We start from the raw sequence: 45,768 nt of genomic DNA, 5'->3' as shown, positions 1-45,768 counted from the left end.
GAGGGCCGGTAGGGCCGGTAGGGCCGGTAGGGCCGGTAGGGCCGGTAGGGCCGGTAGGGCCGGTAGGGCCGGTAGGGCCGGTAGGGCCGGTAGGGCCGGTAGGGCGAGGTTGCAGGGTGGGTGGAGCCCGAGGGGGCGAAAGGCTGGTGGGGCGGCGCCACCGGGCGGGGGTCCCGGCGGGGCACCCGTGTGGCAGAGCCCCCGCGGGGGTCAGGCTCGGTGGATCTTGATGTCGCCGATGCCCGTGCGCGCATGCACCTTCAGCGTGTCGACGGGATCTCCCGACGTCTCCGGGGACTCCGACTCCTCCAGCGCCTGGCTCACAGACCCCGCCTTCGTCCGTACGTCGAGCCACGCGGCCGTACCCTCGCGGATGCCGATCTCGATCTTGCCCGCCGCCGACTCCACGACGGTCGCGCCGCGGGCCACCTCCCCCACCCGCACGGCCCCGTTGGCCGTCTTGACGCTGACGTCGGCGGCCGCGCGGTCGATGGTGACGGAGCCGTTGGAGGCCTTCACCTGGATGTCGCCCTGGATGTCGCCGAGGGCGGTGATGCCGTTGGAGTTCTTGATCTCGACCGATCCCTCGACCTCGCCGAGACGGACCTCGCCGGAGGAGGTGTGGACGTCGACCGGACCGCTCGCACGCCCCAGCGAGATGTCGCCGTAGCCCGTGACCAGCTTGGCCGCGGCGGCCCGCTCGATCTGGATGTCACCCGCGGAGGTCTTGAACTCGCAGCCACCGAGCCCGCCTTCGGAGGCGATGTGCGCCATGACGGTCGTGGCGTGCAGCTCGGAACCGGACGGCAGCGCGATGTCCACGTCGATGGACGGTGCCTTGCCGAACATGGAGCGCTCCCTGGGCCCCTTGACCAGCAGCTTGCCGTTGGCGAACTCGACGCGGGTGCGCTCGGCCGCCTTGATGTCCGCTTCCACGGTCGCGCTGCTCGGCCGTACGTCAACGACGGTGTCCGCACGCTCCCCGGCCGTGATCCGGAGTGCGCCGACCCGGAAGGTGACGGTGGCGCTGATGGGCTTCGGGGTGTCGAAAGAAGGCATGGCTGTCCCGTCCTAGGGGCTCGCCGAGCCCTCAAGGGCTCGGTCGGCGAAGGCTGATGGAAGGTGACGAACGTGTGCGCTGAACGTGAGCACTGAACAGTGAGTGCTGGACAGTGGGTACTGAAAAGTGGGCGCCGAAAAGTGGGCGCTGGGCCGTGAGGCGTCGCCCCGTGCCGGACCAGACGGCGTCAACACCGCCCGGCCGCAGCCCGGCGCGCTACCGCACCCAGCCGGTGAAGCCCGTCCCGGAGTGCCAGGCCTCGCGGCGGCCGCCCGCCGCACCGGCCTTGTCCGCCCGACCCGCCCGCCCTTCCGGCTGGTCGACGGCGCCGGACACCGCACGGACGAGCCACGCGTTGACCGAGAGCCCGTCCCGGGTCGCCGCCTCCTCCACCCGGGCCTTGACGTGGGCGGGAAGGCGGAGGTTGACCCGGGCGGTGCCGCCGTCGTCCGCGAGGTCGGGCGCGGCGGGCGGCGGGGGCGGTGTCGGCCGGGCCGCCATCAGGGCCGCGTACTCGGCCTGCGCGTCGAACGGCTCTGCCGCGGGCGGCGGTGTCACCACGAACTCCGGGTCGACACCACGCAGTCGTACGTCGACCGAGCCGGGTGCGAGGTCGGCGGTGATCTCGTCCGCGGCGGCGGAGAGCGCGTTCAGCAGAGTGAGCCGGGCGGCCGACTCCAGCGGGGCGGTGAGGCGTTCGGCCAGGGCCCGCGCCTCGTCCCCGCCCGCTTCGGCGGCCACGGCAAGCTCCTGCCGAAGCTGATCGACGTACTGCGTGAGGTTCATAGCGCCATAGTGGCACCACAATGGCGCCACTGCAAGCCCCAGTGACACCGAAGCCCACCCCCACGTGGCGCCACACACCCATACCCGCAGGTCAGAGCAGGCGCATCACCCCATGGCGCCAACATGACACCTCCGCGACACCACCCGGCGCCGAGTGGCACCAAGCGGTGCCGCTCGGTGCCAAGCGGCGCCGGATTCGGCCAATCCGCGTAATCGCAGCCGACATGCCGCCCTAGAGGTTGAAAGTTGAACCGAATCGCGCTACCTTCGATCTCGTTGAACATTCAACAGCAGCTCCATTCCCGGAGCTCGCCCCCCAAGGAGCACGTCATGGGTCTCTTCGGCCGCAAGAACGACACCGACACCGCCACCACCCCGGCTGCCGCCGCCCCCGCCGCGGTCAACCCGGACCTCGCCGCGCTGACCGGCGACTACACGATCGACCCCTCGCACACGACGATCGGCTTCGTCGCGCGCCACGCCATGGTCACGAACGTCAAGGGCTCCTTCCTCGACTTCTCGGGCACGCTGCACCTGGACGGCTCCGAGCCGTCCGCGTCGACGGCATCCCTCGACGTCAAGATGCAGAGCATCGACACGGGCAACGCCGACCGTGACGGGCACCTGAAGAGCGCGGACTTCTTCAAGACCGACGAGTTCCCGGAGATGACCTTCCGCTCCACCAAGACGGAGGCGCTGGGCGGCGACGACTACCGCGTCACCGGTGACCTGACGATCCTGGGCACCACGAAGCCGCTCACGATCGACCTGGAGTTCAACGGCGCGGCCACGGACCCGTTCGGCAACGAGCGCGTCGGCTTCGAGGGCAAGTCGGAGATCCTGCGCTCGGAGTGGGGCCTCACCTGGAACGCCGCGCTGGAGACCGGCGGCGTGCTCGTCTCCGACAAGATCAAGCTGAACTTCGACATCTCCGCGATCAAGGCCGGTTCCTGAACGGACCTCGACGCCACCCCGCACGGCCACCCCGCACGGCCACCCCGCCCGACCGCAAGACCCGCGCGCGCTACCGTTCCGCCTGTGCCCGAGTTCATACAGCAACTGCCCGCACTGCTCGGCGTGATCATCGGCGCGCTCGGGTCCTATGTGGCCATCACCCGGGGCGACCGCATCCGCTTCCGGCGGGAGCAGGCCGCCCGCTGGGAGGAACGGCGGCTCGCCGTCTACACCGAGTACGCCCGGGTCCTGAAGCAGACCGTCAGCCTCACCTACCGGGTCGCCGCCCACCTCGGCAACGACCCGCACCCGCATCCCCTCTCCCCCGAAGAGGCCGTCCCCCACTTCGCCCAGGCCACCGAGGCCCGGGACCCCGCCGGGGAGACCCTGCTCATGCTCGGCGCGCCGGACGTCGTCGAAGAGGCGCGCACATGGGTGCTCCTGGTGATCCGGATGGAGCGGTTCCTGCGGGAGGACACCCACGACCCCGATGCGTGGGGCGCTCTTCTGGAGCGCCAGCGCGCCGCGCGCGCGGCCTACTACGCGGCCGTGCGACGGGACTTGGCCCTGCCGCCGGGGCATCCGGGGCGATGGCCGGTGACGGTTCCCCCGGCCGACGCGCAGGCACAGTAGGTCACATCCCGAGCGTGTGCTCCAGGATCGCCTTCTCCAGAGGCCCGTGCACCGCGGGCGGCAGCGCATGGCCCATGCCCGGGATCTCCACCAGGCGCGCACCGGCGACGACCTGGGCGAGGTGCTGGGGGTGCGGCAGCGGGAAGACCGGCTCGGCAGTGGCGGACACGACCAGCACGGGGACCCGGTTCGCGGCCAGTTCGGCCGTGCGGAGCATGCCGGAGCTGTCGGCGCGAGCGTGGGCCGAGGACTCCGCATGGCTGCCCGCGTGCTCGATGACGCGCCGCTCCAGCTCCCTGAAGTACGCCGCGTCGAAGGGCAGTTGATCCCCGCCCAGCAGGCGCCAGTGCTCCACCCGCCGGTCCAGCTCGGCCTCCGGACCGTGGTCCTCGACAGGCCGCGCCCACATCTCCAGGATCTCGGGCGCGATGCCGGGCAGCTCGGCGACGGGGACGCTCACCCCGTCCGGCCGCACGTACGGCGTCTCGCTCAGTGCGCACGTGCCCATCAGGGTCGCGCTCAGCACCCGCTCGGGGTGATCGGCGAGCACGAGCTGGGTGAGCATGCCGCCCAGCGAGAGGCCGACGACGTGGGCCCGCTCGATCCCGAGACCGTCCAGGACCGCGACCGCGTCCCGCGCCAAGTCGGTGACGGCGTAGGGCTCTTCGTCGAAGGGGCGGTCCGAGCGGCCCGTGTCGCGGTGGTCGTAGCGGATGACGTGGTGGTGCTCCGCGAGCGCGTCGACCAGCGGCTCGGGCCAGCCGAGCGCGGAGGCCTGGGCCCCCATGACGAGCAGCAGCGCGGGAGCGTCGGGCACCCCTCGCCGCTCCGTCCACAGCCGGACCCCCGGCGCGACATCGACGTACTGCTCATGGACCTGTCGCATGACTGACTCCCCGCACTCGGAAAACCCGGAAGACCCGGGACAACAAGACGAACCGTATCGTCTCGTAACTCCCGAGTGCGGTCAAGGGGTCCGCGGTCGGACCCTCCCGGCTCCTGGCCCCTGGCTCCCGGCCCCTGGCCCCTCAGAACCCGCCCCCACCCCCGAAGTCGCCACCACCGCCGAAGTCCCCGCCCCCGCCGAAATCGCCGCCACCGAAGTCGCCGCCACCGAAGTCCGAGGAGTCGAAGTCCGCTCCCGAGTAGTCGCCGCCCTCGTAGTTGCCCCCGAAGTCCCCGTATCCGGAGCCGTGGTCCGCCGCGTACGCGGGGCTCGACATCATGCCGCCGAGCATCGTGCCGACGAGGAGTCCCGGCAGGATGCCGCCGCCGAAGTAGCCGCCCGCCCACGGTCCGTACGCCGGTCCTGCCTCCCAGTAGGGCCGCCGCTCGCCGGACTCCGTGGCCACGGTCCGCACCATCGGGTCCTCGCCGTCCGCGAGCCGCGCCGCGTCCGCCGCGCACACCGGCACCGAGCGTTCCGCGCCGTTCGCGGGCGCCCACGTGGCGTCCTCGACCGAAGGACCGTGCCGCGGGTCGAAGAAGCAGGGGGCCCGCCGCTCCGGCAGCTCGCGGCCCTCCCGGCGCGCGGCGAGCAGGGCCAGCGAGAAGCGGCCGTCCTCCAGTGCCTGGGTGACGCCCCGCACGTCCTCGGGGCGCTCGGCGGCCGCCATGTACGCCTTCGCCTTCTCGTACGCGTCCAGCGCCCGCTCGTAGTCCGCGCGCATCGCGTCGTCCGCGCCCGCCTCCGCGGGGTGGAAGTCGAGACGGTCCAGCTCCTCGCCGAACGCGGTGATGTCCTCGTCGACGACGACGGACAGCTTGCGCAGCGACTCGCGCTGCATCTCCTCGTGCCGCCGCTTCTTGCGCCGGACGATCGCGTACGCGCCCCCTGCGCCCGCCACGACGACCACCCCGACCCCGACGAGGGCGCCCACCGAGACGCCGTCGTCCTCGCCGCCACCCCAGGAGCTCGGGGCCTTGCCGCGCGCCTGCACGACGGCCTGGCCGACGAAGCGGTCGAGCTGGGCGGGGGCATCCTCGCCCTGGACCAGCGAGACGAGGTTGTCGACGGCGTTGGGCGACAGCACCGACCGGTCGGCCTTCGCGTCGAACCCGTCACCGAGCCGGACCGCGTACGCGCCGGTCACGCCGGTCTCGGTGCGCAGCTGGCGGAAGAGTTTCTGCTGCGGGAAGTTGTCCGGCAGCACGGCCACGAAGACCGGCTTGTCGGCCTTCTTGATCTTCCGGGCGAGGGCGTCGGCCTGCTCCCCGGAGAGCTGGTCCGACGCCGCGGGATCGACGTACACCGGACTCTTCTTCCAGGCGTCGGCCACCACCGACACGCTGGAGGCGTCCTGCGTCCCGGATGCCGCGATGGCCCCGGGCGCCGCCGTGAACGACACGGCACCCAGGGCGAGCAGCAGTCCGGAGAGTCCGACGGTGATCCGCTTCGTCCGATTCCTCATACTTCGAACGTAACCCAGACGGACCCCAGGCGGGTGCCCGCGGGGGGTCTTTGGGCAGGTCTGTGGGCGGACTACTCCACCGGTTCGACCCCGGCCCGCAGCAGACCGTAGGTGTAGGCGTCCTCCAGGGCGTCCCACGACGCGGCGATGACGTTCTCCGCGACGCCGACCGTCGACCACTCGCCGACGCCGTCGGTCGTGGAGATCAGGACGCGCGTGGTGGACGACGTGCCGTGCTTGCCCTCCAGGATGCGGACCTTGTAGTCGACGAGCTCCAGCTTGGCGAGCTGCGGGTAGATCCGCTCCAGGCCGACCCGCAGCGCCCGGTCGAGGGCGTTGACGGGGCCGTTGCCCTCCGCGGTGGCGACGATGCGCTCGCCCTTGGCCCACAGCTTCACGGTGGCTTCGTTGGCGTGCGTGCCGTCGGGGCGGTCCTCGACGATGGCCCGCCAGGACTCGACCCGGAAGTAGCGGCGGGCCCGGCCCTCGGCCTCCTCGCGGAGCAGCAGCTCGAAGGAGGCGTCGGCGGCCTCGTACGTGTAGCCCTGGAGCTCGCGCTCCTTGACCCGGTCCACGACGCGGCCGATCAGGTCGCGGTCGTCGCCGAGGTCGACGCCGAGCTCCTTGCCCTTGAGCTCGATGGAGGCGCGGCCCGCCATGTCGGAGACGAGCATGCGGATGCGGTTGCCGACGAGGTCCGGGTCGATGTGCTGGTAGAGGTCCGGGTCGACCTTGATCGCGGAGGCGTGCAGCCCGGCCTTGTGCGCGAAGGCGGAGACGCCGACGTACGGCTGGTGCGTGGACGGGGTCAGGTTCACGACCTCGGCGATGGCGTGCGAGACGCGGGTCATCTCGCGCAGCGAGCCCTCGGGCAGGACCTGCTTGCCGTACTTGAGCTCCAGGGCGGCGACGACGGGGAAGAGGTTGGCGTTGCCGACCCGCTCGCCGTAGCCGTTGGCGGTGCACTGCACGTGGGTGGCGCCGGCGTCGACGGCGGCGAGGGTGTTGGCGACGGCGCAGCCCGTGTCGTCCTGGGCGTGGATGCCGAGCCGGGCGCCGGTGTCCGCGACGACGGTGGAGACGACGGCCTGGACCTGGGCGGGCAGCATGCCGCCGTTGGTGTCGCACAGGATGACGACGTCGGCACCGGCCTCTGCGGCGGCCCGCACGACCGCCTTGGCGTACTCGGGGTTGGCGCGGTAGCCGTCGAAGAAGTGCTCGCAGTCGACGAAGACCCTGCGGCCCTGCGAGACGAGGTAGGAGACGGTGTCGCGGACCATCTCCACGTTCTCGTCGAGGGTGGTGCGCAGGGCGAGCTCGACGTGCCGGTCGTGGGACTTGGCGACGAGGGTGATGACGGGGGCGCCGGACGCCAGGAGGGCGTTGACCTGCGGGTCGTCGGCGGCCTTGGCGCCCGCGCGGCGGGTGGCGCCGAAGGCGACGAGCTGGGCGTGCCGGAAGGTGATCTCCTCCTGGGCCCGCGCGAAGAACTCGGTGTCGCGCGGGTTGGCGCCGGGCCAGCCGCCCTCGATGAAGCCCACGCCGAAGTCGTCCAGGTGCCGGGCGATGGTCAGCTTGTCCGCGACGGTGAGGTTGATGCCTTCGCGCTGCGCGCCGTCCCGCAGCGTGGTGTCGAAGACGTGGAAGGAATCGTCGGGTGTGCTGGTTTCCGTCATGCTGATCTGGCTCCTGTGTCGGATCTCGGTCTACCGGAATGACCGGCTCCACCACCCCCAATGATCCCGCGCGCTCCGTGTCCGGCTGCAGTTGGGCCGGGAAACGAAAAAACCCCTCGCGGGTGCGAGAGGTCTGCGCGCGGGTCGAGGCGACGGTGTCCGCCCGTACGTGATGGATACGAGGCGGTCACTGCGGACCGGCGCGCCTGCTGCCAATAATCATGGCGAACGAGAGCACGGAGGCAGCTTGCCACGCTTTGCCCGCGCACGGGGCCGTTGTCTCACGATGCGGGCGGCTCGTGGTCGCACCGCCCGCGTCGTGGCGGGCGTCAGCGCAGGTGGCGCACGAAGACGTCGTCGCCCTCGTTGGTGTCACCGGGCAGCAGTCCGGCGTCACCGGACGAGAACGCGATCCGGCGGGCGTCCGCCGAGATGCCGCCGGGGACGACCGTCGCCGTGGCGGCGCCGCCCGAGGTGTCGGGGGTGACGAGCGTGGTCGTGCCGTCCTTCAGGTCCCGGAGGTAGACGGGCCACTCCTTGCCGTACTGGCTGCCCGGCTCGGTCAGCTCGGACATGTAGGTGAGGTGGCGGCCGTCGCGGCTGATCGCGGGCGAGCGGGTGTAGGCCTCGCCGGGGCCGCCCTGGGTGCCGTGGATGCGCTGGTTGTGGCCGGAGGCCACGTCGTGCACGAACACGTTCCAGGCGGCGTCGTTGTCGTCGGGCACGAGATGCGTGTCCCGGGACTCGAAGACGACGGTGCCGCCGTCGCCGCTGATGGACGCGTCCAAGGACTCCTTCTCGGTCTTGGAGCCGTCGTACGAGCGGTCGACCTGGGACAGCTTGCCGGTCCTGCGGTCGCGCAGCCACAGGTCGCTCCAGTCGTCGCCGCGCGGACCGTTCACGAAGGAGTCGGCGTAGACGACGTACCTGCCGTTGTCGCTGACGGTCGCCGAGTGGGCGTCGCGCTCGCCGTCGCCGCCGGTGTACGGATGGCTGACCTTCTCCGTGGTGCCGGACTTGCGGTCGCGCAGGAAGACCGCGGTGCCGTCGAACCGCGGCCCGTCGGTGTCGAAGACGGCGTAGCGCGCGTTCGCGCTCAGGGAGACGCTGCCCGCGCTGTCGCCCGGGTAGCCGTCGGGCAGCTCGACGTCGAGGCGCTCGGTCTTCTTGGTCCCGCGGTCGTAGAGCCGCACGTCGCGGTCGGAGTAGGAGCCCGCGGGGCTGGAGACGAACGCGACGTAGCGGCCGTCGGCGCTCAGGGAAGGGCCGCTGGCCTGGCGTCCCGGCAGGGCGATGCGCTCGGTCTTTCCGGTGCGCAGGTTGCGTACGAAGACGTCGCGCGCCCCGTTCGTGTCGCCCGCGGTGAGGTCGCTCGCCTCGGAGTCGAAGGCCGCGAACCGGCCGTCGCGGCTGATCACGGCCCCCGTGGACCGGTCGTTCGCGGCCTTGCCCCCGGTGGTGACGCTGACGCCCTCGGTGCGGGGCGCGTCGGCCGCGTCGGCGGCGAAGGCGGCGGGCAGGGCGGTGACGGTGGCCGCGACGATGCCTGCGGCGACGGCCAGGGAGATGCGCTTGCGATGGGTGCAGTACATGGTGGTTCAAGTCCCCCGTTTTTGCTGCTGGTCGGTGAAGGCCGTGCGGATGGCTCAGGCAGATGGCTGAGCTTGGGTGGCTCAGTGTGGGTGGCGCAGGAAGACGTCGCGGAAACCGTTCGTGTCGCCGGGCACCACGTCCGTGTCCTCGGAGCTGTAGACGACGCCGCGTCCCTTGGCGGCGATCGCGCCCGCACCGGCCGAGCCATGGCCGACGCGCACTTCGTGGCCGCTGCGGAGGTCGCGGAGAACGATGTTCAGCTGGCTGTCTCCGTAGAGGAGCTGGTGTCCGTTCGGGCTGACCGCCTGCGCGGTCGCGGTCGGGAAGTGCTGGGACTTTCCGGTGCGCAGGTCGCGTACGTATGCGCCCGACGGGGAGTTCAGCGCCACCGTGCGGCCGTTGACCTGCGCCACGGTGGACGGGCTGCCGTCGTCGATGCGGGTGAGGCCGCCCGTGGTGCGGTCGCGGAGCCAGACCTGGCCGGTGCCCGCGTCCGTGTAGGCGACGTACCGGCCGTCGCCGCTGATGAACGGGTCCACCATGTCGCGGGCCGCGTCCGGCGGCCCCTCGCTGACGACCTCCCTGGTGTCCGTCTCCCGGTCGTAGACCTCGACGCGGGCGGGGTCGCCGGGGTGGCGCGGCTGCAGTTTGTACGCGACGTGGCGGCCGTCCGCGCTGATGGACGGGTGGGCCGAGCTGTCCTTGAAGCCCTTGCCGTCGATCTGCTTCCGCTCCCCCGTGCCCAGGTCGGTGAGGAAGACGTTGATGCCGTGCGTCCCCCAGCCGGTGTGCGCGGCGTACCGCCCGTCGTCGCTGATGACGGGGGCGCCCATGGAGTTCTTGAGCCGCGTGACCTCGCCGGTCCGCAGGTCGCGTACGAATCCGTAGTCGTAAGGGCCCTGGTGGCCCTCCGTCAGGTTCTCCGCGTCGCTGCGGAAGGCGACGTAGCGGCCGTTCCCGGAGAGGGAAGCGGCGCCCGACGCGCCGTCGGCCTCGGTCCCGTCGGCCGCGACGCTCACGCGCTCGACGCGTGGCGCGGTCCGCGCCGCCTGCGCAGCGGCGGCCGGTAAGGCGGTGGTGCCGAGCGCCGCGACGAGCACGGCGCTCAAGGAAACACGTCTGGCAGTGGACATGACTTCCCCCAAAGACCTGTCGCTCCCCCGGCCCGACGCCAGGGCCCACGGGGATACAAGCGCACCGGAAGGGCGACGGGCAATCAGTCGGACTGCGTACAACCCGGACGGGGGACTAGGAGTCCGAGGCGAGTGCGGTGTCCAGGAACTCCCCTACGTGCGTGAGGACCTGGTCCCGCCCGGTCCCCCGCAGCCCGATCGCCACATGGATGGAGAACCCGTCGAGCAGCGCCCGCAGCCGGGACGCGAAGCGGTCGGGGTCGATCGCCCCGAACTCGCCGCGCGAGACCCCCTCGGCGAGCAGCGCCACCAGGTCGCGGTGCCAGGCCCCCTCGATCGCGGCCTGCCGGTCGCGGCCCTCCTCGTCGGCGTTGAGGGACCGGTTCCAGACCTCCAGCCAGAGCGTCCAGTGGGGATCGCCGACGGCGTCGGGGACGTACAGGTCGACGTACGCGTCGAGGCGCTCGCGGGCCGTGCCCTGCCGGGCCAGGAGACGGCCGCGCTCGGCGCCGAGACGGCCCTCGCTCCACTCCAGGGTGCGCAGGAGCAGCTCGTCCTTGGTGCGGAAGTAGTAGAGGAGATGGCCGGAGCTCATGCCGACCTCGCGGCCGATCGCGGCCATGGTCAGCTTCTCCAGGCCGCGCTCGGCGATCATCTCCATGGCGGCCGCCAACACGTCCTCACGCGGCGGGGCGTTCTTCCGCGCGCGGGCCTGACCGGCCATCCCGTACTCCTTGATCACACCTTCGGCTGCTGCTGGGTGATGCAGTGGATGCCACCGCCCCCCGCGAAGATCGTACGGGCGTCGACGAGCGTCACGGTCCGGTCCGGGAAGAGACCCCGGAAGATGCCCGCCGCGATCTCGTCGTTCGGGTCGCCGAAGGCGCACAGGACGACGCCGCCGTTGCAGAGGTAGTGGTTGATGTAGGAGTAGTCGACCCAGCCCTCGTCGTCCTTGAGGACGGTCGGGGCGGGCACCTCGACGATGCGCAGGGTGCGGCCGCGCGCGTCCGTCTGCCCCTTCAGGGCCGCGACGATCTCCTTGCTGACCTCGAAGTCGGGGTGTGTGGGGTTGCGCTGGGTGTGGACGAGGACGACGCCGGGCGCGGCGAAGGCGGCGACGATGTCGACGTGGCCGAGGGTGCCGAAGCCGTGGCCCGGGTAGTCGGCGGTGAGCCCGCGCGGCAGCCAGATCGCCTTGGTGGTGCCGAGGTGGGCGTGGACCTCCGCCTCCACCTGCTCCTTCGTCCAGCCGGGGTTGCGCTCGGGGCCGAGCTGCACGGTCTCGGTGAGCAGGACGGTGCCCTCGCCGTCGACGTGGAGACCGCCGCCCTCGTTGACCAGCTTCGAGGCGTACGTCCGCGCTCCGGCGAGGTCGGCGACGTACGCCCCGACCTTGGAGTCGTGGTCCCAGCGGGCCCACTCCTGGGCGCCCCAGCCGTTGAACGTCCAGTCGACGGCGGCCAGGCCGCCCTTGCCGTCGGTGAGGAAGGTGGGCCCGATGTCCCGCATCCAGGCGTCGTCGAGCTCCCGCTCGGCCACCTCGATGTCCGGGCCGAGCAGCTCCTTGGCGTACGCGGACTGCGCGGGCCCGCAGACCACGGTGACCGGCTCGAAGCGGCGTACCGCACGGGCGACGCCGGCCCAGGCCAGGCGGGACTCGTCGAGGCCCTCGGGGTCGTCGAAGGTCGGGTTGGGGCACGGCCACGCCATCCACGTGCGCTCGTGCGGGGCCCACTCGGCGGGCATGCGGAAGCCGTCGGCGGCAGCGGTCATGGCGTACACCTTCACGAGGGGGAGAGAGGAATTTAGAGCACCACTCTAACTACTAAATCCGCATGCGGTAAGCATTGACGGCGAGGGGCCGAACGCGTCACATTGAGCGCTGCTCAAACGTGGGGCAACCATTGGGACCAAGCGAGCGTCAGGGGCACCCTCATGCCGATAGAACAGCGCGGAGTCGACACCATCCCGGACGGGGAGCGCACCAGCGGCCCCCGCGATCTCGTATCGATCCTCATCGGCTCCAACCTCTGCCTGGGGGTGATCGTCTTCGGCTGGCTGCCGGTCTCGTTCGGCCTCGGCTGGTGGGAGTCGGTGAGCGCGGTCGTGGCGGGCACCGTGCTCGGCACGGCGCTGACGGCGCCGCTCGCCCTGGTCTCGCTGCGCACCGGCACGAACCTCTCCACGTCCTCCGGTGCCCAGTTCGGGGTGCGCGGCCGCCTCGTCGGCTCGGTCGTCGGCCTCCTCCTCTCCCTCGGCTACACCGCGCTGACCATCTGGATCGGCGGCGACGTGATGGTCGGCACCCTGCACCGGCTGCTCGGCCTGCCGACCGGCGGACTCTCGTACTCCCTGGTCTACGCCCTGCTCGCGGCGGCCACCGTCACCGGCGCGGTGTACGGCTACCGCGTCCTGCTGCGCCTCTCCCGCGTCCTCGCCGTCGGCATGACGGCGCTGCTCGCCCTCGGCGTCATCGCCTACGCCTCCGACTTCACCACCGCCGCGCTGCCCGGCGCGGGAGGCTATGCGCTCGGCTCGTTCTGGCCGACGTGGCTGCTCGCCCTGGTCGCGGCGGGCCTGTCGGGGCCGATCGCCTTCATCACCCTCCTCGGCGACTACACCCGCTACATCTCCCCGGCCCGGCACAGCTCCCGCGCGGTCCTCGGCGCGGCCTGGCTCGGCCTGCTCGCGGGGCTCCTGATCCCCCAGCTCTTCGGCACGTTCACGGCATACGCGGCCCGCGCGGCCCTCGACTACGCGGGCGGACTCGTCGACGCCTCCCCCGCCTGGTACCTGATCCCGCTCCTCCTCGCCGCCTCCGCGGGGTCGGTCGGCAACGCGGGCCTGATGCTCTACTCCATGGGCCTCGACCTGGACGCGATCCTGCCCCGCGCCTCCCGCGCCCGCGCCACGTACACGGTCGCCGCCGTCGCCACCGTCTGCGTCTTCGTCGGCCACTACGCGTGGGAGGCGCAGGACGCGATGACGTCCTTCGTGCTGCTCCTCACCGCCATCGGCACCCCGTGGGCGGTGATCACCCTCATCGGCCTCGCGCGCTGCCGCGGGGAGTACGACGCGGACGCCCTGCAGGTCTTCAACCGCCGCTCCAAGGGCGGCGTCTACTGGTACCGCGCGGGCTGGAACCTCCGGGCCACGGCCGCCTGGGCGCTGGGCGCGGTGGTCGGTGTGCTCGCCGTGTCTCTGCCGTCGTACGAGGGTCCGCTGCTGTCCCTGACGGGCGGGGTCGACTGCAGCTTCCTGCTGCCAGGCCTGGTGGGCGGCGCGGGCTATCTGGCGCTCGACCGTCCGGCTGCACTTCGGGGGACCGCGACTGCCCCGACGGGCCGTGAGTCTTTGCCCCTGTGACGGGTGCCTGTGACAGAACGAAGACGTCGCTGAGGACGGCCCGTAACTCGGTGCGAGATACAAATAGTTCCGACCGCACGCACCGAGTTACCGCTGGGGGAACACCATGAAGCACACCCGCACCGCCGCTCTCGCCGCCCTGAGCCTCGCCGCCGCCCTCTCGCTCACCGCCTGTGGCGGCGACGACTCCAGCAGCGACTCGTCCGCCAAGGGCTCCTCGTCCTCTTCGTCCGCGGGCTCCTCCTCGGGCAGCGACTCGAAGTCGGAGAACGGCTCGGGCTCGGGCAGCTCCGAGGCCGGTGACACGAAGTCGGACTCCGCCAAGAACACCGGGTCGGGCGCCGCCGCCGCGAAGGGCGCGACGAAGACCAGCGGCAAGGTCACGTTCTGCAAGACGGAGGACCTGGCCATCGACGCGCAGGACGCCGCTCCCGACGAGAACACCGGCCGCATCAACGTCACGATGATCAACCGTGGTTCGACCACCTGCTCGGCGACGGGCTTCGCGGGCGTCGACATCAAGGACGAGGACAACACCTCGAACCCCATCGAGCGCGGCCAGGCCCAGCCCCGCATCACCAACCTGAAGCCCGGCGACGCCGCTGTCTTCAACCTCGCCTACGACATCGACAGCTCCGGCAAGAGCCTCGCCTCGCCGACCGAGCTCCAGGTGACGCCTCCGAACGAGACCCACACCGTGAACATCAAGTGGCCCGCGGGCGCCGGTGACATCAAGGGCGCCTACACCGACGTCCAGGTCTACCCCACGCACACGACCAAGTAGGCGATACGAGAGAGTACGACCATGGAAGAACTCATAGGCCTCGGTGTCCGCGCGGCCAAGGGTGCCGGGGCGGCGGTCATCTCCGTCGTCGACGCCATCACCAGCGGCCCGCTCACACCGGTGGGGTCGAACACCCCGAAGGCGGAGGACGAGAAGACCTCCGCGAAGGCCGAGGCCGAGGCCGAGGAGAAGTAGGGGGCCCCGCCTCCTCCCCCTTCGGCGCCTGCGGCTTCAGCCGATGTCCAGGATCGCCTTGCCGTGGAGACGGCGGCCGAGCAGCAGGTCGGCCGCCTCCTGGGCCTTGTCCCACGGACCCCGCCAGGACGTGCCGGGGTCGAGCGCACCCGACGCCACCTGCCCCGCAAGCCAGGTCAGATCCCTGGCGAGACCGGCGCAGCCGAGCAGGTGGAAGCTGACGACCGAGCGGTCGTGGCGGCCCCTGTCCCCGTAGAGCGTCCCGTACGGGAAGTGTTCGGCGTCGCCGCCTGAGTGTCCGACGGACACGAGCGTGCCGTGCTGCGCCAACTGCTCGTACGCCTCGACGAGTTGACGCCCTCCGACCTGGTCCACCACGCCGTCCACCGGCGCCGCGGCCGCCGCGGGCGCGGCGATCACCTCGTGCGCGCCGAGCGCCCTGAGCGCGTCGCCCCGCCCCTCGGGGTCACCGGTCACCGCGACGACCTCCGCGCCACCGAGCCGGGCGAGCTGCACCGCGTACCGCCCGACGCCACCGGTGGCGCCCGTGACCAGGATGCGCCTGCCGAGGATCGGCCCGATCCGGTCCAGGGCGCGCAGGGCGCTGGCGCCCGCGACCGGCAGCGTGCTGATGGCTCCCAGGTCCGCCCCCTCGGGCACGGTGCCAAGCCACTCCGTGTCGACCGCGCGGAGTTCGGCCCAGCCGCCGTCGCCGCCCAGGGTCACCACCGGGGTCCCTGCGGCGGGGCCCGAGCCGTCGGCGGCGGCCCGCTCGACCACGCCCGCCGCGTCCCACCCGAGCACCGCGCCCTGTGGGGCGTCCTCCAGGACATGGCGGACCTCGCCGTAGTTGAGGGAGGTGGCGGCCACCCTGACCAGGGCCTGGTGCGGGGCGGGCGCCGGGGCGGGGGTGTCGCCGATGCGCAGCCCTCCGGGGGCGGAACGGTCGACCAGCAGTGCGCGCATGGGAGTTGAGCCTTTCTGCGTACGCCAAAGGGAGGCCGGAAACACCAGAGGCGGCGACCGGCCGTCGCCATAGTGCCACTGAGTGGCAGAAGCCATCAAGAGGCATTCGCTCCCCTGGCGCAGCAGCGGTCTACACTTCCGCCATGGACTCCACGGACCCCGACCAGCTCCCCCTGCGGGAGCGCAAGAAGCTGCGGACGCGCCAGGCACTCGTCGACACGGCCCTGGACCTCTTCACGGAGCGCGGCTTCGACGGCGTCACGCTCGACGCGCTGTGCGATGCCGTCGACGTCAGCAAGCGGACGTTCTTCCGTACCTTCACCAGCAAGGAAGACGTGGCGATGGCGCCGACCCAGGATCTGTGGACGGCGTTCATGGACGAGCTGGAGCGGGTCGAACCGGACGCGGGGCAGCCGCTGTTCGACGTACTGCGGGACGCGTTGCTCGTGGCGCTGGACCGGATGCCCGCGGAGGGATGGACGGGGCGGGTGCTGCTCTCCCGCCGACTGGCGGCGGTGACTCCGTCCATGGACGCGCACGGGCTCGCGTTCTGCGACCGCACGAGCCGGGCGGCGCTCGTCGTGGCGGAGCGCCGTTTCGACCTGCCAGGCGGGGGCGACCTTCGGGCACGGCTGGCGATCGACCTGCTGGTCGCGGCGTTCCACCGAGCCCTGGAGACCTGGACGGAAATCCCCGACCCCACACGCGACGACCTGGCGGAAGCCGTCAGAACCGCCTGCGCCGCGCTCCCGGGAAGCCTCACCCTCACAACCCACTGACGCCGGGCGGCCTCTGGCGGCAGGCGAAGCCGCCGCTCAGGGGCGCGGGGAACTGCGCGACCAGCCACAAAGCACCCGCACCCGAAAGCAAAAGCAAAACAGCCCCGCAGGACGCAAGCCGCGGGGCTGCCGTGAACACCGCCCAAGCCCTCAGCCGAGGTCGTGCATCCAGCCGTGCTGGTCCTTCGCCTTACCCCGCTGGATGTCGAGCAGCGCCTCACGCAGCTTCAGCGTGACCTCACCAGGCTGGCCCCCGCTCTGCTGCCACTCACCCGCGTTGCACTTGACCGTGCCGACGGGCGTGATGACCGCGGCCGTACCGCAGGCGAAGACCTCGGTGAGGGTGCCGTTCTCGGAGTCGGTCTTCCACTGGTCGATGGAGACGCGGGCCTCCTCCGACTCGTAGCCGAGGTCACGGGCGACGGAGAGGAGCGAGTCACGGGTGACGCCCGCGAGCAGCGAGCCCGTCAGGGTCGGGGTGACGATCTTGTTCCCGTACACGAAGTACAGGTTCATGCCGCCGAGCTCCTCGACCCACTTGTGCTCGACGGCGTCGAGGTAGGCGACCTGGTCGCAGCCCTTCGCCGCGGCCTCGGCCTGCGCTAGCAGCGACGCGGCGTAGTTGCCGCCGGTCTTGGCGTCGCCCATGCCGCCGGGCACGGCGCGCACGCGGTCCTCGGAGAGCCAGATCGAGACCGGCTTCACGCCACCGGGGAAGTAGGCACCGGCGGGCGAGGCGATGACGATGAAGAGGTATTCGTTGGCGGGCTTCACGCCCAGGCCGACCTCCGTGGCGATCATGAACGGGCGCAGGTAGAGGGACTCCTCCCCGCCGTGCGCCGGGACCCAGTCGATGTCCTGCTTGACCAGCAGGTCGCACGCCTCGATGAACGTCTCCACGGGCAGCTCCGGCATGCCGAGGCGGCGCGCGGAGGACTGGAAACGGCGGGCGTTGGCGTCGGGGCGGAAGGTGGCCACCGTGCCGTCGGGCTGGCGGTACGCCTTCAGGCCCTCGAAGATCTCCTGCGCGTAGTGCAGCACGTTCGTCGCCGGGTCGAGGGAGAGCGGGCCGTACGGCACGAGCTGCCCGTCGTGCCAGCCGCGGCCCTCCGTCCACTTGATCGTCACCATGTGGTCGGTGAAGTGGCGGCCGAACCCGGGGTCGGCCAGGATCGCCTCGCGCTGGGCGGCGGCCAGTGGCGTCGAGGAGGGCTTGAGCTCGATGGTCGGCGTCGTCGTCATGAGTACTTCGTCCTTCACGTGTGATGGTGACGGACCGCGCTCACATGCGAACGCCCAGTACTAGGACGTCCGAGTTTCCCTGCTGCTTTCACGGCCCCTCGTTCGATTATCGCTCGCGGGGTCCCGAGGGAGAAACGGCACGATTGCGGCCCGGGGGTCGATGGTGACACCCGGGGGCCGGATACGAGAAGCCGCCGGGCTGTCCTGCGCGGCCCGGCGGCTTCCGTTCGATCTTCGAGCTACCGGGTCAGCGCGCTACCCGTACGGCGAGCGCGTCGCCGATCTGCTCGGTGCTGCGGACCGTCTCGCCGCGCTCCGCGAGGTCGGCGGAGACCGCCTCCTCGATGCGCGCGGCCTCGGCCTCGTACCCGAGGTGGCGGAGCAGGAGGCCGACGGAGAGGACCGTCGCCGACGGGTCCGCCTTGCCCTGGCCCGCGATGTCCGGGGCCGAGCCGTGCACCGGCTCGAACATGGACGGGAACTCGCGGCTCGGGTTGATGTTGCCGGAGGCCGCGACGCCGATGCCGCCGGAGACGGCCGCGGCGAGGTCGGTGATGATGTCGCCGAAGAGGTTGTCGGTGACGATCACGTCGAAGCGGCCGGGGTCGGTGACGAGGTAGATCGTCGCGGCGTCGACGTGGATGTAGTCGGTGGTGACCTCGGGGAACTCCTTGGCCACCTGGTTGAAGACGTTGGTCCAGAGGTGACCGGCGTACGCGAGGACGTTGTTCTTGTGGACCAGCGTCAGCTTCTTGCGCGGGCGGGCCTGCGCACGGGCGAAGGCGTCGCGGACCACGCGCTCCACACCGAACGCGGTGTTGACGGAGACCTCGGTGGCCACCTCGTGCGGGGTGCCGGTGCGGATCGAGCCGCCGTTGCCCGTGTAGGGACCCTCGGTGCCCTCGCGCACGACGATGAAGTCGATCTCGGGCTGGCCCTTGAGGGGGGTCGCGACGCCCGGGAGCAGCTTCGAGGGCCGCAGGTTGACGTGGTGGTCGAAGAGGAAGCGGAGCTTCAGCAGGAAGCCGCGCTCCAGGACGCCGGACGGGACCGAGGGGTCGCCGATCGCGCCGAGCAGGATCGCGTCGTGCTGCTTGAGCTCTTCGACGTCGGCGTCGGTGAGGGTCTCACCGGTGGCGTGGTACCGCTTGGCGCCGAAGTCGAATTCCTTCGTCTCGAGCTTCACATCCTGAGGAAGCACGGCGTTGAGGACCTTGAGCCCCTGGGCCACGACCTCTTGGCCGATGCCGTCTCCGGGGATGACTGCGAGATTGATGCTGCGAGAACTGGCCGACATGCAAGCACCGTACTCTTCGTCCCACGGGATGACATGCGGTGTCCGTCATGCGGACAGTCGCCTCGTGGACGGCTGCCTCATGGACGGCTGCCTCATGGACAGACGCTGTTCATCCCGGCGTACGGCGGGAGTTGGGCCCCGCTGGGAAGTTTCCTGCCATGGACACTCCCAACGTCGGCATTCCGGAGGAGCTCGCGGCCCGGATGAGCATGCCCGAACAGCACGAGTACCTGCGCAGGAAGCTCTCCCGCCGCAAGGTGCTCGCGGGCTCGTTCGCGACGGCGGGGGCGGTCGGCGGGGTGGCCCTGCTCGGCGGCAGTTCGGGCGCGGTCGGCACTTCGGGCGCCGCCGGGGCGGGTACGTCGTCGGCGCACCCCCTGGCCGCGCCGTCCGCGCCGGTGCGGGTCGACGGCAGGCTGGTGGCCCCCTTCGGCAGGCACCTCGCCTTCGGCGCCGACCCGCAGACCCAGATGCGGATCTCCTGGCAGGTCCCGCTCGCGGTCAAGTCCCCTTACGTACGCCTGGGGACGGAGCCGTGGGACCTCGGTCAGAAAGTAGCGGCGGAGGTGCGTGACCTGCACACCCCGTCGCTGTCGAAGAAGCTGCCCGCGGTCGAGCAGTACTACCTGCACGCGGCGCTCGACGGCCTCAGGCTCGGCACGACGTACTACTACGGCGTCGGCCACGACGGCTTCGACCCGGCGTCGCCCGGACGGATGGCGACGATCGGCTCGTTCAGGACCGCGCCCGCACAGCCGGAGAAGTTCGTCTTCACGGCCTTCGGCGACCAGGGCGTCAGCTACCACGCGCTCGCCAACGACCAGGTGATCCTGGGCCAGAACCCGTCGTTCCACCTGCATGCGGGCGACATCTGCTACGCGGACACCACCGGGCACGGCAAGGATTCGGACACCTATGACGCGCGGGTCTGGGACACCTTCCTCGCCCAGACGGAGTCCGTCGCCAAGTCGGTGCCGTGGATGGTGACCACCGGCAACCACGACATGGAGGCCTGGTACTCGCCGAACGGCTACGGCGGGCAGCGGGCCCGCTGGTCGCTCCCCGAGAACGGCTTCGACCCGGAGAAGGCGCCGGGCGTCTACTCCTTCCGGTACGGAAACGTCGGCGTCGTCGCACTGGACGCCAACGACGTCTCGTACGAGATCCCCGCCAACAAGGGGTACACGGACGGGCGGCAGACCGCCTGGCTCGACCGGCGCCTGCGCGAGCTGCGCGCGGACGACGCCGTCGACTTCGTGGTGGTCTTCTTCCACCACTGCATGTACTCCACGTCGACGCACGCCTCCGACGGCGGCGTGCGCGACGCGTGGCTCGAGCTGTTCACCAGGCATCAGGTGGACCTGGTCGTCAACGGCCACAACCACGTCTACGAACGCACGGACGCCATCAAGGGCGGCGAGGTCGGCAAGCCCGTGCCGGTCGGCGCGTCGACCGATCCGACGCGCGACGGCATCGTGTACGTCACCGCGGGCGGCGCGGGCAAGGACCTCTACGGCTTCGGCCCCGGGGTCAAGGACAGCTATGAGGGCAACGTCCACGATCACGATCACGAAGGCATCGTGACCTTCCACTGGACGAAGTCACGCCGTCCCGACCCGGACACCGTGGGGTGGTCGCGGGTGCGCTACACCGGCTTCTCGTTCCTCGCGGTCGAGGTGACGGCCGGGGCGCGCCCCAGGCTCTCGGTCTCCGCGCTCGCCGAGAACGGCGAGCGCATCGACCACTTCGAGGTCGTACGCGGGACTCAGTGAGCCCAGTGAGCCCAGTGAGCCCAGTCGGCTCAGTGGGCCCAATGGGCTCGGCGAACTCAGTGCCCTGTTTCGCCGCCGTTGTCCCTGCGGTCGAGGGCTCGCTGGAGGGCGGCGGCGGCGTTCCTGCGCTCGGCGTCGCTGGTGCGGGAGGTGTGACGGACTCGGCGGGCGGTCGTCTCGGCCATGGGGGATCCACTCCTTGAGGGAAGGGTGTGTTCATTCGAGACGCCGGGGGGCGGGGAGCGACGGAGCGGCAGGGTTCGCCTGCGTGCGGCTCCGGCTCACGACCGCCATTCGCTTGATCGAGCGAGACGTTCGGCTTCTTCCAAGCTAAGGGAGGACGGAGCGTCTGTCTCCACAATTACTCGGACTTCCTACTATCTGAGACGGCCTTCACGCGCGCGACGCTCTGAGCTCGCGGATCAGGGCTCGGACGGCTAGCGAATGAGCCAGCTCAGGGGTGGTGACGTAGCCCACGGAACGGGTCGGGCGGACCGTTCCGAGATCGGTGATCTCGACTGTGTCCGGTGCTCCGGTCAGGGAGAGGGCAGGCATGATCGCCATGCCGTGACCATTGCTCACCATCGAGAGCACTGCTCCGTCGTCCTCGGTCAGAACGGTCGCCGAGGGGATCCAGTCCTGCCGCCCCCACCACTCCCGCGTGTACGAGCCGCAGTTCTCGTGCCAGTCCACCAGCGGCAGCGAGCGCGGGTCGGGGTGGCCCGCCGGGTGCACCAGCGAGTAGGGCTCTTCGAGGAGTACGTCACCGATGAGCCCGGCGGGCACCGGCGAGGTCGCCCCGAGCGTCGCGATCCCGACGTCGGCGCGCCCCTCGGCGACCTCGCCCGCCGTGCCCGCGCCCAGCTCCCGCACCACCCGCACCTCGGGCCTGATCCCGGGGTGGCTCGCGGCCAGGCGCCCCAGGGCGGCGGGCAGCAGGTGCAGGGCGGCGCTGCGGAACGCGGCGATGCGCAGCGTCGTCCCCGTCACGCCTCCCGCGGCGTCGCCGTCGCCCCGGCCGCCCTGCGCCTGCGCCCGCGCCGCGCCCCGCGCCTCCGCGACCAGCGTATCGAGCAGCCGCAGCACGCGCCGGGCATGCGCGGCGGCCGCGGCTCCCGCGGGGGTGGGCGTCGCGCCCTTCCTGCCGCGGTCGAAGAGCACGGCGCCGACCTTGCGCTCCGTGCCACGGATGGAGTGCGAGACCGCGGACTGGGTCAGGCCGAGGGCCTGGGCGGCCGCCGAGAACCCGCGCTCCTGGTCGACGGCGACCAGGATGCGGAGCTCGTGCGGCGCGAGATCGGCGGGCGTCGTCCGGGACAGCGGTCTCACCTGCTTCTATGAGGACCCTTCATGGTCCGGGCCGTTCCATGAGCGCAACCCACTCCCCCGCGCCCGCATTCCTGCCTACGGTCACGGACATGACCGAGACCGCACTCACCGTGCACCAGACCTCCCGCCCCCACGGCTTCCCCACCCCCGCCCACTTCGCCTTCGTGGAGTCCCCGCTCCCCCGGCTCGCGCCCGGCACCGCCCTGGTCGAGGGCCTCTACTGGTCCGTGGACCCGTACCACCGCGAAATGATGGACGGCGACTTCGCGCTCGACGCCCCGCTGGAGGGCCGCACCATCGGCCGCGTCGTCGCGTCCCGCGACCCCGCACTCGCCGAGGGCGACATCGTCGGCCACCGGCAGGGCTGGCGTACGCACGCCGTGGTCACGCCGGACGAGGTGCGCAGGCTGCCGCGCTTCGACGGCGTCCCGCTCTCCGCGCATCTGAGCATCCTCGGCGGCACGGGCCTCACCGCCTACGTCGGTCTCACCCGCATCGCCGAACTCCGCGAGGGCCAGGACCTGTTCGTCTCCGCGGCGGCGGGCGGGGTCGGCACGGCGACCGGCCGCCTCGCCCGGCTCATGGGCGCGGGACGGCTCGTGGGCAGCGCGGGCACGGCGGCGAAGGCGGCGTACCTCACCGAACACGTCGGCTACGACGAGGTCTTCGACTACCACGCGGGCCCGGCCGCCGACCTCCTCGCCAAGGCGGCGCCCGACGGCATCGACCTGTACGTCGACAACGTGGGCGGCGAGCACCTGGAGGCCGCGATCTCCTCGCTGCGCGACCGCGGTCGGATCGTGCGGGTCGGCACGATCGCCCAGTACAACGCGACGGGCGCGCCCTACGCGCTGCGCAACCTCCCCGACATCGTGGAGAAGAGCCTGCGCATGGAGGGTTTCCTCGTGCGCGACTACTACGAACTGCAGGAGGAGCTGTACGAGTTCGTGGTGCCGCATCTGCGGAGCGGGCGGGTCGGGCTCGACGAGACCGTGGTGGAGGGGTTCGACGGGATCGTGGACGCGTTCCTGGGGATGCTGCGGGGCGAGAACCGGGGCAAGATGATCGTCAGCGCGGCAACCGCGAACCAGGACCGGTAGCCGGTGACCGGGACTAGTACACGTCCCCGTCCCGCCAGTCGATGAGGAGTTCGTGCGCCGGGTCCAGGTCCGCGCCCCAGAGCAGCGGGGGCTCCTCCTCCGGCATGTGGACCACGCCCGTCGGGCCGAGCGCACCGACCGCGCCCTTCCATTCCTGCCAGCCGCGCGCGAGGTAGAGCCGCGCGCCCTCGTCGGACGCCGACAGCGCCCCCAGCTCGTACGCCCCGTCGACCACCTGCTCCAGGGCGCCCATCACCTGCCCGCCGAGGCCCTGCCGCTGCCGGTCGGGGCGGACGGCGACCGCCTCGACGTAACCGATGCGCAGGGAGCGGCCGTTGTGCAGGAGCCGCCGCTGGACCACGGAGCCGTGCGCGAGCAGGGTGCCTGCCGCGTCGTGCAGGAGGGCGTGGACGCCGCCGAGGCCGTGCTCCCAGTCCTGGTCGCTGAAGTCACCGTCGAACGCCTCGTCGAGCAGGGCGCGCGCGGCCCGCAGTTCGGCCGCCGTCAGATCACTGGTGTGCGCTCTGCGCAGGGTGTTCACGTCGGTGTTCACGTCCCCACGGTACTCAGGCCGCAGCTGAGTACGCACCCCGATTCGCCCGCGGCCCGCCGACGGCAGAGTCACTGTCATGAACGGCCTCTACGCTCTCAAGCCCTGGTACGCGGACAAGTTGTCCGGCGTGCGTGCGGCGCTCGTCCGTCGCGAGGTGTCGCCCGACACCCTCACGCTGGCGGGCGTCGTGTGCGCGGCGGGCGCCGCCGCCGCACTCGCCGGGCTGCCCTTCGGTTTCTCGGCGCCGCTGGTGGCGCTGCTCCTCGCCGCGCGCCTGGCCTTCGCCAACCTCGACGGCGCGCTGGCCCGTGACACCGGCCGTACGACGCGCAGGGGCGCGCTCCTCAACGAACTGGGCGACCGGGCCGCCGACTTGATCGTCCTCGCGGGCTTCCTGCCGCTGGCCCCGCTGTGGCTGGTGGCGACGGCGGGCCTCGCCGCGACGCTGCCGTCCTGGGTGTCGCTCGCGGGCGCGGCGGCGGGCGCGGGGCGCCTGAACGGCGGCCCGGTCGGCAAGACGGAGCGGTGTGCGCTGGTCGTGGTGGCGGCGGCGTCCGGGTGGACGGTACCGGTCCTCGCGGCGCTCGCGGCGGGCTCCGCGCTGACGGCGGGCCTGCGCCTGGGCCGCCTGTGGCGCGAGCTCGACGGCGCGGAGGGCCCGGTCGGGCTGGGCGGTGCGCGATGAGTGGGGCCTTGGTGGTGGGGGAAGCGGGGATAGCTGCCGGTCGGGCCGTGCCCGTCGTGGCCGGGGTGCTCGGGGCGGGTGGGGTCGCCGTCGCGGCGCTGCCCTCGCGGGTGCGGATGCGGGCGGAGCTGCGCAAGCGGTGGCGGACCTGGGCGCTCGCCGCGCCCCTCTTCCTCGGGGCGTTCTTCGTGGGGCGGGCGGGGGCGTTCGCGCTCGCGGCCGGGCTCGGGGTGATCGCGGTCGGCGAGTACGCGCGGATGGCCGCGCTGCCCCGCGGTGAGCGTGCCGTGCTCGGCGGCGCCGCGGTGGCCGTGCCCGGCGCCGCGTGGGCCGCGCCGGGCGCCCTCGACCTGCGGGCGGCCGGTGCGCTCCTGATCGCCGCCGCCGCGGTCGCGCTCTTCTCCGGAGACGCCGAAGGAGGCTTCACGCGCGCGTGCCGCACGGCGTTTGGGCTCCTGTGGATCCCCCTCTCGCTGAGCGGCCTCGTCCTGCTCGGTGACACGGCGGTCGCGGTGGGCGTCGCGGTGGCGTTCGGGGACGTGGGCGCGTGGTGTGGCGGCACGGCACTCGGCCGCAGCGGCCCGCTCGCCCGCCCCCTGTCCCCGCTCTCCCCCAACAAGACCTGGGCCGGAGTCGCGGGAGCCGCCGCCGCGACGGCCGCCGCACTGGCCGCGGTCGGCGCGTTCACCCCCGTCCTCTGGGCCGCCGTGCTCGTCGGCTGTGTCCTCGGCGACCTCCTGGAGTCGATGGTCAAGCGCGAGGCGGGCGTGAAGGACGCGGGGAGCTGGCTGCCGGGGTTCGGTGGTCTGCTCGACCGGATCGATTCGCTGCTGGTGGCGCTGTTGCTGACGATGGTGGTGACGCTGTGAGGACACAGTCGAGGACATGTTCAAGACCTGCCGCAGAAGATCGAGCCCGTCCGGCGATCGAGGACGAACTCGGCGGAGCCGGTGACCGACCGAGCCACGTGCCCGGTCCGCGGAGCCCCGTGGCAGCCCTCCTCCGTCGCGCCCTGTGGTGGACCCTGCTCACGCTCACCGGCGGCGTGGAACGCCGTGGGCGGCTGCCGCGCGGCGGCTGCGTCGTCGTCGCCAACCACTCCTCGCACGCGGACACCGCCGCCCTGCTGGCCGCGTTGGACGCCCGGCACTCCCCCGCGATCGGCGCGGCCGCCGACTACTGGTTCGCCTCGCCGTGGCGGCGCCGGATCTGCAGCCGCCTCGCCGCGGGCTTCCCGGTGCGCCGCACGGGCGGCGGCATGGACGACCTCCTGGCCAGGACCGACGGGCTGCGCGCGGGCCGCGCCGTGGTCCTCTTCCCCGAGGGCACTCGCGGGCGGGACGGTGAGCTGGGGTCGTTCCACCGCGGCGCCCTCGTCCTCGCGGAGCACGCGGGCGTCCCGGTCGTGCCGGTGGCCATCGCGGGCACGGACCGACTGCTGCCCAAGCACGGCAGGCTCCGCCCCGCCCTGGTCCGCGTCGCGGTCGGCGCGCCGCTGCCCGCATCGGCCACCCCGGAGCAGGCCCGCGCCGCGGTGGCGGCGCTGCGCCGGCGTACGGCGGAGGAGCCCTTGGCGGACTCGGCGGCGCGCAAGCGGATCGCCGCGGTCGCAGGGTCCCGCCGGGGACTTCTCGTCGGCTTCCTCTGGGCGTGCGCGGAGGCGCTGAGCTGGCCGCTGATGCCGGAGCTGTTCCTCGCGATCGCGTGCGTCGCGGTGCCGCGCCGGGCCCTGAAGCTGTCGCTCGCGGCGCTCGCGGGCAGCCTGGCCGGTGGCCTGCTCGCCCTTCAACTGGCAGCCGCGGGAGTGCAGTTGCCGCACCCGCTGACGACGGACCGGATGCGCGCCGAGGTGCGCCAGGAGCTTGCCGTCGAATCGGCGGCGGCCGTCCGCCACCAGCCCTGGAACGGCATCCCCTTCAAGGTGTACGCGCGCGAGGCGGGCCGCGCCGGCATCGCCCCGTCCGACTGGCTGGCCCACTCGGTCCTCTCCCGCGGCTCCCGCACCCTCACGGTCGGCCTCGCCTTCGGCGCCTTCGGCTTCCTCGTCCACCGCCTGCGACGCCGCTACGCCCTGTACCTCGCCCTGCTCGGCGCCGGTTTCACCGCGGGCCTCGCCCTGATCGTGACCGGCTGGAGCTGATCCCAATTGGTCTGCACCATGGCGCGGACGCCGTCCCCCGCAGCAGAATCGGACCATGTCTGATGACACCGAGCAGCAGCGAGAGTGGACCCCCATTCACGGCGAGCCCTACAGCTCCGTCCCGTACCGCCCCGACCGGATGCCCGCGGCCGAATCCCTCGCGCACTCCGCCGAGTTGAGGGGCCGGATGCAGGAACGGCGGACGGTGCGCCAGTTCGCTTCCGACCCCGTGCCCCCGCAGGTCGTGCGGGACGCCATCGCGTGCGCGGCGACGGCACCGTCCGGCGCGCACCAGCAGCCGTGGACGTTCGTCCTCGTCCAGGACCCGGAGATCCGCCGCCGCATCCGTGAGGCCGCCGAGCACGAGGAGCAGATCTCGTACGACGGCCGCCTCGGCGAGGAGTGGCTCGCGGCCCTGCGCCCGCTGGGCACGGACGAGGTGAAGCCGCACCTGACGGACGCGCCCGCCCTGATCGTCGTCTTCCAGCAGCGGTACTGGCTGGGCGAGGACGGCACCAAGCACAAGCACTACTACGTCGACGAATCGGTCGGCATCGCCGTGGGGATGCTGCTGTCCGCCCTGCACCTGTCGGGCCTCGCCGCGCTGATCCACACGCCGAGCCCGATGCGGTTCCTGCAGCAGGTGCTCGGCCGCCCCGAGAACGAGAAGGCGTTCGCGGTGATCCCCGTGGGGTATCCGGCGCCGGACTGCCGGGTCCCCGACCTCGTGCGGAAGTCGCTCGATCAGGTGCTCGTGGAGGTCTGAGCGGAGACCAGCTCCCGCGCCAGGAAGGGGTAGTCGGTGTAGCCCCGCGCGCCGTTCGTGTAGAGGTGGGCCGCGTCGATCTCCTGGAGGGGCGCTCCCACGGCGAGCCGCTCCGGCAGGTCGGGGTTCGAGATGAACGCGCGCCCGTACGACACGAGGTCGGCGAGGCCGGACGCGAGGACGGCCTCGCCCGCCTGCCGTGTCGTCGGGTCGCCGTTCTCGCCGACGTTGCCGATGAGGATGCCGTGCCAGCGGGGCCGCAGGTCGGCGAGGGCCGGGTAGCGGTCGTTGTCGGTGAGGTGGAGGTAGGCGAGGCCGAGTCCGTCGATCTCGTCGAGCAGCGCGCGGTAGACGGGGCCGGGGTCGGCCTCCGCCATGCCGAACTGCGGGTTGCCGGGCGAGAGCCGGAGACCGAGCCGTGCGGCGCCGATGGCGTCGGCGACGGCGTGAACGACCTCGACGGCGAAGCGGATGCGGTCGGCGATCGAGCCCCTGCCGTACTCGTCGTCGCGGAGGTTGGTGTTGTCCGCGAGGAACTGGTGGATCAAGTAGCTGTTGGCGCCGTGCAGTTCGACGCCGTCGAACCCGGCCGCGACGGCGTTGCGGGCGGCGTCCGCGAAGTCCTTGACCGCCGTGCGGATGTCGTCCCGGGTCATCTCGCGCGGCGCAACGTAGTCGGGCTTGGTGCCGTCCGGGCCGTGCGCGTGGCCTGGCGGGGTCACGGCGGAGGGCGCGAGCGGCAGGTCGCCGTCGATGCGGGCCAGCGGGTGGCCGTTGCGGCCGCCGTGCATGAGCTGCGCGTAGATCTTGCCGCCCGCGGCGTGCACGGCGTCGGTGACCCGCCGCCACCCCGCGATGTGGGCGGCGGTCTGCAGCCCGGGGTAGCGCCAGCCGCTCTGGCCCCGGCTGCTGGGCCAGATGCCCTCGGTGACGATGAGTCCCGCGCCCGCCCGCTGGGCGTAGTGGTCGGCGACGACCGGCAGCGGCGTGCCGTCCTCCGCGGCGCGGGCGCGGGTCATGGGGGCCATCACCATACGGTTGGCGAGGAGGCCGATGGGGCCTGCGGAATAGGGCGAGAGAAGCTCGGTGTTCGTCATGCCGGAACGGTAGAAGCTGACACCGGTGTGAGATTCAAGTGCGAAGGAGCACGGGCATGAGGATCGGCGAGCTGGCGAAGCGTACCGCTGTGAGCGTGCGGTCCCTGCGCTACTACGAGGAACAGAACCTCCTGTACGCGGAGCGCACCCCCGGCGGCCACCGCGACTACCCCGAGTCCGCGGTGGACCGGGTCGTCCACATCCAGGAGCTGTTCGCGGCGGGCCTGTGCAGCGCGAAGATCGTCCAGCTCCTGCCGTGCATGCGGGACGGGGACGGCGGCCCTTCCGAGACGGCGACCCCCTGGCTGGTGGACGAGCTGACCGAGGAGCGGGCCAGGATCGACCGCCAGGTCGCGGAGTTGCTGCGGGCCCGCGACGTACTGGACGAGGTGATCACGGCGGCGTCCAGGAACCCGCTGCCGGTACCGTCGGGATCATGACGTTATCCGCATCCCGTCGAACGGTACTCGGCACCGCGGCCGCGACCCCCGTGCTCCTCTCGGTCTCCGGCACCGCGAGCGCACAGGCCTCCGCCGCCTCAGGTACCGCCACCGACACCTCTCCCGAGACCCTGCGCCGCCTGCGCGCCCTCGAAGACGGCTATCCCGGCCGCATCGGCGTGCACGCCCTGCACACCGGGACCGGCGCCGTGGTCGCCTACCGTGCGGACGAACGCTTCGCCATCGCCTCGACGTTCAAGGTCCTGGCCGCCGCGGCGATCCTGCGCCGGGCGCGGGAGCGGGAGCCCGGACTGCTCGACGTACTGATCAGGTACGGGCACGACGACCTCGTCGAGCACTCGCCGCGCACCGAGATGCACCTCGAAACCGGCATGACGGTGCGGGAGTTGTGCGACGCGACCATCACGTACAGCGACAACGCGGCCGCCAATCTGCTGATGCGGCGCCTCGGCGGTCCATCCGGCATCACCGAGTTCGCGCGCTCGCTCGGTGACCCGCACACCCGTCTCGACCGGTGGGAGACCGACCTCAACACCAACATCCCCGGTGACCGGCGGGACACCACGACCCCCGCGGTCATGACCGAGAACCTGCGCAAGCTGATCGTCGGCAAGGCCCTCCACCCGCTCGACCGCGGCCAGCTCACCCGCTGGCTTCTGGAGAACACCACCGGCGACAAGCGGATCAGGGCCGGGCTCCCCAAGGAGTGGCGGGTCGGCGACAAGACGGGATCGCCTGCCTACGGCGGGGTCAATGACGTCGCCGTCGCCTGGCCGCCGAAGCGCGCGCCCCTGGTCGTCTCCGTCTACACGACCCGCCTCGACCCGGACACCCCGGGCGAGGACCGGATCGCGGAGGACATCACCCGCATCGCCGTCGACGCCCTCGGCTGACCCCGCAAACGACACCGCCTCCGATCGGGGTGGGGCCCAGATCGGAGGCGGGGTTCAGGGGCGGGCCGCGAAGGCCCGAGGGGGCGTCAGCCCATGTGCGGGTAGCCGTACTCGGTCGGCGGGACCAGCGTCTCCTTGATGGCGCGGGTCAGCGTCCACCGCTGGAGGTTCTGCGGGGCACCGGCCTTGTCGTTGGTGCCGGAGGCGCGGCCGCCACCGAAGGGCTGCTGGCCGACGACGGCGCCGGTCGACTTGTCGTTGATGTAGAAGTTGCCCGCGGCGTAGCGGAGCTTCTCCATCGTGTACGCGGCGGCGGCGCGGTCACCGGAGATGACCGAGCCGGTGAGCGCGTAGTCCGACGCCGACTCCATCTGGGTCAGCATCTCGTCGTACCCGTCGGCCTTGCTGTCGTCGTACACGTGCACGGCGAGGAACGGACCGAAGTACTCCGTCGAGAAGACCTCGTTGGCCGGGTCGGTGCACTCGACGACGGTCGGGCGCACGAAGTAGCCGACCGAGTCGTCGTAGGTGCCGCCCGCGACGATCGTGCAGGAGTCGTCGGCCTTGGCGCGGTCGATGGCCGCCTTGTTCTTGGCGAACGCGCGCTCGTCGATGACGGCGCCGATGAAGTTCGACAGGTCGGTGACGTCACCCATCTTGATGCCGTCGACCTCGGCCGCGAACTCCTCCTTGAACCCGTCGTTCCAGATGGAGGCCGGAATGTAGGCGCGCGAGGTCGCGGAGCACTTCTGGCCCTGGAACTCGAAGGAACCGCGGGTCAGCGCGGTCTTCAGGATCGCGCGGTCGGCGCTCGGGTGCGCGACGACGAAGTCCTTGCCGCCGGTCTCGCCGACGAGACGCGGGTAGGTGCGGTACTTCGCGATGTTCTCGCCGACCGTCTTCCACAGGTGCTGGAAGGTCGGGGTCGAGCCGGTGAAGTGGATGCCCGCGAGGTCACGGTGGTGCAGGGCGACCTCGGAGACGGCGATGCCGTCACCGGTGACGAGGTTGATGACGCCCTTGGGCAGGCCCGCCTCCTCCAGGAGCTGCATGAGCAGCACGGCGGCGTGCGTCTGCGTCGGGGACGGCTTCCACACGACCACGTTGCCCATCAGGGCCGGGGCGGTGGGCAGGTTGCCCGCGATGGCGGTGAAGTTGAACGGCGTGATCGCGTAGACGAAGCCCTCGAGCGGGCGGTGGTCCAGCCGGTTCCAGACGCCGGTGGAGTTCGCCGGGGGCTGCTCGGCGAGCAGGTCGCGGGCGTACTTCACGTTGAAGCGCCAGAAGTCGACGAGCTCGCACGGGGTGTCGATCTCGGCCTGCTGGGCGGTCTTCGACTGGCCGAGCATGGTGGAGGCGGCCAGCGTCTCGCGCCACGTGGTGGAGAGCAGCTCGGCGGCGCGCAGGATGATCGCGGCGCGGTCGTCGAAGGACATCGCGCGCCACGCGGGGGCGGCGGCCAGGGCGGCGTCGACCGCGTCCTGGGCGTCCTGCTTGGTGGCGCCGCGGCCGGTGCCGATGACGGCCTTGTGGTTGTGCGGCTGCACGACCTGGAAGGGCTCGCCGCCACCGAGGCGCTTGACGCCGCCGATGGTCATCGGCAGCTCGATGGGGTTCTCGGAGAGTTCCTTGAGCTTGGTCTCGAGGCGGGCACGCTCCGGGGAACCGGGTGCGTAGCCGTGCACCGGCTCGTTGACCGGCGCGGGGACCTGGGTCACAGCGTCCATGAGTTCCGTATCTCCTTAAGGGGGGTCGGGGGAAGGGAGCTCAGCCCTTGGTGAGGATGGAGCGGCCGAAGAAGAGGAGGTTCGCCGGCTTCTCCGCGAGACGGCGCATGAAGTAGCCGTACCAGTCGGTGCCGTAGGCGGTGTACACCCGCATCCGGTGGCCCTCCGCGGCGAGCCGCAGGTGCTCGTCGCTGCGGATGCCGTAGAGCATCTGGAATTCGTACTCGTCCAGTTTGCGCCCCGCGCGCCGCGCGAGCTCCTGCGCGATGGAGATCAGGCGCGGGTCGTGGGACCCGATCATCGGGTACCCGTCGCCCTCCATCAGGATGCGCACGATCCGGACGTACGCCTTGTCGATCTCCGCCTTGTCCTGGAACGCGACCTCGGCGGGCTCCTTGTAGGCGCCCTTCACGATGCGTACGCGGCTGCCCGCGGCGGCCAGGCGGCGGGCGTCGTCCTCGGTGCGGAAGAGGTAGGACTGGATGACGCAGCCGGTCTGCGGGAAGTCCTTCCGCAGCTCCTCGTGGATGGCGAACATCGAGTCGAGGGTGGTGTGGTCCTCGGCGTCCAGGGTGACCGTGGTGCCGATGGCCGCGGCGGCCTCGACGACGGGGCGCACGTTGCTCAGCGCGAGCTCGTGGCCGCCCTCCAGCGCCTGGCCGAACATCGACAGCTTCACGGACATCTCGGCCTTGGTCCCGAGCCCGAGGTCCTTCAGGCGCTCGATGAGCTCCAGATAGGCGTCGCGGGCCGCGTGGGACTGCTCGACGGTGGTGATGTCCTCGCCCACCACGTCGAGGGTGACCTCCAGGCCCTTGTCGGCGGCGTCGGCGACGATCGGGACGACCTGGTCGACCCCCTCACCGGCGATGAACCGGGCGACGACCTGCTTGGTGCCGGGGGCCGCCGAGACGAAACGGCGCATCTTGTCGCTGCGGGACGCGGCGAGGATCACGGGACCCAGCACGGGGCACCTCCACGGGTGTACGAAATCGGGGGCCATACCGACATAGCCCTACGCGGAGGGAATGCGGCGGTACGGCACGGAGAACCACCGTGAAATTTAAGGATCCACCCGAACGGGAGCCATCGACAGCTGTCACGCATCCGTGCCCTGGATCTCAGACAAATGTCTGAAGAATGTCCAGGGCCGCGCCAGAATGGGGGCATGAAGGGCGATTACCAAGAACTGGTCGATGAGATCTCGGCGCTGCTCGGCGCCCCCGCGACCCTGGAGAACCGGGATTTCGAGCTGATCGCCTTCGGCGCGCACGACGGCGGGGGCGACAGCGGCTTCGACGCGACCGTCCTCGACCCGGTCAGGACCCGGTCGATCCTGACCCGCCGGTCCACCTCCGAGGTCCGCTCCTGGTTCGAGAGCTTCGGCATCACGCGCGCCACGGCCCCGGTCCGCATCCCGCCCACCCCGGAGGCGGGCGTCCACCGCGGCCGCATCTGCCTGCCCGTGCGCCACCGGGGCTTCGCCCTCGGGTACGTGTGGCTGCTCGACGGCGACCCAGGCCCGAGCGAGCAGCAGCTGACCGCCGCCATGGAGGTGGCGACCCGGATCGGCGCGCTGCTCGCCGACGAGGCGCAGGCGGGCGCCGACCTGACCCGGGAGTTCCGGGCGGTCCTGACGGCCGAGCGCGGCTGGCAGCGCGACATGGCGGTGGCGGCCCTGCGCACGGCGCTCGGCTCGCGCGGCGACGGCCTGCACGCCGTGGTGTGCGTGGCCCCCTGGCGCTCCGCGGACCCGGACGACGCCCCGGCGGCCCGTACGGTGCCGGGCGCGACGGCGGTGTGCACGGTGCCGTGGGGCACGACCGCGCAGTCCCTGGCGGCGCTGGTGCGGCTGCGCTCGGCCGACGCGCTGTCGCCCGCGCACACGGCGGCGTCGCGCCTGCTCGACGCGGCGCCGGGGGCGGCGGCCGGTATCGCGGGTGCCCGGCACGGCCTGGAGGACCTGGGCGCGGCTTGGTGGGAGGCGTCGGGGGCGGCGCGCGCGGCGCTGGCCGAGCGGCGCTTCGGCCCGGTGGCGCAGTGGTCGGACGTGGGCCCCTACCGCCTGCTGACCACCCTGCCTCCGGAGGCGGCGCACGACCCCGTGGGCATTCAGCTCCTCGCCCCCGCCCACCGCGAACTGGCCCGCACCGCCGAGGTGTTCCTCGACTGCGCGGGCCAGGCGGGCCGCGCGGCGGCCGAGTTGGGCATCCACCGCCAGACGCTGTACTACCGGCTGTCGCGCGTGGAGCAGCTCACCGGCCTCGATCTGGACGACGGCGAGGACCGGCTGCTGCTGCACATGGTCCTGAAGTCGTCACGACTGTAAGGGCCGCGCAACGAACGATTACGGCCATGATCGTGGGGCGATACGGTTCTCCGCGTCCGAACATTCCGTCCCCCCACGTATGGGAGAACGAACACCTCATGAAGTTCAGGGTATTGGCCCCCGCGGTCGCCTTCTCCGCCCTCGCGCTCGTCGGCACCACCGTCGCCACGAGCGGGACCGCCGTCGCCGCGTCGAAGCCCGACTGCTCGCGGCAGATCGTCAACGTCCCCGCCAAGGAGGCGGTGAAGGTGCGCACCCACGCCAAGGTGAGCGCCACCGCCGTCAGCCAGTGGAACAAGGGCAAGAAGGGCAGCCTCTGCAACGACGGCCACTTCTACACGGGCCAGAAGTACAAGCTGTGCGGCAAGACCAGCACCAAGTGGCTGTACGGCAGCGAGTTCAACAAGAAGCGCGGCTGGATCCCCGCCGCCTGCATCAAGTGGTCGTAACCACCCTTCCCTGAGGCCGGTCCGCACTGCGGGCCGGCCTCAGCCGGTTCTGGCCGCCCGGTCCATCACGCGCCGCAGCCCCTCGGTGAGCTGCTCGGCGGTCGTCGCGGAGTCCGGGTCGAAGAGCCACTGCACCATCAGGCCGTTGAGGAGCGTGGTGTAGAAGCGACCCTCGCTCTCCACGAGGTCCTCGGGGAGCTCGCTCTCCTCGATGCCGGTGAACAGCGCCGCGAGACCGGCGGTCCCCTCCTTCTGGGCGTCGATCAGCAACTCGCGGATACCGGCGAGGCGTTCGCCCTGTGTGATGACCTCCAGCGTCATCATCCAGATGGGCCGCATCTCGGGCACCGAGCGGATGATGTTGCCCCACACCCGCGCGAAGCGCTCCATGCCGTCCTCGTCGGCGTCCGCCTCGGTCCGCACCCCCTCGAAGTCGGTCCCGAGTGGCTCGACGAGCGCGATGTACGCCTCCACCAGCAGCGCGTCCTTGGACCCGTAGTGGTAGCCGATGGACCCGAGGTTCGTCCCCGACTCCTTGACGATGTCGCGGGCCGTCGTACGCACGAACCCCTTCTCCAGCAGACAGCGCTTGGCGCCTTCGAGCAGATCTTCACGGTGTCCCATGCGAGGCACCCTACGCCGACCCCATACGAACGTCCTACACACTCGTACTAGACAGCCGTATAAGACGCCCGTACAGTCCTCTCCATGCAGACGAACCCGCGCGCCACCCGCAAGGAATGGACCGCCTTCGCCGTCCTGATGCTCCCGCTGCTCCTGGTCTCGATGGACGTCTCCGTCCTCTACTTCGCGATCCCGGAGATCACCGCGGACCTGGAGCCCAGCGGCACCCAACAGCTGTGGATCTTCGACATCTACGCCTTCGTCCTCGCCGGACTCCTGATGACGATGGGCGCGGTCGGCGACCGCATCGGCCGCCGCAGGCTGCTCCTGCTCGGCGCCACCGCCTTCGGCGCCGCATCGCTCGTCGCCGCGTACGCGAACAGCGCGGAAACCCTCATCGCGGCCCGCGCGGTCCTCGGCATCGGCGGCGCGACCCTGATGCCGTCCACCCTGGCGCTCGTGCGCACCCTGTTCCGCGACGCCGGTCAGCGGGCGAAGGCGATCGGCATCTGGCAGGGCGTCCTGGTGGCCGGAATCGCCCTCGGCTCGGTGCTCAGCGGCGTCCTCGTCGAATACTTCTGGTGGGGCTCGGTCTTCCTGGTCAACCTGCCCGCGATGGTGCTGCTCCTGGTCCTCGCGCCGCTGCTGATCCCGGAGTCCAAGGACCCGCGTCCCGGCCGCTTCGACCTGCTGAGCGTGCCGCTGTCGATGGCCGCCGTGCTGCCGCTCGTGTGGGGCCTCAAGGAGATGCCGTCCGAGGGCGTCGAACTCCCCTACGTCGCGTCCGTCGCCGTCGGCCTCGTCTTCGCCGCCCTCTTCGTGCTCCGCCAGCGCACCGCGGCGTCACCGATGATCTCGCCGGACCTGTTCCGCGGCCGCGGCCGCGCCTTCGGTGCCGCCGTCTCGCTGAACCTCATCTCCTCGCTGGCGATGATGGGTTCGGCGTACTTCACCACGCAGTATCTGCAGTCCGTGCTCGGCAAGAGCGCGATGGAGGCCGCGCTCTGGGCGCTGCTGCCCTCGGTCCTCATCGGCTTCGCCGCCCCCGTCGCCACGGCGCTCGTGCAGCGCGGCATGGACCGCGCCCACGTCGTCGCCACCGGCTTCACCGTCTCCGCCTGCGGCTACGGCCTGCTCGCGCTGACGGGCACGTCATCGCTCTGGCTCGTGCTCGCCGGGGCGGGCGTGCTGGCCTGCGGCGCGGTCATCGTCGGCTCGCAACTCACCGACCTGGCGCTCGGCGCGGCCCCGGCGGAGAAGGCGGGCACGGCGGCCTCGCTCCTGGAGACGGGGCAGGAGTTCGGCGGCGCGATCGGCATGGCGCTGCTCGGCTCCATCGGCAACACGATCTACCAGAACCGGATCCCGGACACGGCTCCGGCCGAGGCCCACGAGACCCTGGCGGGCGCGGTGGCGACGGCCTCCCACCTCCCCACCCGCACGGGCGACGCCCTCCTGGCCACGGCCAGGGAGGCCTTCACCACCGGCATGCACGCCGCGGCGGTGACGGGAGCGGTCCTGCTGCTCGGGGCGGCGGGGCTGGCGGCGGTGGCGCTGCGAAGGGTGCGGGTACGGGAAGAGGCGCCCGAGGCGGCCGATTCCGAGCGCGTACCGGCGTAAGGACCCCGCACGCGCAAGCGCCGGACGGGCTGGAAATTCCAGCCCGTCCGGCGCTTGGTGGTTCAAGCCCGTCCGGCGTTTGAGGACGAACTCGGCGAAGCCGGTGATCTACGGCGACCGAAGCCGCCGCCCAGCAGAACCCCTAGTCCGTGAGGTCAACCGCACGCGCGGACTCCGCACCGATCTCCTCGGAGAGCTCATTCAGCACCGTCTGCGACACCGTGTCGTCCACGGTGAGAACGGCGAGTGCCTCCCCGCCCACGTCGGCACGGGCGACCTGCATGCCCGCGATGTTGATGCCCGCCTCGCCGAGGACACGGCCGACCGTGCCGACGACGCCCGGACGGTCGGCGTAGCGCAGGACGACCATGTGGTCGGCGAGCGCCAGGTCCACGTCGTACTCACCGATGGAGACGATCTTCTGGAGGTGCTTGGGCCCGGCCAGCGTGCCGGAGACCGCGATCTCCTCGCCGCCGGAGAGCGTGCCGCGCACGGTGACCACGTTGCGGTGGTCCGGCGACTCGGAGCTCGTGGTGAGGCGGACCTCGACGCCGCGCTCCTGGGCGAACAGCGGCGCGTTCACGTACGACACGGTCTCGTCGACGACGTCCTCGAACACGCCCTTCAGCGCGGACAGTTCGAGCACCTTCACGTCGTGCTGGGTGATCTCGCCGTACACCTCGACGTCGAGGCGGGCCGCGACCTCCTGGGCGAGCGCGGTGAAGATCCGGCCGAGCTTCTCGGCGAGCGGCAGGCCGGGACGGACGTCCTCGGCGATGACGCCGCCCTGCACGTTCACCGCGTCCGGCACGAGCTCACCGGCGAGGGCGAGGCGCACCGACTTGGCGACGGCGATGCCCGCCTTCTCCTGCGCCTCGTCCGTGGAGGCGCCGAGGTGCGGGGTGCAGACGACCTGGTCGAACTGGAAGAGCGGGGAGTCCGTGCAGGGCTCCTTCGCGTACACATCCAGACCGGCGCCCGCGACGCGGCCCTCCTTGAGGGCGGAGTGCAGCGCCTCCTCGTCGACGATCCCGCCGCGCGCGGCGTTCACGATGCGGACGGTCGGCTTGACCTTGTGCAGCGCCTCGTCGCCGATGAGACCGAGGGTCTCCGGCGTCTTGGGGAGGTGCACGGTGATGAAGTCCGAGACCTCGAGCAGCTCGTCGAGGGAGAGGACCTTCACACCCATCTGGGCGGCGCGCGCGGGCTGCACATACGGGTCGTAGGCCACGACCTTCATGCCGAAGGCGCTCATGCGCTGGGCGACAAGGGCACCGATGCGGCCGAGGCCGACGACGCCGAGGGTCTTCTCGGCCAGCTCGACACCCGTGTACTTCGAGCGCTTCCACTCGGCGTTCTTCAGGGCGGTGTTGGCCTGGGGGATGTTGCGCGCGGTGGCCAGGAGCAGGCCGCAGGCGAGCTCGGCGGCCGTGACGATGTTCGAGGTCGGGGCGTTCACGACCATCACGCCTGCCTTGGTGGCGGCGGACACGTCGACGTTGTCCAGACCGACGCCCGCGCGGGCGACGACCTTCAGCTTCTTGGCGGCGGCGATGGCCTCGGCGTCGACCTTGGTCGCGGAGCGCACCAGGATCGCGTCGACGTCGGCGATCGCGGGCAGCAGCTCGGCACGGTCCCCGCCGTTGCACTGGCGGATCTCGAAGTCCGGGCCCAGCGCGTCGACGGTGGCGGGCGACAGCTCTTCAGCGATGAGTACGACGGGTTTGCCGGTGGCAGCAGTGCTCACGTGAGTCCTCACAAGTCCCTTGCGGACGGCCGTCCCGACGGCCGCAGGCGGAGTCGCTTAGCCGCGTGGAAGACGCACGACGCTGTGGGCCCGACGCGAATGTTGAACAGAAGTGTAGTGGCGCCGCGGAGGTCGTCGTGCGCCTCGATGGAAGGATCACTCGTCCGTGGCTGGACACGTTGGACAAGGGCCGGGGCAGCTGCCCCGGCCCTTGTCCTCACGGCTTACGCGTCGTCGTCGTTGACCCAGCTCATGAGCTTGCGCAGCTCCTTGCCCGTGGTCTCCAGGAGGTGGTTCTCGTCCTGGGTCTTGTACTCGTTGTACTTCTTCAGACCACCGTGGTACTCGTCCATCCAGTTCTTGGCGAAGGTGCCGTCCTGGATCTCGGTGAGGACCTTCTTCATCTCGGCCTTGGTGGCGTCGGTGATGATGCGCGGGCCGGTGACGTAGTCGCCCCACTCAGCGGTCTCGGAGATCGACCAGCGCATCTTCTCCAGGCCGCCCTCGTACATGAGGTCGACGATGAGCTTCAGCTCGTGGAGGCACTCGAAGTACGCGATCTCCGGCTGGTAACCGGCCTCGGTCAGCGTCTCGAAGCCCGCCTTGACCAGCGCCGCGGTGCCACCGCAGAGGACGGCCTGCTCGCCGAAGAGGTCGGTCTCGGTCTCCTCGGTGAAGGTCGTCTTGATGACGCCCGCACGCGTGCCGCCGATGCCCTTGGCGTACGAGAGCGCCAGCGCGAAGCCCTTGCCGGTCGCGTCCTGCTCGACGGCCGCGATACACGGAACGCCGCGGCCCTCCTCGTACTGGCGGCGGACCAGGTGGCCCGGGCCCTTGGGGGCGACCATGCAGACGTCGACGCCCTCGGGGGCCTTGATGAAGCCGAAGCGGATGTTCAGGCCGTGGCCAAAGAACAGCGCGTCGCCGTCCTTGAGGTTGTCCTTGATGGACTCCTCGTAGACCTGGGCCTGGATCGGGTCCGGCACCAGGATCATGATGACGTCGGCCTCGGCCGCCGCCTCGGACGGGGTGACCACGCGCAGGCCCTGCTCCTCGGCCTTCGCCTTGGACTTGGAGCCCTCGTGCAGACCGACGCGGACGTCGACACCCGAGTCACGGAGCGACAGCGCGTGGGCGTGGCCCTGGCTGCCGTAACCGATGACCGCGACCTTGCGGCCCTGGATGATGGACAGGTCGGCATCGTCGTCGTAGAACAGCTCGGCCACTGGGAATCTCCTATGTGTGCTGGTGTTGCGTCCCACCGTACGGCGGGCGGGGGAAGGGAAGTCTGCCGGTCTCGCTATGCGGGCCGGTTGTCGCTATGCGGTCCGGTCGAGGGCCCGCAGGCTGCGGTCCGTGATGGAGCGGGAGCCCCGGCCGATGGCGATCGTGCCGGACTGGACGAGCTCCTTGATGCCGAACGGCTCCAGCATCTTGAGCATGGCCTCCAGCTTGTCGCTGCTGCCGGTCGCCTCGATGGTGACGGCCTCCGGGGAGACGTCCACGGTCTTGGCGCGGAACAGCTGGACGATCTCGACGATCTGGGAGCGGGTCTCGTTGTCCGCGCGGACCTTCGCGAGGACGAGCTCGCGGGCCACCGCGGCGCCCGGCTCCAGTTCGACGATCTTCAGGACGTTGACGAGCTTGTTGAGCTGCTTCGTGACCTGTTCGAGCGGCAGGTCCTCGACGTTCACGACGATGGTGATGCGCGAGATGTCGGGGTGCTCGGTGACGCCCACGGCGAGCGAGTCGATGTTGAAGCCGCGGCGGGAGAACAGTGCGGCGATCCGGGCGAGGATGCCGGGGGTGTTCTCGACCAGGACGGAGAGCGTGTGCTTGGTGGACATGACTCTTGGTCTCTCTTTCGCTCTCGGTCTCAGTCGTCTTCGTTGTCGCCGAAGTCGGGGCGGACGCCCCGGGCGGCCATGACCTCGTCGTTCGAGGTGCCTGCGGCCACCATCGGCCAGACCTGGGCGTCCTCGTGGACGATGAAGTCGACGACGACGGGCCGGTCGTTGATGGCGTTGGCCTCGGCGATGACCTTGTCCAGGTCCTCGGGGCGCTCGCAGCGCAGCGCCACGCAGCCCATGGCCTCCGACAGCTTCACGAAGTCCGGGACGCGGGTGCCCTTGTTGGGGCCGATGTCCTCGGGACCGCTGTGCAGCACGGTGTTGGAGTAACGCTGGTTGTAGAACAGCGTCTGCCACTGGCGGACCATCCCGAGGGCGCCGTTGTTGATGATGGCGACCTTGATCGGGATGTTGTTCAGGGCGCAGGTGGTGAGCTCCTGATTGGTCATCTGGAAGCAGCCGTCGCCGTCGATCGCCCAGACCGTGCGGTCGGGCCGTCCGGCCTTGGCGCCCATCGCGGCCGGGACCGCGTAGCCCATCGTTCCTGCGCCGCCGGAGTTGAGCCAGGTGGCGGGCTTCTCGTATTCGATGAAGTGCGCGGCCCACATCTGGTGCTGGCCGACGCCCGCCGCGAAGATCGTGCCCTCCGGGGCGAGCTGCCCGACCCGCTCGATGACGTGCTGCGGGGAGAGCGAGCCGTCCTCGGGCTGGGTGTAGCCCAGGGGGTAGGTGTCGCGCCAGCGGTTGAGGTCGTTCCACCAGGCGGCGTAGTCACCCGTGTGGCCCTCGGTGTGCTCGGCCTGGACGGCTTGGACGAGGTCGGCGATGACCTCGCGGGCGTCACCGACGATCGGCACGTCGGCGACGCGGTTCTTGCCGATCTCGGCCGGGTCGATGTCGGCGTGGACGATCTTCGCGTACGGGGCGAAGCTGTCCAGCTTGCCGGTGACGCGGTCGTCGAAACGGGCTCCGAGGGCGACGATCAGGTCGGCCTTCTGCAGCGCGGTGACGGCGGTGACCGCACCGTGCATGCCCGGCATTCCCACGTGCAGCGGGTGGCTGTCGGGGAATGCGCCGAGCGCCATCAGTGTGGTGGTGACGGGCGCTCCGGTGAGCTCTGCCAGGACCTTCAGCTCGGCGGTGGCCTGGGCCTTCAGGACGCCGCCGCCGACGTAGAGGACCGGGCGCTTGGCCGCGGTGATGAGCTTGGCGGCCTCGCGGATCTGCTTGGCGTGCGGCTTGGTCACCGGGCGGTAGCCGGGCAGGTCCTGCTGCGGCGGCCAGGAGAACGTCGTCTGCGCCTGCAGCGCGTCCTTCGCGATGTCCACGAGGACGGGGCCCGGACGGCCGGTGGAAGCGATGTGGAAGGCCTCCGCGATCGTCCGCGGGATGTCCTCGGCCTTGGTGACCAGGAAGTTGTGCTTGGTGATCGGCATCGTGATGCCGACGATGTCCGCCTCCTGGAAGGCGTCCGTGCCGATGGCCTTGGAGGCCACCTGGCCGGTGATCGCCACCATCGGGACGGAGTCCATGTGGGCGTCGGCGATCGGGGTGACCAGGTTGGTGGCGCCGGGGCCGCTCGTCGCCATGCAGACGCCGACCTTGCCGGTGGCCTGCGCGTAACCGGTGGCGGCGTGGCCCGCGCCCTGCTCGTGCCGGACCAGGACGTGCCGCACCCGGGTGGAGTCCATCATCGGGTCGTACGCGGGGAGGATGGCGCCGCCCGGAATGCCGAACACCGTGTCGGCCCCGACTTCCTCGAGAGAACGAATGAGGGACTGCGCACCCGTCACGTGCTCGACGGGGGCGGACTGCTGTCCTGAGGATCGGGGCCGCGGCTGCGGATGGTGGGCCCCGGTGGCCTGCTCGGTCATCGGCATTCTCTTCTCGAAGCTGAGGGTTTTTGCGGGGTGTTTGCGGGGGTTTGGCAGGTGCCAGTGCAACAAAAAACCCCTCGTGCCGTGAGGCAAGCGAGGGGAGCGCGCCGGGTGCGGTCGCTGGGGATCCGGTATTCGGACCGGTCAGTCCCAGCTTCAGCCGACGCGCTTTCCAAGTACGAGAATTCGGGTGCGCATGGCATTGACCCTCCCCCCGGCACGCAGTACCTGTCAAGTAGGTGGGACGGGGGTCTCATTATGTGAACGCGCATAGGTGGAGGGGCCGCCTGTGTACGTCCCCGGAGGCCCGACCGCATAAGCGGAGGCGCCGCCCGCGAACGCCCCGGAGGGGCCGCCGTACGCCGCCGCGGAGCCGCCCGCGTACGACGCGGGACGGCCGCCGACGAAGACCGGCTCGGCCGGGCCGTGCGGCACCGGATACTCACCGATCGTCAGCGCCCGGCGCAGCCGGTACTCGTCGAGCGGCCCGGCGAACGCCATCCCCTGCCCGTGCGTGCAGCCCATCGCGCGCAGGGCCACCACCTGCTCGGGCAGGTCGACGCCGTCGGCCACGGAAGCCAGCCCCAGGTCGCCCGCGATGCGCAGCAGTCCTGAAGTGATCTTGTGCAGCCGCGCGGACTCCACTACGCCCTCGATGAGGCCGCGGTCCAGCTTCAGTACGTCGATGGGGAGCCTGCGCAGGGCCGTGATCGCCGCGTACCCGCTGCCGAAGCCGTCGAGCGCGATGCGCACGCCGAGCCTGCGCAGTGCGGCGAGGCGGCGCTCCAGATCGTCCAGGGAGACCCTGGGGTCGGTCTCGGCGAGCTCGATGATGAGTGCGCCGGAGGGCAGTCCGTGCCGGGTCAGGAGCGCCTCGATGGAGCCCAGCGGCATGGAGCGGTCAAGGAGGCGGCGCGCGCTCATCCGGACGGCGACGGGCACGGCGTGCCCGGTCCGGCCGCGCTCGGCGGCCTGCTCCACGGCCTCCTCGAACATCCAGCGCCCGAGCTCGCCCGCGCGGCCGTCCTGGCCCTCTCCGGAGTCGGACACCCGCAGGAACTCGGCGGGCGTGAAGAGGATGCCCTGCGCCGAGCGCCAGCGGGCCTGGGCGGCGACCGCCGTGATCCGGCCGTCGTCCAGGGAGACGACGGGCTGGTGGAGCAGCGCGAACTCGCCGTCGTGCAGGGCGGCGCGCAGCCGGGTCGCGAGCTCCGCCTTGCGGACGACGTCGGCCTGCATCTGGGGTGCGTACAGCTCGACGCGGCCCTTGCCCGCGGCCTTGGCGCGGTACATCGCGAGGTCGGCGTTGCGGAGCAACTCCCCTGCGCCGACGCCCGGTTCGGCGAAGGCCACACCGATGGACGCCGCCACGCGCACGTCGTTGCCGTCGATGGCGTACGGCTGGGACAGGGTGATTCTCAGCCGGTCGGCGAGCTCGTAGATGTGCTGTTCTCTCGCGGCCTGGTCCCGGGTCCCGTCGCCGACGATGAGGGCCGCGAACTCATCGCCGCCGAGCCGGGAGGCGGTGTCGCCCGAACGCACCGCCTCCTGGAGTCTGCGCGCGGCCTGGATGAGGAGCTCGTCACCGGCCTGGTGTCCGATGGTGTCGTTGACGCCCTTGAAGCCGTCGAGGTCGATGAAGAGCACGGCCGTGCCGCGGTCGGTCACCCTGCGGCCGGTCAGCGCCTGGCTCACGCGCCGGGTGAACAGGGCGCGGTTGGGCAGGTCGGTCAGCGGGTCGTGCTCGGCGTTGTGCTGCAACTGCGCCTGGAGCCTGACCCGTTCGGTGACGTCCCTGCTGTTGAAGATGAGGCCGCCCTGGTGGCGGTTGACGGTGGACTCCACGTTCAGCCAGTCGCCGTCGCCGGACTTGAAGCGGCACTCGATGCGGGTGGTGGGCTCCTCGACGGGGTTGGCGGCGAGGAACCTGCGGACCTCGTGGACGACCCGGCCGAGGTCCTCGGGGTGCATGAGGGAGGCGAGTTCGGAACCGACCAGTTCTTCGGCATCCCTGCCGTAGACCCCGGAGGCGGCCGGACTCACGTAGTGCAGGATGCCGTTCGGCGCGGCGATCATGATGACGTCGCTCGAACCCTGGACCAGCGACCTGAAGTGGTTCTCCTTCTGGGCCAGCTCCTGGGTGAGCGTGATGTTGTCCAGGAGCATGATGCCCTGGCGCACCACGAGCGCGAGGACCACGGTGCCCGCGGTGAAGAGCACCACGCGGTCCACACTGCGGCCGTTCAGCACGTTGTAGAGGATCCCCAACGTGCAGACGGCGGCGGCCAGATACGGCGTGAGGGCGGCCAGCGATCCGGCGATCGGACGGGTCGCTGGGGTCGGCTCCTCGGGCCCGCTGTCGTACTGCACGCGCGGGTGACCCGCTCCGGGCCCGCCGCGCGCGTGCCAGGGTGCGGCCCACGGGGCGTACGCAAGGAGCAGCGAACCCGCGAACCAGCCGGCGTCGAGCATCTGACCCGAGCGGTAACTGGCGTGCAGCAGCGGCGAGGTGAACAGCGCGTCGCACATCACGGTCAGGGCCAGCGCGCCGATCGCGGTGTTCACCGCGGTGCGGTTGGCCGACGACCGTCTGAAGTGCAGCGCGAGGACCATGCTGACCAGCGCGATGTCGAGCAGCGGGTACGCGAGCGACAGCGCGGCGAACGCGACGCTCTGCCCCTCGAACTGCGCGGTGTGCGCGAGGGCGAGGCTCCAGGAGAGCGTGAGGAGCGAGCCCCCGATCAGCCAGGAGTCGAGGGCCAGACACCCCCAGCCCGCCCTCGTCACCGGACGCTTGGCGAGCACGAGCAGTCCGATGATGGCGGGCGGGGCGAAGCACAGGAAGAACAGGTCGGCGAAGCCCGGGCTGGGCACGGGGCGCTGGAGCACGACCTCGTACCAGCCCCACACGCCGTTTCCGACGGCTGCCATCGCGGAGGAGAGCGCGAAGAGCAGCCATGCGGGTCGAAAGCGGCTTCGTCGGGTGCGGGAGTACCGGAAGCAGGAGACCGCGGCGGCCGCCGCGGCGAAGCTCAGTCCGAAGTCGCCCATGATCAGGGCCAGTCGGTCGGATCCCCAGCCGAGCGCCGATCCGGCGGCATACGCCCCGCAGACCATCAGGAGTGCCAGCTGGGAGATGAGGCCACGGCCTCCCGGCAGCGGGCGCCGGACCAGTGGAACCCTGGGCGGCAGCGCCGCCACGCCCCCGCCGAGGACGGGAGCGGAGGTCACGCGGGCGCTCACCGGGCTGCCCCGGTCCGTGTCGCCCCCGTATCCGCCCGGCCCGTGCGCCGACCGGGCCGACAGGGGCGCTGTGGTGTGCGGCGACGGCCGCTCGTGCGGCTCCCGGCTTGCCTGCGTCTGCGGGTCGGTGTGCGCCGGAGTCGCCGGCTGAGGTCCCGCCGCGTCGGATCGTCCACCCATAGGCCGTGCATCGCCCGTCGCCCCCCTCGCAGTCTGATGTCTCATCCCCGCGCCGAACGGTCCACGGCGCATCCCCTGTCGGGACGATACACCAGACTCGTCACTCAGGGACATAGCTCCTCTACGCTCCGTGACTGCGGACGGGGATGCGGACACGGGGAGCGCACGGACAGGCGCGGAGCGTGCGCAAATCGCTCTCAGGCGATCAACTGCCCGTTGTCAGCACCACGTTGTCCAGGGGCCGTCCGGCGACGTACTCGGTCAGTTGCGCGGCCAGCAACCGTTTGGCGCGGGGCAGGAACGCCGAGGACGAGCCGCCCACGTGCGGGCTGACAAGTGCCCCTGGAGCGTGCCACAGGGGGTGACCTGCGGGCAGCGGTTCAGGATCGGTCACGTCGAGGGCGGCGGTGATGCGGCCGGACTCCAGTTCGGCGAGGAGCGCCTTGGT

Annotated in this window: 42 protein-coding genes (1 of these 42 cut by a window edge); 17 read left to right on the top strand and 25 right to left on the bottom strand. The window is 71.4% G+C overall.

All coding sequences use genetic code 11. The features are described from left to right. Positions 1-210: 210 nt before the first annotated feature. Positions 211-1,059, bottom strand: a complete 849-nt coding sequence (locus tag AC068B_RS29200) for a DUF4097 family beta strand repeat-containing protein (RefSeq protein ID WP_478674606.1) — start codon at positions 1,057-1,059, stop codon at positions 211-213. Positions 1,060-1,276: 217 nt separating this feature from the next. Then, positions 1,277-1,846: a hypothetical protein gene (locus AC068B_RS29195; RefSeq protein ID WP_468557434.1), complete on the bottom strand. Its 570-nt coding sequence runs from the start codon at positions 1,844-1,846 to the stop codon at positions 1,277-1,279. Positions 1,847-2,176: 330 nt separating this feature from the next. Here AC068B_RS29195 and AC068B_RS29190 point away from each other — a divergent pair, with 330 nt between their 5' ends. Further along, positions 2,177-2,800 carry a YceI family protein gene (locus AC068B_RS29190; RefSeq protein ID WP_478674605.1) on the top strand — a complete coding sequence of 208 codons (624 nt, stop codon included), beginning with the start codon at positions 2,177-2,179 and terminating at the stop codon, positions 2,798-2,800. Positions 2,801-2,884: 84 nt separating this feature from the next. Next, complete coding sequence (locus tag AC068B_RS29185) at positions 2,885-3,433, top strand: hypothetical protein (RefSeq protein ID WP_478674604.1); 549 nt, start codon at positions 2,885-2,887, stop codon at positions 3,431-3,433. 1 nt (position 3,434) lies between these two features. On the opposite strand, the gene AC068B_RS29180 is transcribed toward AC068B_RS29185, so the two are convergent. The 7 genes from AC068B_RS29180 to AC068B_RS29150 all read right to left on the bottom strand — a co-directional run bounded on the left by AC068B_RS29180 (position 3,435) and on the right by AC068B_RS29150 (position 12,022). Beyond that, positions 3,435-4,319: an alpha/beta fold hydrolase gene (locus tag AC068B_RS29180; RefSeq protein ID WP_478674603.1), complete on the bottom strand. Its 885-nt coding sequence runs from the start codon at positions 4,317-4,319 to the stop codon at positions 3,435-3,437. A gap of 142 nt (positions 4,320-4,461) precedes the next feature. Continuing rightward, positions 4,462-5,844 carry a hypothetical protein gene (locus AC068B_RS29175; RefSeq protein ID WP_478674602.1) on the bottom strand — a complete coding sequence of 461 codons (1,383 nt, stop codon included), beginning with the start codon at positions 5,842-5,844 and terminating at the stop codon, positions 4,462-4,464. A gap of 71 nt (positions 5,845-5,915) precedes the next feature. Beyond that, complete coding sequence (cimA, locus tag AC068B_RS29170; RefSeq protein WP_468557425.1) at positions 5,916-7,520, bottom strand: citramalate synthase; 1,605 nt, start codon at positions 7,518-7,520, stop codon at positions 5,916-5,918. A 329-nt stretch (positions 7,521-7,849) separates the two neighbouring features. Then, positions 7,850-9,112 (bottom strand): TolB family protein, encoded by a 1,263-nt coding sequence (locus AC068B_RS29165; protein WP_478674601.1) that lies wholly within the window; start codon positions 9,110-9,112, stop codon positions 7,850-7,852. An 81-nt stretch (positions 9,113-9,193) separates the two neighbouring features. Then, positions 9,194-10,246: a TolB family protein gene (locus AC068B_RS29160; RefSeq protein WP_478674600.1), complete on the bottom strand. Its 1,053-nt coding sequence runs from the start codon at positions 10,244-10,246 to the stop codon at positions 9,194-9,196. Between the two features lie 115 nt (positions 10,247-10,361). Beyond that, positions 10,362-10,970, bottom strand: coding sequence for a TetR/AcrR family transcriptional regulator (locus tag AC068B_RS29155; protein WP_478674599.1), 609 nt, complete (start codon positions 10,968-10,970; stop codon positions 10,362-10,364). A gap of 14 nt (positions 10,971-10,984) precedes the next feature. Then, positions 10,985-12,022, bottom strand: a complete 1,038-nt coding sequence (locus AC068B_RS29150; RefSeq protein ID WP_478674598.1) for an agmatine deiminase family protein — start codon at positions 12,020-12,022, stop codon at positions 10,985-10,987. A 162-nt stretch (positions 12,023-12,184) separates the two neighbouring features. Between AC068B_RS29150 and AC068B_RS29145 the strand changes: the two genes are divergently transcribed. The 3 genes from AC068B_RS29145 to AC068B_RS29135 all read left to right on the top strand — a co-directional run bounded on the left by AC068B_RS29145 (position 12,185) and on the right by AC068B_RS29135 (position 14,594). Next, positions 12,185-13,615, top strand: coding sequence for a cytosine permease (locus AC068B_RS29145; protein ID WP_478674597.1), 1,431 nt, complete (start codon positions 12,185-12,187; stop codon positions 13,613-13,615). Positions 13,616-13,721: 106 nt separating this feature from the next. After that, positions 13,722-14,399, top strand: coding sequence for a DUF4232 domain-containing protein (locus tag AC068B_RS29140; RefSeq protein ID WP_478674596.1), 678 nt, complete (start codon positions 13,722-13,724; stop codon positions 14,397-14,399). Between the two features lie 21 nt (positions 14,400-14,420). Further along, a complete protein-coding gene (locus tag AC068B_RS29135; protein ID WP_478674595.1) occupies positions 14,421-14,594 on the top strand; it encodes a hypothetical protein in 174 nt (57 codons plus the stop codon). A 36-nt stretch (positions 14,595-14,630) separates the two neighbouring features. On the opposite strand, the gene AC068B_RS29130 is transcribed toward AC068B_RS29135, so the two are convergent. Then, positions 14,631-15,560 (bottom strand): zinc-binding dehydrogenase, encoded by a 930-nt coding sequence (locus AC068B_RS29130; RefSeq protein WP_478674594.1) that lies wholly within the window; start codon positions 15,558-15,560, stop codon positions 14,631-14,633. A gap of 143 nt (positions 15,561-15,703) precedes the next feature. Between AC068B_RS29130 and AC068B_RS29125 the strand changes: the two genes are divergently transcribed. Next, positions 15,704-16,339: a TetR/AcrR family transcriptional regulator gene (locus AC068B_RS29125; protein ID WP_478674593.1), complete on the top strand. Its 636-nt coding sequence runs from the start codon at positions 15,704-15,706 to the stop codon at positions 16,337-16,339. Between the two features lie 150 nt (positions 16,340-16,489). On the opposite strand, the gene AC068B_RS29120 is transcribed toward AC068B_RS29125, so the two are convergent. Both AC068B_RS29120 and AC068B_RS29115 read right to left on the bottom strand, forming a co-directional pair. Continuing rightward, entirely contained in the window at positions 16,490-17,581 is a 1,092-nt protein-coding gene (locus AC068B_RS29120; RefSeq protein ID WP_478674592.1) for a branched-chain amino acid aminotransferase, read from the bottom strand. Between the two features lie 247 nt (positions 17,582-17,828). After that, entirely contained in the window at positions 17,829-18,878 is a 1,050-nt protein-coding gene (locus AC068B_RS29115; RefSeq protein WP_055569505.1) for a 3-isopropylmalate dehydrogenase, read from the bottom strand. A 158-nt stretch (positions 18,879-19,036) separates the two neighbouring features. Here AC068B_RS29115 and AC068B_RS29110 point away from each other — a divergent pair, with 158 nt between their 5' ends. Next, complete coding sequence (locus AC068B_RS29110; protein WP_478674591.1) at positions 19,037-20,650, top strand: purple acid phosphatase family protein; 1,614 nt, start codon at positions 19,037-19,039, stop codon at positions 20,648-20,650. Positions 20,651-20,706: 56 nt separating this feature from the next. Here the strand turns inward: AC068B_RS29110 and AC068B_RS29105 are convergent, their stop codons facing one another. Both AC068B_RS29105 and AC068B_RS29100 read right to left on the bottom strand, forming a co-directional pair. Continuing rightward, complete coding sequence (locus tag AC068B_RS29105) at positions 20,707-20,835, bottom strand: hypothetical protein (RefSeq protein WP_263398816.1); 129 nt, start codon at positions 20,833-20,835, stop codon at positions 20,707-20,709. A gap of 208 nt (positions 20,836-21,043) precedes the next feature. Then, positions 21,044-21,970, bottom strand: a complete 927-nt coding sequence (locus tag AC068B_RS29100; protein ID WP_478674750.1) for a LysR family transcriptional regulator — start codon at positions 21,968-21,970, stop codon at positions 21,044-21,046. A 98-nt stretch (positions 21,971-22,068) separates the two neighbouring features. Here AC068B_RS29100 and AC068B_RS29095 point away from each other — a divergent pair, with 98 nt between their 5' ends. After that, positions 22,069-23,079 (top strand): NADP-dependent oxidoreductase, encoded by a 1,011-nt coding sequence (locus AC068B_RS29095; protein ID WP_478674590.1) that lies wholly within the window; start codon positions 22,069-22,071, stop codon positions 23,077-23,079. Between the two features lie 13 nt (positions 23,080-23,092). On the opposite strand, the gene AC068B_RS29090 is transcribed toward AC068B_RS29095, so the two are convergent. Continuing rightward, entirely contained in the window at positions 23,093-23,632 is a 540-nt protein-coding gene (locus AC068B_RS29090) for a GNAT family N-acetyltransferase (RefSeq protein ID WP_478674589.1), read from the bottom strand. A gap of 76 nt (positions 23,633-23,708) precedes the next feature. On the opposite strand from AC068B_RS29090, the gene AC068B_RS29085 reads away from it, so the two are divergent. From AC068B_RS29085 to AC068B_RS29070, 4 genes are all read left to right on the top strand, one after another. Next, positions 23,709-24,317, top strand: a complete 609-nt coding sequence (locus tag AC068B_RS29085; RefSeq protein ID WP_478674588.1) for a CDP-alcohol phosphatidyltransferase family protein — start codon at positions 23,709-23,711, stop codon at positions 24,315-24,317. Further along, entirely contained in the window at positions 24,314-25,186 is an 873-nt protein-coding gene (locus AC068B_RS29080) for a phosphatidate cytidylyltransferase (protein WP_478674587.1), read from the top strand. Before AC068B_RS29085 ends, AC068B_RS29080 begins: the two co-directional genes overlap by 4 nt. Positions 25,187-25,305: 119 nt before the next feature. Continuing rightward, the gene (locus AC068B_RS29075) at positions 25,306-26,457 is read left to right on the top strand and encodes a lysophospholipid acyltransferase family protein (RefSeq protein WP_478674586.1); all 1,152 of its coding nucleotides are present in this window, start codon (positions 25,306-25,308) and stop codon (positions 26,455-26,457) included. 55 nt (positions 26,458-26,512) lie between these two features. Beyond that, on the top strand, positions 26,513-27,223 hold the full coding sequence (locus AC068B_RS29070) for a nitroreductase family protein (RefSeq protein ID WP_478674585.1): 711 nt from the start codon (positions 26,513-26,515) through the stop codon (positions 27,221-27,223). Here the strand turns inward: AC068B_RS29070 and AC068B_RS29065 are convergent. Then, positions 27,202-28,320 (bottom strand): alkene reductase, encoded by a 1,119-nt coding sequence (locus AC068B_RS29065; RefSeq protein ID WP_478674584.1) that lies wholly within the window; start codon positions 28,318-28,320, stop codon positions 27,202-27,204. The two genes, AC068B_RS29070 and AC068B_RS29065, sit on opposite strands and share 22 nt — an antisense overlap. Positions 28,321-28,376: 56 nt before the next feature. Between AC068B_RS29065 and AC068B_RS29060 the strand changes: the two genes are divergently transcribed. Further along, positions 28,377-28,760, top strand: a complete 384-nt coding sequence (locus AC068B_RS29060; RefSeq protein ID WP_478674583.1) for a MerR family transcriptional regulator — start codon at positions 28,377-28,379, stop codon at positions 28,758-28,760. After that, positions 28,757-29,674 (top strand): class A beta-lactamase, encoded by a 918-nt coding sequence (bla, locus tag AC068B_RS29055; RefSeq protein ID WP_478674582.1) that lies wholly within the window; start codon positions 28,757-28,759, stop codon positions 29,672-29,674. Before AC068B_RS29060 ends, bla begins: the two co-directional genes overlap by 4 nt. 86 nt (positions 29,675-29,760) lie before the next feature. Here the strand turns inward: bla and pruA are convergent, their stop codons facing one another. Further along, positions 29,761-31,401 carry an L-glutamate gamma-semialdehyde dehydrogenase gene (gene pruA, locus AC068B_RS29050; RefSeq protein WP_478674581.1) on the bottom strand — a complete coding sequence of 547 codons (1,641 nt, stop codon included), beginning with the start codon at positions 31,399-31,401 and terminating at the stop codon, positions 29,761-29,763. A gap of 40 nt (positions 31,402-31,441) precedes the next feature. Continuing rightward, a complete protein-coding gene (locus tag AC068B_RS29045) occupies positions 31,442-32,368 on the bottom strand; it encodes a proline dehydrogenase family protein (RefSeq protein ID WP_356257005.1) in 927 nt (308 codons plus the stop codon). Between the two features lie 201 nt (positions 32,369-32,569). On the opposite strand from AC068B_RS29045, the gene AC068B_RS29040 reads away from it, so the two are divergent. Both AC068B_RS29040 and AC068B_RS29035 read left to right on the top strand, forming a co-directional pair. After that, the gene (locus AC068B_RS29040; RefSeq protein WP_478674580.1) at positions 32,570-33,730 is read left to right on the top strand and encodes a PucR family transcriptional regulator; all 1,161 of its coding nucleotides are present in this window, start codon (positions 32,570-32,572) and stop codon (positions 33,728-33,730) included. A 98-nt stretch (positions 33,731-33,828) separates the two neighbouring features. Beyond that, positions 33,829-34,179 carry a hypothetical protein gene (locus AC068B_RS29035; RefSeq protein WP_478674579.1) on the top strand — a complete coding sequence of 117 codons (351 nt, stop codon included), beginning with the start codon at positions 33,829-33,831 and terminating at the stop codon, positions 34,177-34,179. Between the two features lie 39 nt (positions 34,180-34,218). Here AC068B_RS29035 and AC068B_RS29030 read toward each other — a convergent pair whose 3' ends face one another. Further along, the gene (locus AC068B_RS29030) at positions 34,219-34,803 is read right to left on the bottom strand and encodes a TetR/AcrR family transcriptional regulator (RefSeq protein WP_478674578.1); all 585 of its coding nucleotides are present in this window, start codon (positions 34,801-34,803) and stop codon (positions 34,219-34,221) included. Positions 34,804-34,887: 84 nt separating this feature from the next. On the opposite strand from AC068B_RS29030, the gene AC068B_RS29025 reads away from it, so the two are divergent. Further along, entirely contained in the window at positions 34,888-36,423 is a 1,536-nt protein-coding gene (locus AC068B_RS29025) for an MFS transporter (protein WP_478674577.1), read from the top strand. Between the two features lie 142 nt (positions 36,424-36,565). Here AC068B_RS29025 and serA read toward each other — a convergent pair whose 3' ends face one another. From serA to AC068B_RS28995, 6 genes are all read right to left on the bottom strand, one after another. Continuing rightward, positions 36,566-38,170, bottom strand: coding sequence for a phosphoglycerate dehydrogenase (gene serA / locus AC068B_RS29020; RefSeq protein WP_478674576.1), 1,605 nt, complete (start codon positions 38,168-38,170; stop codon positions 36,566-36,568). Positions 38,171-38,394: 224 nt separating this feature from the next. Then, a complete protein-coding gene (ilvC, locus tag AC068B_RS29015) occupies positions 38,395-39,396 on the bottom strand; it encodes a ketol-acid reductoisomerase (protein WP_356256987.1) in 1,002 nt (333 codons plus the stop codon). A gap of 93 nt (positions 39,397-39,489) precedes the next feature. Continuing rightward, positions 39,490-40,017, bottom strand: a complete 528-nt coding sequence (gene ilvN / locus AC068B_RS29010; RefSeq protein ID WP_055700890.1) for an acetolactate synthase small subunit — start codon at positions 40,015-40,017, stop codon at positions 39,490-39,492. 29 nt (positions 40,018-40,046) lie between these two features. Beyond that, the gene (locus AC068B_RS29005; RefSeq protein WP_478674575.1) at positions 40,047-41,894 is read right to left on the bottom strand and encodes an acetolactate synthase large subunit; all 1,848 of its coding nucleotides are present in this window, start codon (positions 41,892-41,894) and stop codon (positions 40,047-40,049) included. A 234-nt stretch (positions 41,895-42,128) separates the two neighbouring features. Next, the gene (locus tag AC068B_RS29000; RefSeq protein WP_478674749.1) at positions 42,129-45,014 is read right to left on the bottom strand and encodes a putative bifunctional diguanylate cyclase/phosphodiesterase; all 2,886 of its coding nucleotides are present in this window, start codon (positions 45,012-45,014) and stop codon (positions 42,129-42,131) included. Between the two features lie 511 nt (positions 45,015-45,525). Continuing rightward, on the bottom strand, positions 45,526-45,768 hold the 3' portion of the coding sequence (locus tag AC068B_RS28995; protein ID WP_478674574.1) for a 2-hydroxyacid dehydrogenase. It continues 711 nt past the right edge of the window; 243 of the gene's 954 nt are visible here — the last part of the coding sequence; its start codon lies beyond the right edge, outside the window — the gene reads right to left on this strand; it ends in the stop codon at positions 45,526-45,528.

It is taken from the genome of Streptomyces sp. NPDC042371 (assembly GCF_056437465.1).
The sequence above is the reverse complement of the archived record's forward strand: the minus strand, read 5'-3'. Positions and strand labels throughout refer to the sequence as shown.

What these genes read in the sequence shown, in the direction of transcription:
- AC068B_RS29200 (WP_478674606.1), bottom strand. Translation starts at nt 1,059, where the DNA reads ATGCCTTCTTTCGACACCCCGAAGCCCATCAGCGCCACCGTCACCTTC.
- AC068B_RS29195 (WP_468557434.1), bottom strand. Translation starts at nt 1,846, where the DNA reads ATGAACCTCACGCAGTACGTCGATCAGCTTCGGCAGGAGCTTGCCGTG.
- AC068B_RS29190 (WP_478674605.1), top strand. Translation starts at nt 2,177, where the DNA reads ATGGGTCTCTTCGGCCGCAAGAACGACACCGACACCGCCACCACCCCG.
- AC068B_RS29180 (WP_478674603.1), bottom strand. Translation starts at nt 4,319, where the DNA reads ATGCGACAGGTCCATGAGCAGTACGTCGATGTCGCGCCGGGGGTCCGG.
- AC068B_RS29175 (WP_478674602.1), bottom strand. Translation starts at nt 5,844, where the DNA reads ATGAGGAATCGGACGAAGCGGATCACCGTCGGACTCTCCGGACTGCTG.
- cimA (WP_468557425.1), bottom strand. Translation starts at nt 7,520, where the DNA reads ATGACGGAAACCAGCACACCCGACGATTCCTTCCACGTCTTCGACACC.
- AC068B_RS29165 (WP_478674601.1), bottom strand. Translation starts at nt 9,112, where the DNA reads ATGTACTGCACCCATCGCAAGCGCATCTCCCTGGCCGTCGCCGCAGGC.
- AC068B_RS29160 (WP_478674600.1), bottom strand. Translation starts at nt 10,246, where the DNA reads ATGTCCACTGCCAGACGTGTTTCCTTGAGCGCCGTGCTCGTCGCGGCG.
- AC068B_RS29155 (WP_478674599.1), bottom strand. Translation starts at nt 10,970, where the DNA reads ATGGCCGGTCAGGCCCGCGCGCGGAAGAACGCCCCGCCGCGTGAGGAC.
- AC068B_RS29150 (WP_478674598.1), bottom strand. Translation starts at nt 12,022, where the DNA reads ATGACCGCTGCCGCCGACGGCTTCCGCATGCCCGCCGAGTGGGCCCCG.
- AC068B_RS29145 (WP_478674597.1), top strand. Translation starts at nt 12,185, where the DNA reads ATGCCGATAGAACAGCGCGGAGTCGACACCATCCCGGACGGGGAGCGC.
- AC068B_RS29140 (WP_478674596.1), top strand. Translation starts at nt 13,722, where the DNA reads ATGAAGCACACCCGCACCGCCGCTCTCGCCGCCCTGAGCCTCGCCGCC.
- AC068B_RS29135 (WP_478674595.1), top strand. Translation starts at nt 14,421, where the DNA reads ATGGAAGAACTCATAGGCCTCGGTGTCCGCGCGGCCAAGGGTGCCGGG.
- AC068B_RS29130 (WP_478674594.1), bottom strand. Translation starts at nt 15,560, where the DNA reads ATGCGCGCACTGCTGGTCGACCGTTCCGCCCCCGGAGGGCTGCGCATC.
- AC068B_RS29125 (WP_478674593.1), top strand. Translation starts at nt 15,704, where the DNA reads ATGGACTCCACGGACCCCGACCAGCTCCCCCTGCGGGAGCGCAAGAAG.
- AC068B_RS29120 (WP_478674592.1), bottom strand. Translation starts at nt 17,581, where the DNA reads ATGACGACGACGCCGACCATCGAGCTCAAGCCCTCCTCGACGCCACTG.
- AC068B_RS29115 (WP_055569505.1), bottom strand. Translation starts at nt 18,878, where the DNA reads ATGTCGGCCAGTTCTCGCAGCATCAATCTCGCAGTCATCCCCGGAGAC.
- AC068B_RS29110 (WP_478674591.1), top strand. Translation starts at nt 19,037, where the DNA reads ATGGACACTCCCAACGTCGGCATTCCGGAGGAGCTCGCGGCCCGGATG.
- AC068B_RS29105 (WP_263398816.1), bottom strand. Translation starts at nt 20,835, where the DNA reads ATGGCCGAGACGACCGCCCGCCGAGTCCGTCACACCTCCCGCACCAGC.
- AC068B_RS29095 (WP_478674590.1), top strand. Translation starts at nt 22,069, where the DNA reads ATGACCGAGACCGCACTCACCGTGCACCAGACCTCCCGCCCCCACGGC.
- AC068B_RS29085 (WP_478674588.1), top strand. Translation starts at nt 23,709, where the DNA reads ATGAACGGCCTCTACGCTCTCAAGCCCTGGTACGCGGACAAGTTGTCC.
- AC068B_RS29080 (WP_478674587.1), top strand. Translation starts at nt 24,314, where the DNA reads ATGAGTGGGGCCTTGGTGGTGGGGGAAGCGGGGATAGCTGCCGGTCGG.
- AC068B_RS29070 (WP_478674585.1), top strand. Translation starts at nt 26,513, where the DNA reads ATGTCTGATGACACCGAGCAGCAGCGAGAGTGGACCCCCATTCACGGC.
- AC068B_RS29065 (WP_478674584.1), bottom strand. Translation starts at nt 28,320, where the DNA reads ATGACGAACACCGAGCTTCTCTCGCCCTATTCCGCAGGCCCCATCGGC.
- AC068B_RS29060 (WP_478674583.1), top strand. Translation starts at nt 28,377, where the DNA reads ATGAGGATCGGCGAGCTGGCGAAGCGTACCGCTGTGAGCGTGCGGTCC.
- bla (WP_478674582.1), top strand. Translation starts at nt 28,757, where the DNA reads ATGACGTTATCCGCATCCCGTCGAACGGTACTCGGCACCGCGGCCGCG.
- pruA (WP_478674581.1), bottom strand. Translation starts at nt 31,401, where the DNA reads ATGGACGCTGTGACCCAGGTCCCCGCGCCGGTCAACGAGCCGGTGCAC.
- AC068B_RS29040 (WP_478674580.1), top strand. Translation starts at nt 32,570, where the DNA reads ATGAAGGGCGATTACCAAGAACTGGTCGATGAGATCTCGGCGCTGCTC.
- AC068B_RS29035 (WP_478674579.1), top strand. Translation starts at nt 33,829, where the DNA reads ATGAAGTTCAGGGTATTGGCCCCCGCGGTCGCCTTCTCCGCCCTCGCG.
- AC068B_RS29030 (WP_478674578.1), bottom strand. Translation starts at nt 34,803, where the DNA reads ATGGGACACCGTGAAGATCTGCTCGAAGGCGCCAAGCGCTGTCTGCTG.
- AC068B_RS29025 (WP_478674577.1), top strand. Translation starts at nt 34,888, where the DNA reads ATGCAGACGAACCCGCGCGCCACCCGCAAGGAATGGACCGCCTTCGCC.
- ilvN (WP_055700890.1), bottom strand. Translation starts at nt 40,017, where the DNA reads ATGTCCACCAAGCACACGCTCTCCGTCCTGGTCGAGAACACCCCCGGC.
- AC068B_RS29005 (WP_478674575.1), bottom strand. Translation starts at nt 41,894, where the DNA reads ATGACCGAGCAGGCCACCGGGGCCCACCATCCGCAGCCGCGGCCCCGA.
- AC068B_RS29000 (WP_478674749.1), bottom strand. Translation starts at nt 45,014, where the DNA reads ATGGTCTGCGGGGCGTATGCCGCCGGATCGGCGCTCGGCTGGGGATCC.